This window comes from Pseudomonas frederiksbergensis (genome assembly GCF_003732275.1).
Lineage (GTDB): Bacteria > Pseudomonadota > Gammaproteobacteria > Pseudomonadales > Pseudomonadaceae > Aquipseudomonas > Aquipseudomonas frederiksbergensis_H.
Genome location: NZ_MOBM01000010.1, coordinates 115344 through 172588 on the forward strand (window position 1 = coordinate 115344; position 57245 = coordinate 172588).

General features: G+C 58.0%; 50 protein-coding genes, 4 tRNA genes and 2 pseudogenes (1 of these 56 only partly in view). 28 read left to right on the forward strand and 28 right to left on the reverse strand.

The features are described from left to right. Positions 1-168 precede the first annotated feature (168 nt). Positions 169-954: a sulfite exporter TauE/SafE family protein gene (locus BK662_RS07260; protein WP_123357505.1), complete on the forward strand. Its 786-nt coding sequence runs from the start codon at positions 169-171 to the stop codon at positions 952-954. A 93-nt stretch (positions 955-1047) separates the two neighbouring features. Then, positions 1048-2406 carry an erythromycin esterase family protein gene (locus tag BK662_RS07265; protein ID WP_123357506.1) on the forward strand — a complete coding sequence of 453 codons (1359 nt, stop codon included), beginning with the start codon at positions 1048-1050 and terminating at the stop codon, positions 2404-2406. An 18-nt stretch (positions 2407-2424) separates the two neighbouring features. On the opposite strand, the gene BK662_RS07270 is transcribed toward BK662_RS07265, so the two are convergent. Further along, on the reverse strand, positions 2425-2793 hold the full coding sequence (locus tag BK662_RS07270; RefSeq protein WP_123357507.1) for a VOC family protein: 369 nt from the start codon (positions 2791-2793) through the stop codon (positions 2425-2427). A gap of 180 nt (positions 2794-2973) precedes the next feature. Between BK662_RS07270 and BK662_RS07275 the strand changes: the two genes are divergently transcribed. Then, positions 2974-3516: a DUF4174 domain-containing protein gene (locus BK662_RS07275; protein WP_123357508.1), complete on the forward strand. Its 543-nt coding sequence runs from the start codon at positions 2974-2976 to the stop codon at positions 3514-3516. A gap of 317 nt (positions 3517-3833) precedes the next feature. Here the strand turns inward: BK662_RS07275 and ampC are convergent, their stop codons facing one another. Next, on the reverse strand, positions 3834-4988 hold the full coding sequence (gene ampC, locus BK662_RS07285) for a class C beta-lactamase (RefSeq protein WP_311196278.1): 1155 nt from the start codon (positions 4986-4988) through the stop codon (positions 3834-3836). 160 nt (positions 4989-5148) lie between these two features. Between ampC and BK662_RS07290 the strand changes: the two genes are divergently transcribed. After that, entirely contained in the window at positions 5149-6027 is an 879-nt protein-coding gene (locus BK662_RS07290) for a LysR family transcriptional regulator (protein WP_123357510.1), read from the forward strand. A gap of 125 nt (positions 6028-6152) precedes the next feature. Here BK662_RS07290 and gudD read toward each other — a convergent pair whose 3' ends face one another. Together gudD and BK662_RS07300 are read right to left on the reverse strand one after the other, a co-directional pair. Next, entirely contained in the window at positions 6153-7496 is a 1344-nt protein-coding gene (gene gudD / locus BK662_RS07295; protein WP_123357511.1) for a glucarate dehydratase, read from the reverse strand. A 24-nt stretch (positions 7497-7520) separates the two neighbouring features. Further along, positions 7521-8867, reverse strand: coding sequence for an MFS transporter (locus tag BK662_RS07300; protein ID WP_123357512.1), 1347 nt, complete (start codon positions 8865-8867; stop codon positions 7521-7523). A gap of 357 nt (positions 8868-9224) precedes the next feature. Between BK662_RS07300 and BK662_RS07305 the strand changes: the two genes are divergently transcribed. Both BK662_RS07305 and BK662_RS07310 read left to right on the forward strand, forming a co-directional pair. Then, a complete protein-coding gene (locus tag BK662_RS07305) occupies positions 9225-9938 on the forward strand; it encodes a FadR/GntR family transcriptional regulator (RefSeq protein WP_038982385.1) in 714 nt (237 codons plus the stop codon). Positions 9939-10030: 92 nt separating this feature from the next. Then, the gene (locus tag BK662_RS07310) at positions 10031-10273 is read left to right on the forward strand and encodes a hypothetical protein (RefSeq protein WP_123357513.1); all 243 of its coding nucleotides are present in this window, start codon (positions 10031-10033) and stop codon (positions 10271-10273) included. A 111-nt stretch (positions 10274-10384) separates the two neighbouring features. On the opposite strand, the gene BK662_RS07315 is transcribed toward BK662_RS07310, so the two are convergent. The 9 genes from BK662_RS07315 to bcsQ are packed head-to-tail and all read right to left on the reverse strand — an operon-like array spanning position 10385 to position 25100. Then, complete coding sequence (locus BK662_RS07315; protein WP_123357514.1) at positions 10385-11539, reverse strand: alginate O-acetyltransferase AlgX-related protein; 1155 nt, start codon at positions 11537-11539, stop codon at positions 10385-10387. Continuing rightward, positions 11539-12948 (reverse strand): MBOAT family O-acyltransferase, encoded by a 1410-nt coding sequence (locus BK662_RS07320; protein ID WP_123357515.1) that lies wholly within the window; start codon positions 12946-12948, stop codon positions 11539-11541. The genes BK662_RS07315 and BK662_RS07320 overlap by 1 nt, the downstream gene beginning before the upstream one ends. Positions 12949-12966: 18 nt before the next feature. Further along, positions 12967-13641: an alginate O-acetyltransferase AlgF gene (locus tag BK662_RS07325; protein ID WP_123357516.1), complete on the reverse strand. Its 675-nt coding sequence runs from the start codon at positions 13639-13641 to the stop codon at positions 12967-12969. After that, positions 13638-14306 (reverse strand): SGNH/GDSL hydrolase family protein, encoded by a 669-nt coding sequence (locus tag BK662_RS07330; protein WP_123357517.1) that lies wholly within the window; start codon positions 14304-14306, stop codon positions 13638-13640. The genes BK662_RS07325 and BK662_RS07330 overlap by 4 nt, the downstream gene beginning before the upstream one ends. Before the next feature lie 17 nt (positions 14307-14323). Further along, on the reverse strand, positions 14324-18187 hold the full coding sequence (locus BK662_RS07335; RefSeq protein ID WP_123357518.1) for a cellulose biosynthesis protein BcsC: 3864 nt from the start codon (positions 18185-18187) through the stop codon (positions 14324-14326). Beyond that, the gene (gene bcsZ / locus BK662_RS07340) at positions 18163-19404 is read right to left on the reverse strand and encodes a cellulose synthase complex periplasmic endoglucanase BcsZ (RefSeq protein ID WP_123357519.1); all 1242 of its coding nucleotides are present in this window, start codon (positions 19402-19404) and stop codon (positions 18163-18165) included. The genes BK662_RS07335 and bcsZ overlap by 25 nt, the downstream gene beginning before the upstream one ends. 7 nt (positions 19405-19411) lie before the next feature. Further along, complete coding sequence (gene bcsB, locus BK662_RS07345; RefSeq protein WP_259695885.1) at positions 19412-21703, reverse strand: cellulose biosynthesis cyclic di-GMP-binding regulatory protein BcsB; 2292 nt, start codon at positions 21701-21703, stop codon at positions 19412-19414. An 8-nt stretch (positions 21704-21711) separates the two neighbouring features. Beyond that, a complete protein-coding gene (gene bcsA, locus BK662_RS07350; RefSeq protein ID WP_123357521.1) occupies positions 21712-23943 on the reverse strand; it encodes a UDP-forming cellulose synthase catalytic subunit in 2232 nt (743 codons plus the stop codon). Continuing rightward, positions 23940-25100, reverse strand: coding sequence for a cellulose biosynthesis protein BcsQ (gene bcsQ / locus BK662_RS07355; RefSeq protein WP_123357522.1), 1161 nt, complete (start codon positions 25098-25100; stop codon positions 23940-23942). The genes bcsA and bcsQ overlap by 4 nt, the downstream gene beginning before the upstream one ends. 303 nt (positions 25101-25403) lie before the next feature. Between bcsQ and BK662_RS07360 the strand changes: the two genes are divergently transcribed. After that, a complete protein-coding gene (locus BK662_RS07360; RefSeq protein ID WP_123357523.1) occupies positions 25404-25772 on the forward strand; it encodes a hypothetical protein in 369 nt (122 codons plus the stop codon). 457 nt (positions 25773-26229) lie between these two features. On the opposite strand, the gene trhP is transcribed toward BK662_RS07360, so the two are convergent. Then, a complete protein-coding gene (gene trhP, locus BK662_RS07365) occupies positions 26230-27555 on the reverse strand; it encodes a prephenate-dependent tRNA uridine(34) hydroxylase TrhP (protein WP_123357524.1) in 1326 nt (441 codons plus the stop codon). 176 nt (positions 27556-27731) lie between these two features. Here trhP and BK662_RS07370 point away from each other — a divergent pair, with 176 nt between their 5' ends. After that, entirely contained in the window at positions 27732-28793 is a 1062-nt protein-coding gene (locus BK662_RS07370) for an AI-2E family transporter (protein WP_123357525.1), read from the forward strand. Here the strand turns inward: BK662_RS07370 and BK662_RS07375 are convergent. The 3 genes from BK662_RS07375 to BK662_RS07385 all read right to left on the reverse strand — a co-directional run bounded on the left by BK662_RS07375 (position 28790) and on the right by BK662_RS07385 (position 29836). Then, positions 28790-28972, reverse strand: a complete 183-nt coding sequence (locus BK662_RS07375; protein WP_007901757.1) for a hypothetical protein — start codon at positions 28970-28972, stop codon at positions 28790-28792. The genes BK662_RS07370 and BK662_RS07375 overlap by 4 nt on opposite strands. Positions 28973-29072: 100 nt before the next feature. Beyond that, positions 29073-29267: a hypothetical protein gene (locus BK662_RS07380; RefSeq protein ID WP_007901759.1), complete on the reverse strand. Its 195-nt coding sequence runs from the start codon at positions 29265-29267 to the stop codon at positions 29073-29075. A 194-nt stretch (positions 29268-29461) separates the two neighbouring features. Further along, entirely contained in the window at positions 29462-29836 is a 375-nt protein-coding gene (locus tag BK662_RS07385; RefSeq protein WP_123357526.1) for a hypothetical protein, read from the reverse strand. Positions 29837-30075: 239 nt separating this feature from the next. On the opposite strand from BK662_RS07385, the gene BK662_RS07390 reads away from it, so the two are divergent. Both BK662_RS07390 and BK662_RS35990 read left to right on the forward strand, forming a co-directional pair. Next, the gene (locus BK662_RS07390; RefSeq protein ID WP_123357527.1) at positions 30076-30894 is read left to right on the forward strand and encodes a shikimate 5-dehydrogenase; all 819 of its coding nucleotides are present in this window, start codon (positions 30076-30078) and stop codon (positions 30892-30894) included. A 205-nt stretch (positions 30895-31099) separates the two neighbouring features. Next, positions 31100-31219 (forward strand): annotated as a pseudogene (locus BK662_RS35990) (cupin domain-containing protein); the annotation flags it as partial. Positions 31220-31480: 261 nt separating this feature from the next. Here BK662_RS35990 and BK662_RS07405 read toward each other — a convergent pair. Then, positions 31481-32128, reverse strand: coding sequence for a YceH family protein (locus tag BK662_RS07405; RefSeq protein WP_123357529.1), 648 nt, complete (start codon positions 32126-32128; stop codon positions 31481-31483). 140 nt (positions 32129-32268) lie between these two features. Between BK662_RS07405 and BK662_RS07410 the strand changes: the two genes are divergently transcribed. After that, positions 32269-32778 (forward strand): DUF1993 domain-containing protein, encoded by a 510-nt coding sequence (locus tag BK662_RS07410; protein WP_007901777.1) that lies wholly within the window; start codon positions 32269-32271, stop codon positions 32776-32778. 162 nt (positions 32779-32940) lie between these two features. On the opposite strand, the gene sstT is transcribed toward BK662_RS07410, so the two are convergent. Beyond that, positions 32941-34191, reverse strand: coding sequence for a serine/threonine transporter SstT (sstT, locus tag BK662_RS07415; protein WP_123357530.1), 1251 nt, complete (start codon positions 34189-34191; stop codon positions 32941-32943). Positions 34192-34521: 330 nt separating this feature from the next. On the opposite strand from sstT, the gene BK662_RS07420 reads away from it, so the two are divergent. Continuing rightward, positions 34522-35676: an MFS transporter gene (locus BK662_RS07420; protein WP_123357531.1), complete on the forward strand. Its 1155-nt coding sequence runs from the start codon at positions 34522-34524 to the stop codon at positions 35674-35676. Positions 35677-35680: 4 nt separating this feature from the next. Here BK662_RS07420 and nhaR read toward each other — a convergent pair whose 3' ends face one another. Further along, positions 35681-36580, reverse strand: coding sequence for a transcriptional activator NhaR (gene nhaR, locus BK662_RS07425; RefSeq protein WP_123357532.1), 900 nt, complete (start codon positions 36578-36580; stop codon positions 35681-35683). Positions 36581-36852: 272 nt separating this feature from the next. Between nhaR and BK662_RS07430 the strand changes: the two genes are divergently transcribed. Both BK662_RS07430 and BK662_RS07435 read left to right on the forward strand, forming a co-directional pair. Continuing rightward, positions 36853-37095, forward strand: a complete 243-nt coding sequence (locus tag BK662_RS07430) for a hypothetical protein (protein WP_123357533.1) — start codon at positions 36853-36855, stop codon at positions 37093-37095. Positions 37096-37123: 28 nt separating this feature from the next. Then, positions 37124-37873 carry a TerC family protein gene (locus BK662_RS07435; protein ID WP_123357534.1) on the forward strand — a complete coding sequence of 250 codons (750 nt, stop codon included), beginning with the start codon at positions 37124-37126 and terminating at the stop codon, positions 37871-37873. 81 nt (positions 37874-37954) lie between these two features. On the opposite strand, the gene BK662_RS07440 is transcribed toward BK662_RS07435, so the two are convergent. After that, on the reverse strand, positions 37955-38125 hold the full coding sequence (locus tag BK662_RS07440; protein WP_187326411.1) for a hypothetical protein: 171 nt from the start codon (positions 38123-38125) through the stop codon (positions 37955-37957). Between the two features lie 171 nt (positions 38126-38296). Here BK662_RS07440 and BK662_RS07445 point away from each other — a divergent pair, with 171 nt between their 5' ends. From BK662_RS07445 to BK662_RS07455, 3 genes and pseudogenes are all read left to right on the forward strand, one after another. Continuing rightward, the gene (locus BK662_RS07445) at positions 38297-39025 is read left to right on the forward strand and encodes a cysteine peptidase family C39 domain-containing protein (RefSeq protein WP_123357536.1); all 729 of its coding nucleotides are present in this window, start codon (positions 38297-38299) and stop codon (positions 39023-39025) included. Between the two features lie 93 nt (positions 39026-39118). Then, a pseudogene (locus BK662_RS07450) lies at positions 39119-39325 on the forward strand (DUF6021 family protein); the annotation flags it as partial. Between the two features lie 21 nt (positions 39326-39346). Further along, positions 39347-39571, forward strand: a complete 225-nt coding sequence (locus BK662_RS07455; RefSeq protein WP_095633955.1) for a hypothetical protein — start codon at positions 39347-39349, stop codon at positions 39569-39571. 56 nt (positions 39572-39627) lie between these two features. Here BK662_RS07455 and pbpG read toward each other — a convergent pair whose 3' ends face one another. Both pbpG and folD read right to left on the reverse strand, forming a co-directional pair. Beyond that, positions 39628-40566, reverse strand: a complete 939-nt coding sequence (gene pbpG / locus BK662_RS07460; RefSeq protein WP_123357537.1) for a D-alanyl-D-alanine endopeptidase — start codon at positions 40564-40566, stop codon at positions 39628-39630. 273 nt (positions 40567-40839) lie between these two features. Further along, positions 40840-41694 carry a bifunctional methylenetetrahydrofolate dehydrogenase/methenyltetrahydrofolate cyclohydrolase FolD gene (folD, locus tag BK662_RS07465; protein ID WP_123357538.1) on the reverse strand — a complete coding sequence of 285 codons (855 nt, stop codon included), beginning with the start codon at positions 41692-41694 and terminating at the stop codon, positions 40840-40842. Between the two features lie 279 nt (positions 41695-41973). On the opposite strand from folD, the gene BK662_RS07470 reads away from it, so the two are divergent. The 11 genes from BK662_RS07470 to BK662_RS07520 all read left to right on the forward strand — a co-directional run bounded on the left by BK662_RS07470 (position 41974) and on the right by BK662_RS07520 (position 52294). Further along, positions 41974-42050, forward strand: a tRNA-Arg gene (locus BK662_RS07470). Between the two features lie 41 nt (positions 42051-42091). Beyond that, positions 42092-42167: transfer RNA gene (locus BK662_RS07475), tRNA-His, on the forward strand. 54 nt (positions 42168-42221) lie between these two features. Next, a tRNA-Leu gene (locus BK662_RS07480) sits at positions 42222-42306 on the forward strand. A gap of 420 nt (positions 42307-42726) precedes the next feature. Next, complete coding sequence (tig, locus tag BK662_RS07485; RefSeq protein WP_123357539.1) at positions 42727-44037, forward strand: trigger factor; 1311 nt, start codon at positions 42727-42729, stop codon at positions 44035-44037. Between the two features lie 93 nt (positions 44038-44130). Next, complete coding sequence (clpP, locus tag BK662_RS07490; RefSeq protein ID WP_007901795.1) at positions 44131-44766, forward strand: ATP-dependent Clp endopeptidase proteolytic subunit ClpP; 636 nt, start codon at positions 44131-44133, stop codon at positions 44764-44766. A gap of 112 nt (positions 44767-44878) precedes the next feature. Then, positions 44879-46162 (forward strand): ATP-dependent Clp protease ATP-binding subunit ClpX, encoded by a 1284-nt coding sequence (gene clpX / locus BK662_RS07495; protein ID WP_007946893.1) that lies wholly within the window; start codon positions 44879-44881, stop codon positions 46160-46162. Between the two features lie 161 nt (positions 46163-46323). Then, positions 46324-48720: an endopeptidase La gene (gene lon, locus BK662_RS07500; protein ID WP_030130871.1), complete on the forward strand. Its 2397-nt coding sequence runs from the start codon at positions 46324-46326 to the stop codon at positions 48718-48720. Between the two features lie 149 nt (positions 48721-48869). Next, a complete protein-coding gene (locus tag BK662_RS07505; protein WP_002552737.1) occupies positions 48870-49142 on the forward strand; it encodes an HU family DNA-binding protein in 273 nt (90 codons plus the stop codon). 53 nt (positions 49143-49195) lie between these two features. Next, a tRNA-Asp gene (locus tag BK662_RS07510) sits at positions 49196-49272 on the forward strand. 102 nt (positions 49273-49374) lie between these two features. Next, positions 49375-51246 carry a SurA N-terminal domain-containing protein gene (locus tag BK662_RS07515; RefSeq protein ID WP_123357540.1) on the forward strand — a complete coding sequence of 624 codons (1872 nt, stop codon included), beginning with the start codon at positions 49375-49377 and terminating at the stop codon, positions 51244-51246. A 229-nt stretch (positions 51247-51475) separates the two neighbouring features. Next, positions 51476-52294 carry a DUF2242 domain-containing protein gene (locus tag BK662_RS07520; protein ID WP_123357541.1) on the forward strand — a complete coding sequence of 273 codons (819 nt, stop codon included), beginning with the start codon at positions 51476-51478 and terminating at the stop codon, positions 52292-52294. A 369-nt stretch (positions 52295-52663) separates the two neighbouring features. Here the strand turns inward: BK662_RS07520 and BK662_RS07525 are convergent, their stop codons facing one another. The 5 genes from BK662_RS07525 to BK662_RS07535 all read right to left on the reverse strand — a co-directional run. Continuing rightward, a complete protein-coding gene (locus BK662_RS07525; protein WP_123357542.1) occupies positions 52664-53704 on the reverse strand; it encodes an AraC family transcriptional regulator in 1041 nt (346 codons plus the stop codon). Between the two features lie 4 nt (positions 53705-53708). After that, on the reverse strand, positions 53709-54839 hold the full coding sequence (locus tag BK662_RS07530; RefSeq protein WP_123357543.1) for a carbon-nitrogen hydrolase family protein: 1131 nt from the start codon (positions 54837-54839) through the stop codon (positions 53709-53711). A 396-nt stretch (positions 54840-55235) separates the two neighbouring features. Then, positions 55236-55616, reverse strand: coding sequence for a hypothetical protein (locus BK662_RS34590; RefSeq protein ID WP_148057916.1), 381 nt, complete (start codon positions 55614-55616; stop codon positions 55236-55238). 87 nt (positions 55617-55703) lie between these two features. Next, positions 55704-56252, reverse strand: a complete 549-nt coding sequence (locus tag BK662_RS34595; protein ID WP_148057917.1) for a hypothetical protein — start codon at positions 56250-56252, stop codon at positions 55704-55706. Continuing rightward, positions 56213-57245, reverse strand: partial view of a TniQ family protein gene (locus tag BK662_RS07535; RefSeq protein ID WP_123357544.1) — the 3' portion only. 110 nt of this gene lie beyond the right edge of the window; 1033 of the gene's 1143 nt are visible here — the last part of the coding sequence; the start codon falls outside the window, past its right edge; the stop codon is at positions 56213-56215. Before BK662_RS07535 ends, BK662_RS34595 begins: the two co-directional genes overlap by 40 nt.

Here is a 57245-nt window from a genome sequence, read left to right on the forward strand (position 1 = left end):
GCATTCGCGAGCAAGCCCGCTCCCACAAGGGGGATATGGTGGTGGAGGGAAAACTGTGTTCCGGCCCAATGAGTTGGCATAACGATAGACCGTATCGATATAACTGGTTATAAGAAAAATCGCTATGCTGCGAGCCGGTTATTCTCCTGCGATTTTCTGGGCGTATTAATGGAATTCGGTAGTTTCGGGTTGGTCGTTGCAGGTCTGGTGGTCGGCTTTATTGTCGGCATGACCGGCGTCGGGGGCGGTTCGTTGATGACCCCCATTCTGTTGTGGTTCGGCGTCAATCCGGCTACGGCAGTGGGCACGGACTTGCTGTACGCGGCCATTACCAAATCCAGTGGTGTGCTGGTTCATCGCAAGAACAAGAACATCGACTGGGCAATCACCGGTTGGCTGACCCTAGGCAGTGTGCCGGCAGTGGCGCTGACGCTGTGGTTCCTGAGCAGTTTGCAGACCTCGCCCGACGCGATGAATGCCGTCATCAAACAAGCCTTGGGCTTCGTGTTGTTCGCCACGGCGCTGGCAATTTTCTTCAAGAAACGCTTGCTCGATTTCGCCCACAAACGGGCGGGCGGCCACTACAACCCCAGCGGTTCGCGGTTGAATGTACTGACCGTCATTACCGGTCTGGTCCTCGGCACCATGGTCGCCCTGACCTCCATCGGCGCCGGCGCCCTGGGCACCGTCGCACTGTTCATCCTGTATCCACTGCTGCCTACCCGACGCCTGGTCGGCACCGAAATCGCTCACGCGGTGCCCCTGACCCTGGTCGCCGGCCTGGGCCACGCGAGCATGGGCAACATGGATTGGCACGTTTTGGGCTACTTGCTGGTCGGTTCGTTGCCGGGGATTTACCTGGGCAGCCACTTGACCGGGCGGATCTCCGACGAACTGCTGCGTCCGTGCCTGGCCACGATGCTGGTCCTGATCGGCTACAAGCTGGCGTTCTGACCCGGCACCGCCTACATCACTGAATTTAGCGGAATCATGCTCTCGCTGGCGTAGTCAAAACTATGACCACGTTCAGATGAGGTCATGACGTCCATGAACAGCCCTGTAAACGATCTTCTGCGACGGTTCCGCCGCCCCCGCGGCGAGCCACCCGGCAACGCGGCCGAAGTGCTGCGCCGTCATGCCGAGCCGTTGCCTGCACTCGACTCACCTGAATTCGGCGAACTGTTCGACCGCTTTGGCGATGCCAGCGTGGTGCTGATCGGTGAAGCCAGCCACGGCACCCAGGATTTCTACCAGACCCGAGCGGCGATCACCCGCCGCCTGATCGAGCAGCACGGCTTCGGCATCGTCGCGGTCGAAGCCGACTGGCCCGATGCCGGGCAGATCGACCGATGCGTCCGCGACCTGGGCCGCTCCGCCTGGAAAAAACAGGCCTTCGCCCGATTCCCCACCTGGATGTGGCGCAACACGGCCGTGCAGACCTTTACCCGCTGGCTGCACCACCATAATCGCGGGCTGACGCTGGAGCAGCGGGTGGAGTTTCGGGGGCTGGATGTTTACAGCATGCGTCACTCTATCGACGAAGTGCTGGGCTATCTCGATAAGACCGACCCGCAGTTGGCGAAAGAGGCCCGCCATCGCTACAGCTGCCTGACGCCGTGGCATGACGACCCGGCGCTGTACGGTCATTTCGCCGAGCGCGGCAATATGGCCACGTGCGAGGACGCAGTGGTCGAGCAGTTGAATGTGCTGCTGGGCGAACGGCTTGATCCGATGGTCGCCGACGATGAGGCGTTTTTCAGCGCCACCCAGAACGCCCGCGTCGTGCGGGCCGCCGAGCAGTATTACCGCGCCATGTACCGCGGCTCGACCGCCTCGTGGAACTTGCGTGACCTGCACATGTTCGAGACTTTGCAAACCTTGATGGAGCATCGCGGGGCGGGCGCCAAAGCGGTGGTGTGGGCGCATAACTCACACATCGGCAACGCCGCCGCCACGCAAATGGGTTGGGAGGGGCAGTTCAACATCGGCCAGTTGTGCCGCACCGCCTACGGCTCACAAGCGGTGCTGATCGGCATGGGCACCGACCATGGCACCGTCGCTGCCGCCGATGACTGGGATGAGCCGATGCAGGTCAAACAGGTGAACCCGGCATTGGCCGACAGCTGGGAACAACTGTTTCTCCAGGCCGGCGTCCCCGCAGCGCTGCTTGACTGGCGGACGTCACCAAGCGATGAGTTGCTGGACGTGCTGGCCGAGCCACTACTTGAGCGCGCCATCGGCGTCATCTATCGACCCAGGACCGAGCGCCAGAGCCATTACTTTCAGGCAGTGCTGGCGGAGCAGTTCGACGCTTTTGTCTGGATCGAAAAAACCCATGCGGTCTCGCCATTGCCGGAGCCCGAGTTCATGGAGCACGAGGAAGACACCTTTCCGTTCGGTATATGACATGCAAATGACGGGTATCTATTCCCGGGTAAAAATCTCCAGCAGATGCCCGTCCGGGTCATCGAAATACACCCGTCGGCCACCGCCGTAATCATTGACCTCGTTCGGCCGTTGTTTGCCCGGATCGGCCCACCAGGGCTGCTTGCGCGCTTGCAGGCGAGCGAAGGCCGCATCGAAGTCTTCGTCGCCGATCAGAAACGCATAATGTTGGGAGGCGATGGGCGGGTCGTTATTGTAGAAATCCAGCGACACTCCGTTATCGAATTTGACCACCAGCATCGGCCCGAACGGCTCGGCATCGGGCAGGCCGAGGAGGTCGGTCAGGTAGCGGGCCGACACCTGTTTGTCACGGCACCAGACGATGGTGTGATTCAGCTGAGCGCTCATGGAAAAATCCTCACGGCGAATCAGGTCGTGCAAGTGGTGCTATGAGATTAGCTCAGGCTGTTGCGCAATGACCGCCCTGACCTAAGCTTGGGGCAAGGCGAAACGCAATTGCAGTGCGTCACCCGGAACGTTCGCCGCGATGCGCAATCATTAGAGCGTGGATATCAAAAGGAGATGCGCATGCTCATCAGGTCTTTGACCCTGGCTACTCTGCTGGCTTTCGTCGGCCCCCTGTTAGCCGCCGATGACGATTCCCCTCTGGTTAAAGACGTGGGCAGGGCCCGTCCCCTGATTGTCATCGCGCCCAGTTCGGTCGATCCCACCTGGGTCAGCCTGAAAAAGTCGCTGGATGAACCCGCCAGTCGGCAGGGCTTCACCGAGCGAAACATGGTGCTGTACACCGTGATCAATACGATGGGCCAACGCGACGGCAAAGACCTCGACCCGCAAACGACTATGGCGTTGATCCGCTCGCTCAAGCTGGGTGCCGGGGCGAAGAGCAAAATCATCCTGGTCGGCAAGGACGGCGAAAAGAAGCTTGAAAAGGATGCGGTCGAGCTGAAAGAGATTTTCAGCACCGTCGACCAGTTGCCGGCAGCCGAGAAAGAAGCAACGGTACCGACGCCAGCGCCGGTGGCTGAAGTTGCACCGGCCAAAGGTGCAAAAGGCAAACCGGCGAAGCCCGCCAAACCCGCCAAACCTCCAGAACAGCCCGATGAATGAATTTCCTCCATTGGTGAAGATCTCTGTGGCGAGGGGGCTTGCCCCCGTTGGCCTGCGAAGCAGGCCCCAATCCTTGCTAAACAAAAATGGGCGACCTCAAGAGGCCGCCCATTTTTTTGCCACCAGAAATCTGGAATCTAACCACCCACTGTGGCGAGGGAGCTTGCTCCCGCTCGGCTGCGAAGCAGTCGTAAACCCGGCATCTGAGGTCTATCTGATGCAACGCGGTGGTTGGTTTGGGGCCGCTGCGCAGCCCAACGGGGGCAAGCCCCCTCGCCACAGGTGCGCGGTTGCCCAGCCTCAATGGGTTGTCGGGATCATTCAGTCAGCGCACTCAGTATTTTGTGAGCGATTTTGACTCGCTCGGCATTCGGGTAGTTTTTGTTGGCCAGGATCACGATGCCGATGTCCTTCGCCGGAATAAAGGCGACATAGGCGCCAAAGCCGCCGGTTGAACCGGTTTTGTTGATCAACACAGTGTCGTGTGGCGGTTGCGGCGGGTTCAGCGGTTGGACTTTATGAGCCTCAAGCGCCATTTGCGACGAGTTGCCCGCCAGCAACGTATCGAGCGTTGCCGGATAGTTGTAGAGCTCCCAACCCAACCCTTGAGTCATCTCGCCGACGGTGTAGTAACCGGTGTGAGTGGTGGCGATGGCTTGCTGCAAGGGCTTTTCCAGCGACGTTGGATTCATGTTCGTTTCAACATAGCGAAGCAGGTCCGAGGCGCTGGTTTTCACGCCATACGCTTCGGAATCCAATGCACCCGGTCCGACCCGCACAGGCTTGTCGTCCTTGTTGTAACCCTGGGCGTAAAGCGCCATCTGATCCTGCGGCACCTTGAGGTAGCTGTGCTTGAGGCCGAGTTTTGGCAGCAAGGTTTTTTCCATCAACTCATCGAACGGCGCACCCATGCTTTGCGCCGCCAGATAGCCGAACAACCCAATGCTGGGGTTTGAATATTGGCGATGAGTGCCGGCGGCGTAGGTCGGTTTCCACTGCTTGAAATAGCCGAGCATTTTGTCCTGATGGTCTGCCTCACCGGGGAATTGCAGCGGCAGGCCACCGGCGGTGTAGGTGCCGAGTTGCAGCACGCTGATGCTGTCGAACGCGCTGCCACGCAATGTCGGCAGAACCTGACTGGCATTGCCCGACAGGGCCAGTTTACCTGTCGCCTGCGCATAGGCGGCGAGGGTGGCGGTGAAGGTTTTGCTCACCGAACCGATCTCGAACAGGGTGTCTTCGGTGACGGCTTTGCCGTTTTCTTTCGAAGCCACGCCGTAGTTAAAGTAATGAGGTTGGCCATTAACGGTAATCGCGACCGCGACACCGGGGATCTGCTGTTGCTGCATCACCGGTTCAATGGCGGCCTTGACGATGGCTTCGACGCGGTCGTCAGCAAAGCTGTGGCTAACGCCGAGTAGAAGTGCGAAAGCGCTGTAAGACGCGAGTTTTCTCTGATTCTTTTTAGGCATGATTGAATTACTTTCCATGAGTTTCTGTGGTGTTAACCGCTACACTCCGAGCGGTTTTTCAAGCCGGTCCGTTGTTGGGCGAGCCAAATCTATGCAGTTTGGCGAAGACCGACAAACGACGATATTTCGGATGAGCCATTAGAAAATTTTGGGAGTGGGCATGATTCGACCTCATCTGCCGTTGAATGCGCTGCGCGCTTTCGAGGCTTCGGCACGCCATTTGAGTTTCACACGGGCGGCGGTGGAGTTGTGCGTCACGCAGGCGGCGGTGAGTCATCAGGTCAAAAGCCTTGAAGCCCAGCTTAACGTGACTTTGTTCAAACGCTTGCCCCGAGGCCTGATGCTGACCAGCGAAGGTGAAACCCTGCTGCCGGTGTTGCGCGAATCCTTCGACCGGATCGCCGAGACCCTGGGGCGTTTCGAGGGCGGGCATTTTCGCGAGGTGTTGACGGTAGGGGCGGTGGGGACGTTCGCGGTCGGTTGGCTGTTACCGCGGCTGGCGGATTTTCAGACGAAATATCCGTTCATCGATTTGCGCCTGTCGACCAACAACAACCGGGTGGACGTGGCCGCTGAAGGCCTGGATTACGCCATTCGATTTGGCGCGGGGGCGTGGCATGGGATCGAAGCAGTACGGTTGATCGAGGCGCCGCTGTCGGTGCTCTGCGTTCCCGAGATTGCACGGCAGTTGCGCACACCGGCCGATCTGTTGCAGCAAACGCTGTTGCGCTCCTATCGCACGGATGAGTGGCCGGAGTGGTTTCAGGCGACCGGGTTGCCGGCCCATGTCGCTGCGCCCCGGAGCATCGTCTTCGATTCGTCGCTGGCGATGATGGAGGCTGCGCTGCAAGGGGCGGGAGTGGCATTGGCGCCGCCGCTGATGTTTGCCCGGCAACTGGCGGCGGGCGCAATCGAGCAACCGTTCACTATCGGAATCACCACGGGCAGCTACTGGCTGACCCGCTTGCAGTCGCGCCCTGAAACGTCTGCGATGGCCGCGTTCAAGGACTGGTTGCTGCAAGCGGCACGGCAGAATTAGTGTGAATACCGCCCCTGTGGGAGCGAGCCTGCTCGCGATGGCGGTGTGACAGTCAATGATGATGTTGGCTGTTACGGCCTCATCGCGAGCAAGCCCGCTCCCACAGGGATTGCAGTGTTTCAGGGTTACCGCACCAGACACGGCCGCTTGTTATCGAATTTCCACCCCGGAATCAGAAACTGCATCGCCACGCTGTCATCCCGCGCACCCAGCCCCATGCCTTTGTACAGCTCATGGGCCTTGGCCAGTTGATCGATGTCCAGCTCAACACCCAGGCCAGGTTTTTTCGGCACCTGCACGCAGCCGTCGACGATTTGCAGCGGCGCTTTGGTCAGGCGTTGGCCGTCCTGCCAGATCCAGTGGGTGTCGATGGCGGTGATTTCACCCGGTGCGGCGGCCGCGACGTGGGTGAACATGGCCAGGGAAATATCGAAGTGGTTGTTGGAATGCGAGCCCCAGGTCAGGCCCCATTCGTGGCACATCTGCGCGACTCGAACCGAGCCCTGCATGGTCCAGAAGTGTGGGTCCGCCAAAGGAATATCCACCGATTGCAACTGGATCGCATGACCCATTTCCCGCCAGTCGGTGGCGATCATGTTGGTCGCGGTTTTCAGGCCTGTGGCCCGACGGAACTCGGCCATGACTTCCCGGCCCGAATAACCATTTTCCGCACCGCACGGGTCTTCGGCGTAAGCCAGAACGTGATGCTGATCCCGGCACAGGCGGATCGCTTCTTTCAGTGACCAGGCGCCATTCGGATCAAGGGTGATGCGCGCATCGGGAAAGCGTTGGGCGAGGGCAGTGACCGCTTCGATTTCCTCGTCGCCGCTCAACACGCCGCCCTTGAGTTTGAAGTCCTTGAAGCCATAACGGGCGTGGGCAGCTTCCGCCAGGCGCACCACGGCGTCGGCGCTCATGGCTTTTTCGTGACGCACACGGAACCAGTCGTTGTCGGCGTCCGGTTCACTGCGGTAGGCCAGATCGGTTTCGTTGCGATCACCGACATAAAACAGGTAACCGAGCATCTTCACTTCATCGCGCTGCTGGCCTTCGCCGAGCAGGGCCGCGACTGGCACATCCAGGTGCTGACCGAGCAAGTCGAGCAGGGCGGCTTCCAGGCCGGTGACCGCGTGAATGGTGATGCGCAGGTCGAAGGTCTGCAGGCCGCGACCGCCGGCATCGCGATCGGCAAAGGTCTGGCGCACTTGATTGAGGATCTTCTGGTAAGTGCCTATCGGGCTGCCGACCACCAGTGCGCGCGCGTCTTCCAGCGTCTGGCGAATACGCTCGCCACCCGGCACTTCGCCGACGCCAGTGTGACCGGCGTTGTCCTTGAGGATCACGATATTGCGGGTGAAAAACGGGCCATGGGCGCCACTCAGGTTGAGCAGCATGCCATCGTGGCCGGCCACTGGCACAACCTGCATGCTGGTAATGACCGGGGCTTTTGCGGCATCTTGTGGGTTCATTTTCTTGTCCTTAAAAACCAATATTCAGGCGTGATTAGGTGCTGGTTTGCCCGGGGCAACCACAGGTGCAGGTTTCGGTTTATTGCGCGCGGCAAAGACGATGATCGCGGCGATGATCGAGGTGGCGGCCAAGCCGTACAGCCCGCCCTGAATCGACCCGGTGTGTTCTTCCAACAGGCCGAAGGTGGTCGGCGCAACGAAGCCGCCGAGGTTGCCCACCGAGTTGATCAGTGCGATCACGCCAGCAGCAATCCGCGCATCCAGATACGCCTGGGGAATGGGCCAGAACAGCGACGATGCCGATTTGAAACCCAGCGCAGCGAAGCAGATGGCGACGAAGGCGAAGATCGGCCCGCCGGTGGTGGACATGAACATTCCGGCGGCAGCGATCAGCAGCGCAGCGGCGACCCAGGCTTGCTGGTGTTTCCATTTTGCCGACAGCGTGGCGAAGGCGTACATGCCGACGATCGACAGCAACCACGGAATCGAGTTGAACAACCCGACCTGAATGTCGCTCAGGTCGCCCATCTTCTTGATGATGCTGGGCAGCCAGAAGGTCGCGGCGTAGATGGTCAACTGGATGAAGAAGTAGATCAGGCAGAACAGGATGATCTGGCGATCCTTGAGCAGCGTACCCAGCGACGGTTTGATCGGCGTCGCGGCTTCGCGGGCCAGTTGTTCGTCATCGATGGCTTTGACCAGCGCGTCCTGCTCGGGACGGGTCAGCCATTTGGCGTCGTGGGGTTTGGAGTCCAGCCAGCACCAGACGAACACGCACAGGCCGACCGAGAACATCCCTTCAATGAAGTACATCCACTGCCAGCCGTGCATGCCAAAACCACTGATTTGCAGCAGCAACCCGGACAGCGGACCGGAGATCAGCGATGCAATGGCCGAGCCGCTGAGGAAGATCGCAATCGCCTTGCCGCGCTCCACACCGGGCAACCAGCGGGTGAAGTAATAAATCACTCCGGGGAAGAAACCGGCTTCGGCCACGCCCAGTAGAAATCGCAGGATGTAAAAGTGGGTTTCGTTCTGGATGAACGCCATGCAGGCGGCCACCAGACCCCAGGTCAGCATGATGCGGGTCAGCCAGATTCGCGCGCCGACTTTTTGCAGGAGGATGTTGGAGGGGACTTCGAACAGCGCGTAACCGATGAAGAACAGACCGGCACCGAGGCCGTAGGCGGCAGCGCCAATGCCGAGGTCATGCTCCATGTGCGCGCGGACGAAGCCGATGTTCACACGGTCGATGTAGTTGACGATGAACATGATCACGAACAGCGGCAGGACGTGGCGTTTCACTTTCGAGATGGCGGACTTCAGAACCGAATCGGCGCCATCGTTCATCTCGGATATAGATGTATTCACTGCTTTTTCTCCCACTCGTTATTTTTATGCGGGGTGTTGCTGGGTGCTGCGTTGTTGATAGACATCATACAACTACATTTTTTTGTCCTACAAGTACTGTCTCTCAACAAAATGGCGCTAGGCGAGAGGTTTTTTATTCGTTTTTTGGATTTTAGCGGCGTATTTGTTGAGTTATGTCGCGGTCTACTCAATTGGAAATTTTTTCTTTCTCGCGACAGGGCGCTTAAATCAGATCGTCTTTTCAGTGTTCTGATTGAGTGTTGTCATACAAGTTTAGCGGCATTTTGTTGAGATTCCCGTCACCGAGAAGCGAGCGCAGTGCTACGATCCGGATACCTGCTTTACGGATAAATCGCCATGCAAGAAGACATCGACGCACCTGCCCGCAAGCGTGCCCATAACCTGGCCCATGATCTGGTGAGCAAACTGACCCAGAGCATCCTGCTCGGCCAGATGGTGCCGGGGGACAAGCTGCCGTCGGAGAACTCGATTGTTCAGGAACATGGGGTCAGTCGCACGGTGGTGCGCGAGGCAATCTCGAAGTTGCAGGCTTCGGGGCTGGTGGAAACCCGTCATGGCATCGGTACTTTTGTCCTCGAGCGAGCACCGGATCAGGGGCTGCGACTGAATGTCGATACCGCGCTGGGCGTGCGCAGCATTCTGGAGTTGCGCATGGGCCTGGAAACCCAGGCGGCGGCGTTGGCAGCGGTTCGTCGCACAGACCAGCAGTTGGCACAGATGCGTGAAGCGCTGGATGACTATCAAAGCCTGCTGGCCAACAACGACAGTTGTGTCGAGGCAGACAAACGCTTCCATCTGCTGATCGCCGAAGCCACCGGCAATGTTTGCTTTACCGAGATCATGCAGCACCTGGGCAGCGCCATGATCCCCCGGACCCGCGTCAATGCCGCCGAGCGCGGGTCGGCGGATTTGAGCAAACTCGGGCAACTCGCCAACCTCGAACACGAGGCGATTCTCAACGCCATCAAGCGCCAGGACCCGGATGCGGCGCGGGCGGCGATGTGGTTGCACCTGACTAACAGCCGCGACCGCTTTTCGGCTGATCGGTAGCCGCCGTTGGTCTTCTCGATAGCACCCCGTTTGCAGGCTCGTTTCCAACCTGTACGGCCCAGATTCGCTGGACCTCATCAGTGAGGTGCGTCATGGCTTACGAGCAAATCCTTCAAGGTGGAGTTTCTGATAACGACCCTGTCAGACCCATTCCCGATATGGACGATCCGTCGATGGATCACGACGCACCACCCGGCATGGACCCTTCGCGAGACCCGGCCGATACGGACGTTGATCGTCCTGAAGACTGGAGGGACCCGGATCTGGACCCGGATCTGGATGACGACATTCCGGCGCCGGATGAAGAAACGCCATTGTCCGACGACAGGCGATAAACGAAACCCGGCCGATGCGCCGGGTTTTTTGTGGTTGCAGGTTTACCGCGTCATCGTTCTTCGCGGGCAAGCCTCGCTCCTGCAAAAGCACCGCCGCCGGATGCGATTGGCCTATCGAAATGAGCGATAGGCAATGGGGTCGATATAATTCGACTGCAGGTCCCGCTCCGGAATTTCCCAGATGATTTGCTTTGGTGGCGTTTCTTTGTAGGCCGGGTTGTTGAGGTAGCTGTTTGCAGCGCCGGAGAACGCTCCGCCGTCTTTGGCGAAGTTACCCACGGAGGCGCCCAGTGCCTGCTGCAGGAACCCTGCGAAGTTGGAGTTGCGCGAGAATGAGGTGCCGATGAGCGCGGTGTTGGGGAGGTCGGCATCGCCAAAGAGGTCTGCCTCAGTATCAGGGCTGTCGGCTGATACAACGGGAAGTTCGTGGGTGCTGGTTTGGGCGACCATTTCGGGTGCGGGTTGCCATTTGAGCGGCAGCCAGTCGATGCCCGCCAGATGGACCAGATCGCCAGGTCGCAACGCGAGCGGGGCATGGCTTTCGTTGAATGACCTGCGTGGCGTTGCGCTGATGCCCAGGGTCTTCAGGCGCTGTGTGATGGCATCGGCCGCCGCCTTCGCGCCGGATTCGCTCCAGTGCGTATCGGTGCGCAACCAGGCACTGGCCCCCAGTGGCGTCAGCGCACCGGTGAGGTCCAGATTCGACACACCACCCACATCCAGCTTCGAGGTCCAGGCCCGGATGCGCCCTTCAAGAACGGCTGGGCGGTGCAGTGCGCAACGCTGCTCGGAGGCGATGCGGCTCTTGTCTGGAACGATGACCACCAGCAAGCTGATGTCACGTTGGGAGAGCTGCTGCTTCAGATCAATCACTGCCTGGACTTTCGCATCGGCATTGCGCTGCGCTTGATGATTGACCTTGAGCTCATCGGCCAAAAACAACCAGTCAGGACAACCCGAACGAACCCTCGGCCCGGTGTCTCTGAGCAGCAGCCAACTGACACCGCGCTCCAGCTCGGCAAAGGTCGTGGGGAGGTGAGCGTTCGACAGTTCCTTGGCGATCCGATGAGTGATATCGCCGTCAAGAATCTGCGGGGTCAGCACTTTATCGGGTAAAAGCGAGATCTGCCCTGAGACAATCAGGCGGCCAGAGGACAGCATTCCGACGAACAGGAATATCAGCAGCGCCACGCCTGCCAGCCGACTGCTGCGTATCGCCAGATCATCTGGCGGAGTGGGGGGCGGGGTGTGCTTTGGGGGCGTCATCAGAATTGAAAGTACAGGAAGGGGACGGTTTCGCGACTGGCGATCAGTGCGAACGACAGCATGAAACCGGCAATGGGCCAAAGGGCGGCGGTGTAGAGAAAAAGGCCGCCCAATCGATTCTCACAGTAAGGGCGCAGCAGCGGTGCGATGACACCGAACACACCCAGCAAACCCGCAAGGCCGTGTACCGGGCGCAGGGTCGCGGACAGTTCATCACCGAGGGCGATGCCCTGCAGGCCGAACTGTCCGGCATACAGGCTCAGCGCGCTATGAAAGTCAGGGGCGCGGAACAGTGTCCAGGCCAGACAGACGAACAGCAGTGTCAGCCCATGAGAAAGCACCGGCGGTACCGGGGGCAGGGTAGAGCTGTTCCAGGCACGATTCACACACAACGCAATGCCATGGGCGCTGCCCCACAGCAGATAATTCCAGCTATCGCCACCGTGCCAGAGGCCGGCGATGGCCATGATCAGGAACAGGTTGCGATAGGTTTTCCAGGTGCCGTTGCGATTGCCGCCCAGCGAAATATACAAATAGTCACGTAACCAGCTGGACAGCGACAGGTGCCAGCGACGCCAGAAGTCCTGGATGCTGTTGGCCAGATACGGACGGTCGAAGTTCTCGGGAAAGTGAAAACCCAGCATCAGTCCCAGCCCAATGGCCATGGCACTGTAGCCGGCGAAGTCGAAGAACAGTTGCAGGGAGTAGGCAAGGCAGCCAACCCAGGCGTCGGAGAGGCTGGGGTTCGGCAAACTGAACGCCACATCGACCACGGGCGACAGGGTGTCGGCCACCAGGACCTTCATGCACATCCCGACCATGAACCGGCGTGCGCCCAGCGAGAAATTCTGCAGGTTGAAGTCACGCTGATTCAGCTCACGCCGAACCCAGTCATAGCGAATGATGGGGCCGGCGACCGAATGGCCGAACATCGAAATATAGGTGGCGTAATTAATGAAACTGCGTTCGACCGGCACGGTGCGACGGTGTACATCCACCAGATAGGAAATCGCCTGCAATACGATAAACGATAGCCCGGCCGGCATGATGACCCGCTGCCAGTCCAGCGGCATGGCGCCATACCAGGTGACGGCATCGATCCATGTGCCGGCGACGATGTTGGCGTACTTGTACCAGCACAGCACCGCCGTGTTGAGCACGATCAATGTCGCGAGTAGCCGCACACGGCCCTTGCCTTCTTCCCTCAAGGCGTTAATCAGCAAGCCGCCGGCCCACGCCGTGATCGTCAGTACCACATGCACTGCGAGAAACCGGGGGCTCAACCAGCCATAGAACAGCCAGCTGCCGATCAGTAGCGTGATGTTGCGCCACGCAGCTGGGCACACTGCATATGTGCACAAGAACAGCGGCAGGAACAACGTCAGAAACTCGAGAGAGGCAAAAACCATGGTGGTGGCGCGATCCGATCAGTGGGCCAGGACGTCAGTCGCGAGCAGCAGGTATGGACCATTTGCGCCAGGCAGCAGCACAACGCTGTAGCGCTCGCCGGCCTTGAGCTGGCCCAAGTCAAGCGGGGCACCGACGTTGGTTTGAGCGCAGACCAATTGAACCGACAGGCTGACCGGGTTGATCGTTCGGCGTTGCACGCTGCCGTCGGCCACCTCCTTGAACAGGTCGGCGTTCTTCCCCGCAGCGCGCAAACCGGCCTGGGTGCATGCTGGATCGGCGCTGATAAACGCCAGCGAGGCTCTCAGGCTATTGAAGTCGTCGGGTTGCTCACGGATGACCACCTGGCGGATACCTTGAGTGCTGTCTGGCAAAGCGATCACGCTGGCGAATTCGCCTGCTGCCACCTGGATGTCCAGCGGCTGGCTTTTGCCGTTGCGTTCCAGAGTGCCCTTGATCGGCTGGTTGGCGGGCACGGGCAGGTAGTCGGACACGGCATTCGAGCCTTCCAGTTTGAGGCTTGCCCGAGAGCCTTCGGCCAGTAGTTGCAACGGTCGGTCGGCGGCGTTGATAAAGCGCAGGAAAGCCGAGTCCTGATCCGGGCCCGTCGGGTACAGGGCAATGTCGGCGGCCTGAGCGTGCAGGCTCAGCATCAAGGGCGCGAACAGCGCCCAGCCCCATGCGGATCGGATCATTTGCCGGCTCCAGTGCTGCTAACGGTGTCGGCGGGCAGTTTGGCCAACGCACCGCCAATCGCAGTGCCCCATGCTTGATAACCGGCGACGGTGAAGTGCTGCCCGTCGGTGGTGATCCACTGCCCGGGTTTGGAGAACGTCAGCGAATCGATGTAGGTGCAAGGGGCCACGTTCGCGGCCAAAAACTGCGACATCAACTGGGTGCGGGCATCATTTTTCTGGTACATGCCGCCGGCTTTGCCCCAGGCCGGGCCCACCCAGGCGCAACGGGTCCCGGTGCCCGCGATGGCCTTGGCCAGGCCGGTGACGCTTTGCCATGCCCAGGCCTTCGGAAATACTGGCTTGTCATAGGACGCCATGGTGTCGCCGATGACCAGTATCACCAGGTCGGGTTTGTCGGCGGCGATCAGGTCCTGGATCGGTGTGGTGGTTGCCTCGCGCCCTTTGATCACGATCTTGTCGTTGCCTTTGCGCTCGGCGCCGCAGTCGACCTTTTTGCTGATCAGCCAGTCGCCGGCGCTGGCACCGCAGGCACCGATGGAATGAACCTGGGCGCCTTGGCGAGTCAGGTTGTCGTGCAGCGGCTCCAGCAAATGGTCCGCGAGGCTCATATGGCTCTCCCCAAGAACAAGGAGGGACAGGCCGGCAAGGGCAGAAGTGGGCATCGAAAACTCCAGAATGATCAGTTGGAATAAGGCGAGGTGTACGGGCTGACCGGCAGGCTCATGGGGCCGCTGATGTCCTCGAACTGGTAGCGCAAAGACAGGGCGCCGCTGAGTTGTTGGTAGTCGCGGGCGTTGTCCAGGCCCAGATTGGCGCCCAGCAGGAACTTCGAAGCGACCTTGTATTCAGCCGCCGCGGCGACGCTGTAGCCGATCCCGGTTTTGTTTTGCCCTTCGTAGCGCAAACCCGAGGCCGCTTGCATGGCTTTGTCGTTGGGGAAGTAGTCGGCGCTGTCCTGCTCGAAATGCTGCACGCCGACCGAGCCCTTGACTTGATACGTCAAGCGTCCGGAGCGTTGTGCCCAGGTCACTGGCACGCCCAGGGCGAAGAACGTCTGCGGGCTGAAATAGCCGCCGTGGCCATAAGTGAAATAGTCCTGGTTGTTGGCGTAGCTCATGCCGGTCATGCTCAGGCCGACGGTCAGCTTGCTGTCCGTTGCATTTTGCAGGTACCAGTACACACCGCTGCCCAGTTCGCTGCGGCTGTTGGACTCGACATGGTTGCCCCATAGCTGGTGCCAGGAGGCGTAGCCATAGGCACCGACTTCGTTGTCGTCAAAGCTCAACTGGCCACGCCCGCCATTGGCGGTCACGCCACCCCAGGACTGCCCGCTGCGTTTGTCCGTGGTGCCGGCAAACGAGGTGACGCTGTCAGTCACCGGACGCCGGGAAACGCTCACGCCGTAACGGACATTAGAGGTGTCGCTCACCGGGCGATCAATGCTGATGCCGCCGGTGGCGGTGGTGTATTTGAAACCGAGCGGAGTGGTGCCGAGATCAGCTTTGAACCCATCCGCGGGCCGTTGAATAGCGACGGAAAGGCCGACACCCTCGGCTTTTTGCGAGCCGACGCCGTCGCTCTGCGCACCGCTACCAAAACGCGACAGCGCCTCGCCGCTGACACTGCCGGCGTTCAGTGAGACGGGCGTCACACGCAGGGCGACGCGGCTTTCATCCAGCGGGATATTGATTTCCAGCGGTGTTTCAATATCGGTCAGTTTGCTCAGCCCCGACTCACTGTTGTTGCTGCGAATACTCACACCCTGGGTGACGTAGGCACTGCGCTCCTGAAGGATTTTATTCAGCGCCTGTTGCGCGGGGCTGATGTCCTCGCTCACCAGTGCTGCGCGCGGCAGCTGCGACTCGAATGAATTGCTCGCTTGCTGCGGCCTTGGCGGGGCGTCGATGCCAAAGGGGGTGTGAGACCTCACGCTGCCCGGCATCTCCTGGACCGGTGGCGGGATCGCTGCCAGCAAAGTGTCGCGACTGACCTCGCTACGTGGCCCCGACACCCCCGCAAAAGGGTTGGGCGCCACCGTAGAACCGCTCAGTTGGCCGCCCTGGCTTCTGCGTTTCTCGCTCTGTTCAATGGCCACCGCTTTGCGCAGCAGATCGGTCGCCGTGCCGGCCTCGCCCATGTTCTGGTAGAGGCGGGCGGCTTCTGTCAGCGTTTGAGGGTTGCCGGATTCAGTCTTGAGCAGCTGTTGCAGTGCCTGTTCGGCAAAGGCAGTGTCATGTGCCAACACCGCCGCGTCGGCGGCACCCAACAGCAGTTGCGGGTCGTTCGGCTGACGTTGTAACAGCGGTTTGTAGAGTTCGAGGGCTTTTGCCGTGTCGCCGTTGGCCGAGTACATCCGTGCCAGGGCCGCGACGGCAGCGCTGTCACCGGGACGTTGCGCCAGTGCGGGCGCCAGCGTGTCATAAGCGCTGGCCAGATTGCCTCGTTCACGCAGCTGGTCAGCCTGGCGGATGCGATAGAGATAGAGCAGGTCGTCGAAACGCTTGCGAGCCGGCGCGTTCAAGGGCCTGTTCTGAAGGTCGCGCAGAATCTCGTTGACCTGTGCGTCTTCTCCGGTTTTAAGCAGGACAGCGGCGTATTGCAGGATGAAGTCCGCCGAGGGCGCCGTGGTGTTTTGCAACTGGCCGCGCATGAGGGCCAGCGCACGGGTTGGCTCGCCGATGTCGACATACGCCGAGGCCAGGCTCGCCGTGCGATCCGGACTGTTGTTGGCCATCGGCTGAATACGATCAAGCAAGGTCAGGGCTTCCTGGCGCTGTCCGCGCTTGCCCAACTCGATCGCCTGGCTGAGTTGCAGGTTGAGGCTGACATCCGCGGCCAGCGCGTCCATGTCCGGGGTGCGCTGGTCGGGGCGCAAGCGTCCCAACGTTGTCTGGGCGGCTTTCCACTCACCCATCTGGACCGACAGCAAGGCGCTGACGTAAAGCGCATCGGCATTGTCGGGGTGGGCCTGGAGCATGGCGTTGATCAGGTCCCGAGCCTTTTGCGGTTCGCCCATCGCCAGGTTCAGGCGGGCCAGGGCGAAACGTGTCCAGATGTTGTCCGGCTCAACGCGCAGCGCGTCTTGCAAGGCGTTGCGCGCAGCGGGCAGGTCGTTGCGTTGTTCGGCGAGGGCGGCCTGTTGCGTCGCGCGCAAGGCTTGCAAGCGTGCGGACTGGCCGATCTTTACCTGTCCGGTGGCGGGCAGACTGTTGATCAGTTGCAGGGCTTCATCGTTCTTGCCGCTCTTGAGCAGCACATTGACCAGCCCTTCCAGTGCTTGAGGGTCGTCGCGGCGCTGGTTCAAGATCTGCCGATAGTTGCGCTGAGCGTCATCGAACTGGCCCGCGCTGGCCTGAATATCCGCCAGGGCGAGGCGAGCATCTACCCCGTTTGGATTCAGCCGCAGCGCCTGGTTGACCAAGACCTGTGCCTGAGCTGCCTGGCCTTTGGCCTGGGCGTCGCGGGCCTGCTGCAACGCCGACCAGTAGCGCACTTCATTCAGCGCAACTTGCCAGTGGCTGCCGTCGTTTTGTCGCGTGGCCTGACCCAGGAGCTTTTCCGCTTCGGCCAGCCGGTGTTGCTGCTGGCGAATAACCCCAAGGCCGCCCAGCGCGTCAGCATCATCGGGCCGGGTTTTCAAACGTGCTTGAAAAGCCTGTTCGGCGGTGGCCTGATCGCCTTCCTTGAGCGCCTTCAGACCGCGCGCCACTTCGGCGGGCGGTTGCCATTCCTTGCTGGCCGTCGTTGCCACCTGTTGCTTGCCCTTGTTCATCTGCGCCCGGATTTCCACGTCATCCGGATGCGTCTTGAGGTACGCCTCGAACAACGGCACTTGTGCCGGATTGGGCGGACCGATCCAGGTCAGCGCCAGGCGCCAGCTTTCGTCGGCATCACCGGCAATGTCCGCACGCTGGGTCAGCGCGGCCAGGGCGCGGATGCCCTCGGCACGGCTGTCTTCTCGGCGGACCAGATGCTTGGCGTAAAACAGCGCGACGATCGAGTCGTTGGGCATCTCGCGTTGCAGGCGCTGAAGTCCGCTGCGTGCCTCAGCCCAGTCCGCCTGATTGAAGGCAAGGTTGTTGTAATACTCACGGCCGATCGTACCTTGAGGTGGACGGCCATCGAACAGCGAGCGAAACACTGCAGTTGCCTTGTCACGCTCACCGGCATCGACGAGGCGCCGAGCCTCTTCCAGACGCTGCTGGTTCTGCGGTTGGGCCATGCTGATGTCCTGCGCCAATTGCAGTGCTTGCCTGGGCGGTGGCTGGATGGCCTGCAAGCGGGCGAGGTATTGCTGCGCCTGTTGTGGCTTGCCCTGTTGCACGCCGATCAAGCCCAGGCCATACAGTGCGTCAACCTGGGCCGGGTCCAGCAGCAGGACTTTCAGCCAGACTTCCGCCGCGCGTTGAGGGTTGTTGTGCAATTGCCAGTACTGCCCCTGCTCGACGAGTAATGTCTGTGGTGTCGGACTTTGAGCGTGGGCAGCAGCGGCCGTCCATGTGCTCATGACGGCGATGGCTAGCGTGCGGTAGTGCGCGTGCATGCGGTCTCCCAGGAAAGTTTCAGCGTTCCGTCTTCCCGGAATCGGTAATGTTTATCTGCCCAGCCGAGTGCGAACAGGCTAAGCATGAAGTTGTAGTAGCGCGGCGCACCGGCGTCGGCATCAGGCCTGGCCAGCGCTTCGCGCAAGGCGAGTTCCACGCGGCGTCGTTGCTGATCGGCCAACCCGGGTAGCCCCTTGGCCTCAAGATAGGGAATCAGTGCCGCCCAGAATCCGAACGGGCTCTGACCCTGAACACTGCCGCGCAGAACCTGGACGGTTTCCGGGGGGGAACCCGTCGTGAGCGTGCTGCGGGCCATGCCGTCCAGCCGTTTGAGCTGGAGCGCCGCCAGCGTTTCGGAGGTATCGCTCATGCCCAGCCAGAGGTACACGCGAATGGCATCGTAGCTTCCCGTGTCGCCGTTGATCGGGTCGCTTGTGAAGACCCCCGATTGCGCTGAAGTGCCTTGATAAGCGACCCAGTCAGCGACGAAACCGTGGTGGCTCGATTGGGCAATCATCGTCGCGGTGTTGTTGGCAATCGCTTGCCAGGGCCCGGAGGGTGCTTCCTTGGCCAGCCGCCGTAACAGTGGTAGTGGCAGGTAGCTGGGGTTCAGGCGCCAGAGAGCGTCCGGCTGGACGAAGCCCTTTGGTCCGGGCAATACCATCGGGCCCAGCCCGGGTAGCTCGACGACCAATTGCGCTTCAATCGTCGCGATCAGGTGCAGGGCGTCCTGGTGATAGTCCGGCCGATGCCACAGGCGTGCGGCTTCAAGCAGGGCGTAGGCGATCCACAGGTCGGCGTCGGCGGCCGAATTGGCATCTTGCAGGCGCCACTGACCGTCCGTGCCTTGCCCCCATAACCAGCCCGGCAGGCGTGTGGCGGTGGCGGAGCCTGCAAGGTTGGCTGAGGTCCAGCGCCAGAGTTTGTCAAAGCGTGGCTGATCGTTGCCGATCAGTGCGAAGAGCATGCCGTAGGACTGCCCTTCAGAGGTGCTGTGATTGTTCTCCAGGCTCGATTCCAGAACACGACCGTCGTCTTGAACGAAGCGCGTTGCGTAGGTTTGCCACAGTGGCCAGGCTGGCGACTCACAGGATTTCCCGGCCGCTATCGCAGGCGCCAGCAGGGCAAGCGCCAGCACGGTGCTCAACCTGCGCGCGTTACCGCACAGGCACTGGCGAAGTGAAACACCCCGGTTGCTCATGGACGACACAGGCATGCGTGGTTCATTGGCCAAGACGACGTTTGGCCCGTAAGCGCAGGGCCAGGTAGGCCATCGAAGCAAGCAGCAGGACCCCGAGGAGGGTGAACAGCATGAGCGCTATTACATTTTGCGAGAGGTACCACTGCAGATAGCGCAATGGGCCCAAGCTCCCGACGTAGTAATCCTGCTCGGCGACCAGCGATTTGACATGCTTGCCCCTGACCACCACCAGACTGCCTTGCAACTCGTGGGCATTTTCTTCGCTGCTGAGCAGGGCGTTGGTCACGTCGGCCAAACCGCTGGGCCTTGCGCTGGCGATAAACACCACACTGCGCCCACTCTTGAGCGGCGATTCGAATCCGGTCAAATAAGCACTGCCGTCCTCAGCGGTAAACCTGAAGCTGCTGCGCGCTTCACGCAGATTGGTTTTCGTATCCGGGCTGATCCAGTTGCGCAGACGCAGGGGCAGGTCAGACAGTTCAAAGTACTGCGCAGCATTTTCGCTCTTGGCCGGCAGAAGGTTTTGCCATTGCTCCAGCAGCGGCTGATTGTTGCCCGAGCCGAGCACCAGCAAATCCCGGTCGCTTTGCTCGGCCAGCTGGTCGGCGTGGACCACCTTCACGCCGGTGGCCGGATAACCGGTGGAGTCGCCGAAGCGCCCCAGCAGGGTCAGATAGGCGCTCAGATCGGCCGGGCCTGACTCGTCGGGCAGGATCACCGAGGTTTCAGAAAGGTCGGCCATGCGGGTGAACGGGAAGCCACTGTCCTTGAACACCCCGAGGTTGGGCATGGCCATGAAATGTTCGTATTGGCTGAGGTCCAGGGTCGAGTCCGGGTCGATCACACCGCGCATGTTGTCGATGATGATGTCGCGGCATTCGCCCTGTTTGATGTAGTCATACATGAAGCGAAATTGCAGGCGCGATTGCAGCGCTACGGCATTGAGCGGCAACAGCATGCGCGACGTGCGGGCCAGGCTGTCGTCGGTTTTGAGCATTGCCAGCAGGCTGTCACTGTTGCCGAGTTTCTCGATCGAAGGCAGATCGATCGACTTGATGAAGGTGTCGTTGAAGTTGACCAGCAACGAGGAATTGGTGGAGACCGGTTGCGGCGTATAGCGGTATTTCAGGTCAAGTTGCGCGCCGGGCTCACGCCAGTTGAACAGGTCGGGTGGCAAGCGCAGCGCAACCGTCATTTGCCCCGGGTTATAACCCGATACATTCAGTTCTGCGGGCTTCGCCAGTTCACCCAGGCGAACCGGGCGATCGGAGGGCAGCCAGTTAGGCGCGTCGTACGGTTGGCGTGGCTTGAGCGAGTCAATCCGGTCGATCACCACGCTCTGCCCGGAAAAGGCCGAGCCACCGAGGGCGAGCGCTGTCGCGGCGACCTTGAGATCGGCGCCATCGCGCCCGGAAACGATCAACAGTTTGCCCTGAGCATCATTCGGGTTGCTCACGAGTGTCAATGTCGGCCCCGTGGCCTCTTTGATCGGTAAGCCGCCCAAGGTCGTTGATTCGCCACCGCTGACAAACACCACCGCGTTGCCTTTGGCCGGCAGGCTGGTGAGGCTGGCGGGGAAGGTTGCGCCGCGGTAACTGGCCAGGGCGCCAAACCAGGACGACAGGATACCGGCGGCCTCAAGCTCAGGGCTGCCCGGGCGCCCGGCAAACACGAAGGGCAGCTTCAGGGGCGAGGCGTCTCGACGATCGAACAAGGGTAGCGGCAGGGCGGACAGGTCGTTGGGCTGTTTGATCGAGGACACCTGGAGGCTCAGCTGGCTCTCGTTGCCGATCCTGGCCCACAGGCTGGAGTGCAAAGGGTCTTCACATTGCATTGTGTAGTGACCGATGAACTGCAGGCTGAGCCGGTTGAATTCGGTGATGGTCTGCGGCGGAATCTGCACGGTCCGGGTCTGCACTTTACCGGCCTCTTCCTTCGGGAGGGGCAGGCTGGCGGCCACTTGATCGTTGACCAGCACATTGATCTGCGAAAGGTCGGCCAGCAGCGCCGGTGAGTAGCTGTACTGCAGTGTGACCTGCGCAGCCGTGACGACTTCATCGGCGCGCACATCGAAATTCACACTGTCGGTAGCCTCCACGCCCTTAAGGGTCATCGGATAGCTTTTGCCCAGCTCCTTGAGGGTGCGGGTATAGCTGTTGCCCGGGGCATCAGTCCCGGGCAACGATGCGACCGGCATCATCGCCGGCTCTGTGGCGCTGATTTGGGCGGCGGCACTCAATGCCCAGCCGCTCCAGCCCACTAGCGAGCAGGTGATCAGCATGAGTGAGCGACGAGGAAGAAAGGTCCGGCGAATGGAAGGCTTCAAGATCGTTGCGTGTCCGCGGTGGAGTCGATAGGTGATGGAGCGTCCGGGCGTTTGCGCAGCAGCGCCTGGCTGTCCTTTAGGGTTGCAACGAACAAGCGCAGGATGGCGCGCAAGCCAATGCTGCTGACCTCGCGCAACGCCGACATGGGCGCGTCGAGGCGGCCGTTACCCCACGTGTTGGCCCAGGTGTCGGCCCGTGAAAAGGTCAATCGCACCAGCTCGCTTTGCTGGCGCAGGGTCAAACCCTCGAATTGCACGCCCGCTACGTTGTCGTTGCTGAAGACCGTTTTTGCGGGAAAGAGGCTTGAAGGAGGTGTGCGCAGAATGCACAGTCGCAGCTTCTCGTTGTCGCTGAGCAGAACCTGCGGTGGCAGTGCCAGGCCCACGCCGTTTTGTGAGAAGTCCCGGGTTATGCAATCGAACCAGGTGCCGTCTTCGCGATAGACGCGCACGGGCAGGTCCGCGGGCACCCTGGGTTCGTTGCGCACCTGAGAGGACTCAGTGGCCACCGCCACGGCGGTGCTGACGATGACGATGTTGTACACGGTCCAGGCCAGGTTGATCAGCAGGGTAGTGACCTCGGCCGAATCACTCCCGATCAGTTTCACCACGCCGATCGCCAGGCCGACCATGTTCAAGGTCAGCAGGACGATGTAAGGCCGCGCGAGCTTCCAGTTGAAATAGTCCTTTTCAATGGTGCCGCCCTTGTCGGTTACGTTGAATTTGCCCAGCGAAGGGCTGATCAGGGCCAACAGCACCGGTCGCATGATGTACCAGGCCAATACCGACTCATACACTTCGTTCCAGAAGGAATGGCGGAAGCGTCCCTGGATGCTGGAGGTGGTCAGGCTGGAATGGAAAATATGCGGCAGCACATAGACCGTGACCATCAGCGCCGAGGCATGGAAAATCTGCGCGTCGAAAAACAGGTAGGCCAAGGGTGCGGTCAAGAACACCAGGCGAGGCAGGCTGTAGAAGAAGTGCATCATGGCGTTGAGGTAGCAGATGCGCTGCCCCAGGTTCAGTCCTTTGCCAAACAACGGATTGTCGGTCCGAAAAATCTGCGCCATGCCCCGCGCCCAGCGTATGCGCTGGCTGATATGTCGGGAAAGGCTTTCGGTGGCCAGTCCCGCCGCTTGTGGAACGGCGAGGTAAGCAGTATTGAAACCACGGCGATTGAGCTTGAGTGCCGTGTGCGCATCCTCCGTCACGGTTTCGGTGGCGATGCCGCCGACTTCCAGCAAGTGAGTCCGCCGGATGACCGCGCAGGAGCCACAGAAGAAGGCCGCGTTCCACAGGTCGTTGCCGTCCTGTACCAGGCCGTAGAACAGCTCACCTTCATTGGGTACCGAGCGGAAGGTATCGAGGTTTTTTTCGAACGGATCGGGTGAATAGAAAAAGTGCGGTGTTTGCAGCAACGCCAGGTTCGGGTCCTTTAAAAACCAGCCCATGGTGATCTGCAGGAAGGAGCGGGTGGGCACGTGATCGGCGTCGAATATGGCAATGAACTCGCCATCGGTGACTTTGAGTGCCTCATTGAGGTTGCCGGCCTTGGCATGTTGATTGTTGTCGCGGGTGATGTAGTTGACACCAATCTGCTGACAGAAAACCTTGAATTCCTCCCGGCGTCCGTCATCGAGCATATGCACTCGCAGTTTGCCCTCGGGCCAGTCAATGGCCTGAGCCGCAAGCACCACCAGTTTGACGATACCCAATGCTTCGTTATAGGTGGGAATGAAGACGTCTACCGTCGGCCATTCAGCGGGCGGCTGTTGCAAAAACTGCGGTTTGCGGTGCAGCGGCCAGGCGGTCTGTACATAGCCGAAGACCAGGACGAGCAAGGCATACAGTTCGGCCAGCACCAGCCCGTAGCCAAATACGGCATCCTGCCAGTTGTCGAAGTTCAGGGTGTCGGACAGGCGCCAGTACATGTAACGCAACGAAGCGATCAGCGAGAGGGTGATCAGGGTCAGGATCGCCAGACGCCCGGCTTTCTTGCGGATGATCAGGCTTGCGGCAAAACAGACAGCGGCAAACGCGGCCTGGGAATACAGATTCAGCGGCGCAGTGAGGATACCCAGCACCAACAATGTCGCAATCAGCCCGGCTGAGATCTTCAGGCCTTGGCGCCAACGCAGGGGCCATCGACTGACGCGAGCCTGGACAGTATCCAGTAGCTCCTGCAACCACCATGTCTTTACGGGTAGCTGATTCAGCCGTGCGGTCATGGCGTGCCCTGCTGGCTGTTAGCCTCCGCGAAAAGCAGGGCATGGACCGCGCCAGACAGCGAAAGAATGTCCTGACAGCCAATGCTCTCAGGTGCGTACTGCAGTGGGTCCCGACCATAGGCCAGCGACTCGTTGAACTGGTGATCGAGACGAATCGTCCCGATCAGGTTAGCGCTGAGCCGCCGCAGAAACAGCACGCCCATGTCCCTGCTGAACGAACGCGAGTCATCCCGTTGGTTGAGTACATACCGGTGCCGCTGCGCGCGTCGCCGGCTGGTTTCCAGCCACTGGGTCATGGTGTCCAGTGCCAGGTAGGAGGCCGCGTCGGCCACCGTCATCACCAGCACCAGATCGGCGGCGTCGAGGGCCTGTTGCGAATAGACGGTCGCACCCGAAGGCGTGTCCAGGATCACGGTATCGTTTTCGCTGAGGTTCATTGACGCAAGGTGCTGATTCAACCAGTCAGAATCTTCAAGCATCAACTGCTTGAGCAATCGGCGATCGTTCACCCCTCCAGTGCCGAAGGGCAGGCACTCACTGTCGCTAAAGCCCGACAGGCGATGAGCGCTCCAGTCTGCGTCCTGCTCTTTGAGCTGGATCAGCCCGGGAACCTGCCTGGTGATACCCAAGTGGCTGGACAGCGCGTTCTGAGGGTCCAGATCAATCGCGATGGTTCGCCCGCCAGGGCGCCGAAGTGTTTTCGCGAGGCCAGCGGCGACGGTGCTTTTACCCACCCCACCGTTCGCCGAAACGATAGCAATGACCTTCGCCTGGGTCCGCTCGCGAGTCGTTTCTGGCAGACCGTCCCGACGAACCTGGTTGAGTTCACGCAACAGGTCGCTCAATCGCTGACGGTCACCCGTAGCAGAACTCGCAGGTGGCTCGGTCAGGGGAGGGGATTTGGGCGAAGGTAGCGAGAAGACAACATTCTTCACAGGCTCGACCGCCGGGCCAATCAGTAAAGAAGGCTGTGGCTCATCCAGTAGAAACACAGGGGGCGCTGGGTTTGGGGGAGGCAATGCCACCGCAGGCTCCGGCTCAGCCACCGTAACCGGGTCGTCTTTAAAATCTTTGTAGTTCGGTTGTATTTCCTGGTAACTCTCCGCATTGGCGCCAAAACGTGTAAAGAGTTTTGTAATGTCGTCTACATATTTCATGCGTTGTACCAGGAATGAAATAACTCAGAAACTCAGCATTCCATTAACTTAACAAAGTTTATGCATTGTCTTGTTTGGGTGTTGGCAGAGTGCCATTAATCTAGGGTGTCTGCGTTTGAGAGTCAATGATTGTTATAAAACGTCAGTAAGGTTTGTTAGGTGTTATTAAAACGTTATGTATTAGTGGAAAGTGTGAGTGTTAGAATGCGTCCACTAATGGTTGGGTAATAAGGTGTAGTGTGATGGTAGGTAATGAGGGTGTTTGTCCGGAGAAATAATTTCCGGCGCAATGGAGCGTGAGTATTGATCGCCTTTGATGATTTGATGCTGGGTTATATATTAAAGAAGTTGACTGATGTATTTGAAGAGATAGTGGCGGTTTCAAAAAATACATTTCCAGATAAGGCGACGGGTGTCGCGGATGTCAGGCAACGTAAAATCGAAAAGGAACTTCCCGTCTGGCTACAGCGCCTGAAAATAAGCCCCCCTTATCAAGTGACCCATGTGTTGCTGGATCAAATGCACGCAGCGCGAAAGCTTAAGCGCGGGCTGCGCTTCGAGGCGCAAGCGGCCTTGCTGGAGGCGCTGGCGGAGGCCGGCCTGGCGATGGACGTGGCGAATTATTCGGCGACCGTTTTAGAGGGGCGTTTGAAATGCTTATTGGATCGCTGAAGGCTATATTTATTTTGCTGTACAGCAAGGCGTTTTCGTGGAGGTAAATTCCATCTGCAGTTTGGCCTGGGTAATGTTTTCGCCAACGTTTTGAGCGTGAAGTAGGTGCGATGCCGGGGTCTGTCGCACATCCTATGTGCATTCGGTCCCGGCATGCGGTGCCCAGCCTTTTCACTGTTTGCTCTTGGACCGTGAACGTTCGCGACATAAAGTCAGTCTGGTTGCGCGTCGAAACGCGCCGTCTTTCCAGACTTAGTACAAGCAGTTGTCATTGTCCTCGTGGTCAAAGACCGCGAGTCGGGATGCCGCGTTGATGTACAAGCCATGATTTACTTCGGTCCTGGCAAATCCATCCGTGTTATTACCTCACTTATTTATTGCGCACCTGGGCGACAGTGTCGTGACAGTATTTGATACGCAGACGCCACAGAATTGGCGCCTTGTTTTTGACGAGCTTTTAATTCGCGCCCACATCCCGCATCAACAACCCAAAGCGCAAATCCACCGCATCCGGAATCGGCAAATACACCGTGTGCCCGTCTCCGGGCGCCACTTCAATCGCTTCGCCTTTGACGTTCTGCAGCTGATGCAAATCAAAATGGAAGTTGCCCTGAGGGGTCATCAGTTCCAGGTGATCGCCTAGACCAAAACGATTCTTCACCCGCACTTCGGCCAGCTGATCCCGGCGTTCGCCGGTCAGCCCGCCCACGAACTGCTGGCGCTCTGAAACCGAGCTGCCATTCTGGTAGTTCTGATATTCGTCATGCACATGCCGACGCAAAAAACCTTCGGTGTAGCCGCGCTGGGCCAGGGACTCGAGATCGGTCATCAGGCTGCGATCGAACGCTCGGCCAGCCACCGCATCATCGATCGCGCGGCGATACACCTGAGTGGTGCGCGCGCAATAGAAGTGCGATTTGGTCCGACCTTCGATCTTCAATGAATGCACGCCCATCTGTGTCAGACGCTCGACGTGCTGGACGGCGCGCAGGTCCTTGGCGTTCATGATGTACGTGCCATGTTCATCCTCGAACGCCGGCATCAGTTCGTCAGGGCGATTGGCTTCTTGCAACAGGAATACTTGATCGGTCGGCGCACCGATGCCCAAGGTCGGTTCGGGCCGGAACTGTTGAACGATCTCACCGAGCTGATTTTCGCTGGCCGGCGTCGCCGAGTATTTCCAGCGACAGGCGTTGGTGCAGCTGCCCTGATTGGCGTCGCGCTTGTTCATATAGCCTGACAACAGGCAGCGCCCGGAATAGGCCATGCACAAGGCGCCGTGGACGAACACTTCGAGCTCCATCGCCGGGACGTGCTGGCGGATTTCGGCGATCTCTTCCAGCGACAATTCGCGGGACAGGATGATCCGGCTCAAGCCCTGTTGCTGCCAGAACTCGACGCTGGCCCAGTTCACCGTGTTGGCCTGCACTGACAGGTGGATCGGCATCTGCGGGAAGTGCCGACGCACCAGCATGATCAGGCCGGGGTCGGAGATGATCAGCGCGTCCGGCGCCATGGCCATCACCGGTTCCAGGTCCTTCAAGAACGTTTTGAGCTTGGCGTTGTGCGGGGCGATATTCACCACCACATAAAAGCGCTTGCCCTGAGCCTGGGCCTCGGCAATGCCGAGCGCGAGGTTGGCGTGATCGAATTCGTTGTTGCGCACCCGCAGGCTGTAGCGCGGCTGGCCGGCGTACACCGCGTCGGCGCCATAGGCGAAGGCATAACGCATGTTCTTCAGGGTGCCGGCGGGGGCGAGCAATTCTGGGGGCGTAAGCGTCATAGCGCTGGTCATGGCAGTGTCGATCGCAAAAGCCGGCAAGGGTAAGCGGCTTGCCCGCGGGGTTTATTGATCTGGATCTATGCTTGGTGAACAAACAGATGGCACTCGCGCGAACCATGGCGGACTAAATATCAGTACGTGCAAACGGCGCCCCTGCGCACTGACATGGATCGGACATGAACGAAACGAAGCTGCAAAACACATCGTTGATGGTCTTGCTGACGCTGGTGAGCATTGCCTTCGTATGGATTCTGCTGCCGCTCTATGGCGCGGTGTTCTGGGCGGTCATCCTCGGCATTCTTTTTTCGCCCTTGCAGCATCAGTTGCAACAGAGGTTCGGCTGGCCACGCAACCTGACGGCCCTGTTCACCTTGAGTCTCTGTGTGGTGATCGCGATCCTGCCGGTAATCACCATCAGTACCTTGCTGGTTCAGGAAGGCGCGGCGCTGTACAACCGAATCGAAAGCGGTGAACTGGACATCGCCGGGTATGTGTCGCAGTTCAAGCACAGTCTGCCGCCATATGTTCAGTACTTGCTCGACCGTTTCGGCATGGGTGAGCTGAGCGGGCTTCGGGAGAACATCATCAAGAGCACAATGCAAGGCAGCCAGTTTGTCGCGACCAAGGCGTTCAACTTTGGTCAGGGCACGTTCGAATTCGTGGTGAGCTTTTTCGTCATGCTGTACCTGCTGTTTTTCTTCCTGCGGGACGGGTCCGAACTGGCACGTAAAGTACGTGCGGCGATACCGCTGGAAGACAACCAGAAACGTCGTTTGCAACTGAAGTTCAATCGAGTGGTGCGGGCCACGGTGAAGGGCAATGTGGTGGTGGCGATCACGCAAGGGGCATTGGGTGGTTTTATTTTCTGGTTTCTGGGCATCCCGAGCGTGCTGCTCTGGGCGGTGTTGATGGCGTTTCTGTCGCTGTTGCCAGCGGTGGGCGCAGGGATCGTCTGGATACCGGTGGCGGCATATTTCCTGTTCAGCGGCGCGATCTGGCAGGCCACGGTGCTGACCTTGTTCGGGGTGTTCGTGATCGGCCTGGTGGACAACGTCCTGCGACCGATTCTGGTGGGCAAGGACACCAAAATGCCGGACTACTTGATCCTCATCTCGACCCTGGGCGGCCTGGCGCTTTTTGGCCTGAACGGTTTTGTCATCGGGCCGTTGATCGCGGCGCTGTTCGTGTCGAGCTGGGCGATTTTCATCGATTCCAAGCCCAAGGTTCAACTGCCTTAAGCGCTGAGCTGGCCTGAGTCGATACGTTGTGACAAGGCTTGGGCGGCGGGAAGCGAGGTGAGCGGGCCGCTGATCGGTTCGCCGTCCTGAACCAGATACCAACAGGCAAGCAATCCCCGCGCTCTGAGTTGTGCGGGAACGGCGCTGCCGATAACTGACATGATCTGGACCTGGGCCATAAGTACCTCCATTAATCTATGGAGCTACCTTACGGATCGGACGCTTGAACGGACAATCAACGCTTTCGATAGTCGTCATTGATGCCAATGAGTTCTGCGGTCAATCCACCACCAGATCGAGCATATGCACCACTTCCTGCTCATTGAGCAGGCCTTTGCGCACCAGGTTTTCTGCCAGCAGCGAGAGGAATTTTGCGCTGCGATGGCCTTCCAGGTGTTTGAGTTCGGTCAGTGCGTTGTACACCTTGCCGGAAGTGCACAAGCCGACAATGCGATGCGGGTTTTGTGTGGGCATGAAGGTCGTCCTTGTTTTTATCAACCTGTTGTTTACGGACAGATCCAAGCTTGCGGATCGGACATGACATAAATATGACCAACTTTACCTGCCGGTACTGTCCCGACAGCGACCTTGACGAGATTTATTCAGACTTCGTCCTGCCAGTGGTCACAAAAAAGGCCCCGCTTGTAAAGCGGGGCCTGATGAGCGTGTTACCAGCGGTCGCCACGATAATAACCATGGGGAGGGCCGTAATAGCCGCGTGGTGGACCATAGCCGCGTGGCGGACCGTAATAGATCGGTGCCGGGCGGTAATACATCGGTTGTTGAACGTAGGCCGGCGCCGGTTGGTAATAAACAGGCGGTGGCTGCACGTACACCGGTTGTGGCTGAACGTAGACCGGTTGCTCCACATACACTGGACGGTCGCGGCCGATTATTGCTGAGCCAATGATTGCCGAGCCGACGATCGCACCAAACACAGCCGGACCTTCCCAGCCGCCATGACCATGACCACCTGCTTCTGCCTGCCCTGCGATAGCAAGAGCACCGATCAGCAAGGCTACTGTGGGGATTTTACGGATCATGATAAGTCCTCGGTTCTTCGACCCGGCGCTCGCGTCTGCAATAGACACAAGTTGTCGCGGGGATACTTCTAAGACAGTATTTTTTTGAAAATCAGCACAGCCGTTGGGTAAATTTTGTGTAAGGTCTGTACCGGCTTCTTTACGGCTGTGTGCCAGGTGCAGACTGGCTTTTATGATCAATCAGAACCGGTGGAGTGGCTAATCCCGTCCATCCGAAAGTGCTATTGAAGGAGATTCGAATGCAGATGAACCCCAACAGAGACACTCAGCTGTGCATGTCACTCTCGGGGCGCCCCGGCAATTTCGGACTGCGGTTTCATAACCATCTGTACGAACAACTGGGCCTGAATTTTTACTACAAAGCCTTCAGCAGCAAGGACTTGCCGGGCGCCGTTGGCGGCATCCGCGCCTTGGGCATCCGGGGTTGCGGGGTGTCGATGCCATTCAAGGAAGCCTGTATCGCCTTGGTCGATGAGCTGGATGCATCGGCTGGGGCTATTCAATCGATCAACACTATCGTCAACACCAACGGTCACCTCAAGGCCTACAACACCGATTACATCGCCATCGCTCAGTTGCTCGAAACTCATCAGGTTCCCAAGGATTCGACCTTTGCCCTGCGCGGCAGTGGCGGCATGGCCAAGGCTGTGGCTAGCGCCTTGCGCGATGGTGGCTACAAAAACGGCCTGATCGTGGCCCGGAACGAGCGCGCCGGGCGTGCTTTGGCTGAATCGTTGGATTACCCATGGCAGGCGGAACTGGGGGGCCAGCGCCCGCAGATGCTGATCAACGTCACGCCCATCGGCATGACCGGCGGGCCGGAAGCCGATCAACTGGCGTTCGAGCCTGATGCTATCGCTGCGGCCGAAACTGTCTTCGATGTGGTGGCGATTCCCTCGGAAACACCATTGATCGTGCGCGGTCGTGCCGAAGGCAAGCGGGTGATCACCGGGCTGGAAGTGATTGCGATCCAGGCGCTGGAACAGTTCGTGCTGTACACCGGTGTGCGGCCGACCGATGAGCAATTCCAGAAGGCCGTGGCGTTTGCTCGGGGCTGATCCTCCTTATTATTTGTCGGCTGACCGACCTCTTCGCGAGCAGGCTCGCTCCCACAAGGTCAGCGCTGAACTTGTGGGAGCGAGCCTGCTCGCGATTGCCGCGACCCGGTTTCCAGGCTGTCCTGGCTTGCCCGCAAATATCCCCCGCCTATACTGGCCACCAGCAAGCGCAGACTTGCTCTTCAGCCACCGTGACCGAGGTTTCATGCATCCCGCCATTCTCTACCTGGATCAGGTCGAACTCTTGCCGCTGCCCGAAGACTTTGCCCCCACCGGTGATGCCGCCAGCCGCTATCAGCAACGCCTGGACCGCATCGGCCAGCAACGGGCCCAGGGCAATGCTTCGGGCTTCGTCGCCGTCGCCAGGCAGGCCGATGGCGTGGATTATTGGGACGGCGAGTAGCCATTCAGGGTTGAACGCGGACCCGTGGCGAGGGAGCTTGCCCCCGTTCGGCTGCGAAGCAGTCGCAAGACAGGCAAACCCGGTGTGCCAGACGTAATGCGTTGACAGGTTTGGGGCCGCTTCGCGACCCGGCGGGAGCAAGCTCCCTCGCCACAAGGACCTCGGTACATCGCGAACAAGTGATTATTCGAGGCGTGCCAAGCGCTCTTCCAGCGCCGCAATCCGCGCTTCAAGCTCTTCGATTCGCTCAACCGACACACCGCTACTGGTGCCACGTTCCGCCGGATTCTGCCGGGCAGCCAGGATCGCTTCGATATCCGCCGGATCGCCCAACGCATGCATGTAACGGTCTTCGCGCTGGCCAGCCTGACGCGGGATCAACAGCGCCAGACCTCTGGCGATCAAGCGCTCCAGTTGATGCACCACCTGTTCGGCATCTTCGAAGTCGTGCATGCGGCCGCTGCGGGTCAGCAGTTCGTTGACCGTCTGCGGGCCACGCAGGAACAACAACCCCGTCAGAATCACCTGCGCCGGCACCAGTTCCAGCGCCTTGTCGACCCGATGCTCCCAACGGTCGGCACGGCTGCCCATCACCAGTCTGGTAAAACCGCGACCTTCCAGTGCGCGCAAGCTCTGGCCGACCTGGCCCTGGCTGAGGTTCATCACCGGTTCGCGGCTGGTTTTCTGGTTGCAGGCAATCACCAGCGCATTAAGCGTCAGCGGATAGGTTTCCGGGCTGGTGGCCTGTTTCTCGATCAACGAGCCCAGAATGCGAATTTCCGTGCTGTTAAGCCGCGGTTCGTCGGAGGTCGTTTCTTGCTCAGTGCTCATCGCGCTTTTCCCTATGCAGTCGAAGCATGCAGTCGAAGCCGCCTAGCCTAATCCTTGCAGGATAAAAGACAAGCCGCAGGGCGGCCGGGCATGGCTATAATCGCTCCACGTTTTTACTCCTGTCACCACACGAGACCATCATGACTATTTCCCTGTACGCCGCTTCCGTTCCGGTTTTCCAGCAAATGCTCAATGCCCTGAGCAACAACCTGAGCAAGGCCGAAGCCCACGCTACCGCGAAAAACATTGATCCGAACGCGTTCCTGCAAGCCCGTTTGTACCCGGACATGTTCCCGCTGGTGCGTCAGGTGCAGATCGCCGTTGATTTCGCCAAAGGCGTTTCGGCGCGTCTGGCTGAAGTCGAACTGCCGAAATATGACGACACCGAAACCACCTTCGCCGAACTGCAAGCGCTGATCGCCAAGGTCCTGGCCTTCATCGGCGAGATCAAACCCGAGCAGATCGACGGCAAGGAAGGCATCGAGATCGTTACCCGTCCAGGCACGCCTAAAGAGAAGCGCTTCACTGGCCAGGCCTACCTGCTGAGCTACGGTTTGCCGCAGTTTTTCTTCCACGTGACCACCGCTTACGCACTGCTGCGTCACAACGGTGTGGAAGTGGGCAAGCGCGATTACATGGGCGCGTTCTAAACCGCCCAGGTACAAAAAAGCCCGCCAAGGTTTACGCCTTGGCGGGCTTTTTTTCATGTGTTGCTGCGGCTATCGCTAAAAGATCGCAGCCTTCGGCAGCTCCTACAGGGTGTACGCCGATCCAATGTAGGAGCTGCCGAAGGCTGCGATCTTTTGATCTTTTTATGCCAGACGCTGGGCTTCCCGGGCTTTCTGGGTCTTTTGTTCCTCACCCTGGCACGCGGCCGCGGTGAACAGCACGTCGGTGGAGGAGTTCAGCGCGGTTTCCGCCGAGTCCTGCAACACACCGATAATGAAGCCGACCGCCACTACCTGCATGGCGATTTCGCTCGGGATGCCGAACAGGCTGCACGCCAGCGGAATCAGCAACAGCGAACCGCCGGCCACGCCCGAGGCGCCACAGGCACAGATCGCCGCGACAATGCTGAGCAGGATGGCCGTTGGAATATCCACGGCGATGCCCAGGGTATGCACGGCAGCCAGGGTCAGCACGGTGATGGTGATTGCCGCGCCGGCCATGTTGATGGTGGCGCCGAGCGGGATCGACACCGAATAGGTATCTTCGTGCAGGCCCAGGCGCTTGCTCAACTCCAGGTTGACCGGAATGTTCGCCGCCGAACTGCGGGTGAAGAAGGCAGTGATGCCGCTCTCGCGCAGGCAGGTGAGTACCAGCGGATACGGGTTGCGACGCAGCTTCCAGAACACAATGGCCGGGTTCATCACCAGTGCCACGAACAGCATGCAGCCCAGCAACACGGCCAGCAGATGCATGTAACCGATCAAGGCACCGAAACCGGAGGTGGCGAGGGTCGAGGCCACCAGGCCGAAGATCCCCAGCGGCGCAAAGCGAATCACCAGACGCACGATCAAGGTCACGCCATTGGACAGATCGCCCAGTACTTCGCGCGTCGTCTCGCCGGCGTGGCGAATCGCGATACCCATGCCGATGGCCCAAGCGAGAATGCCGATGAAGTTAGCGTTCATCAGCGCGCTGACCGGGTTATCGACCACGCTCAGTGCCAGGCTTTGCAGCACTTCGCTAATGCCGCCCGGTGCGGTCACCGCAACATCCTGGGTAGCCAGTACCAGACTCGACGGAAACAGTGTACTGGCGACCACCGCCACGACAGCTGCCGCGAAGGTGCCCAGCAGGTACAGAAACAGAATCGGCCGGATATGGGTTTCCTGGCCGTGCTTGTGGTTGGCAATCGACGCCATGACCAGCACGAACACCAGAATCGGCGCGACAGCCTTGAGCGCCGAGACGAACACTTTGCCAATGAAGGCGGTGGATTTGGCCAGCTCAGGTGCGAACAGGGCCAAGGCAATCCCGGCGATCAGGCCGATGATGATCTGCGTGACCAGGCTGCTGCGTTTCAGGCGTTGCAAGAGAGAAGGGGATGAAGCGGTCATAACGGCATCTCTGATTTTATTAGGGTGCAGGGTTCTGCTCATGCAGCAAAAAGCCGGGCAGGCCACATGGAGGGAACCGAAGGGTCGCTACATCAATGCCAATGAATGGCCGATGAGCAAAGTGTAAGTACCGCAGGCCGCGGACTTTATCACAGCATAGCCGTGATCCTTCAGACCTGTGACGATCTGCCACCCGATTGCTCAGCGCGATTTGCAGGTTCGTGCAACCTCGTCCGGAAACACTCTGTTAAGCTGCGCCATCCTCATTTTCAAGTTCTGCCAGTGAGCCTTCGGGTTGTCGCTGGTGTCGTCGTTTTTCTGGAGTTCTGCATGCTGTTGCCCATTCTTCTGTTGTCCGCCGCCGGTTTTACGGTGCTGACCACGGAATTCATCATCGTCGGCCTGTTGCCGGCAATCGCCCGTGATCTGGACGTCAGCATCCCTCAAGCGGGTTTGCTGGTGACCTTGTTCGCCTTTACCGTCGCCGCTTTCGGGCCGTTCCTGACCGCATACTTTGCAAGGTTTGAACGCCGCAAACTGTTCATCAGCGTGCTGATCATGTTCGGCCTGGCCAATACCCTCGCGGCGTTTGCGCCGAACATTTGGGTGATGGCCATTGCCCGGTTGATTCCGGCGCTGGGGTTGCCGGTGTTCTGGGCGTTGGCCAGTGAAACCGCGGTGGACATCGTCGGACCGGACTACGCCGGGCGGGCCATCTCCAAGATCGGTTTTGGCATTGTCTGCGCCACGGTGTTCGGCATTCCGGTGGGTACGCTGATCTCCGATGCGTTCGGCTGGCGCAGTGCTTTCGGCATTCTGGCGGTGATCGCCTTTGCCAAGGCGCTGCTGCTGTTTATCTACCTGCCGAAAACCAACCTGCACCAGCATCAGGTGAGCTTCCGTTCGCAGTTCAAAATCCTGCGCAGCCCGTTGATGTTGGGGCATGTGTTGTTATCGATCCTGGTGTTCAGCGGCATGTTCACCGCTTACACCTACCTGGCGGACATTCTTGAGCGGCTGGCGGGTTTCAACGGCACGGTGGTTGGCTGGTGCCTGATGGGCTTCGGTGCGGTCGGCTTGATCGGCAATTCATTGGGCGGTCGCGCGGTGGATCGGCATCCGCTAATTGCTTCGGTGACGTTCTGTGCTTTCATGATCGCCGGCATGGTGGCGCTGGTGCCGAACATTCATTCACCCCTCGGTCTGGCAGCAGCCATGGGGATTTGGGGCGTGACTCAGGCTGCGCTGTTCCTGGTCAGCCACGTGCGCCTGATGAAGGCTGCGCCTGAGGCTCCGGCCTTTGCTGCATCGCTGAACATTGCCGGGGCCAACCTCGGAATCGGTCTGGGCGCGATGGTCGGTGGGCGGGTGATCGACAGTGTGGGTCTGAGCGGTCTGGGTTTCGCGGCGGCCGGGTTTATCCTTGTCTCGATCCTGTTGGCGATGGCGCTAATGACCTTCAAACCTCGCGAAATCTGCGCCTGAGGCCTCACATCGCGGTGAACAGCTCGCGTCGGGCACCTTCGGTAATGGCGACAATGCCGGGGTGCTTGACCTTGCGTTCCACCGAGATGGCGTAGAACGACTCGCGCACCGCATCGGTCTGGCCGATCAACTCCACGCCGCATTGGCGTTTCAATTCGTCGGCAATCACGCTCGGGCCGATGAATATCCCGCTGCCGGATTGGCCGAAAGCCTGCATCAAGGCGCTGTCGTCGAACTCGCCGACAATCTGTGGCTGGATCTGCTGTTCGGCAAACCAGCGTTGCAAGCGACTGCGCACCACGGTTTCCGGCCCGGGAATCAGCAGTGGGGCGCCGTGCAGGCTGCGGGGGAAGTCCTGGCCATATCGCGCCGCCAGTTCGGCGGTGGCGAAGAAGCTGATGCCGCATTCGCCGAGTTTCTGGCTGTAGCCCTTGATGTCCAGATGCGAGGGCATCGGGCTGTCGGAGATCACCAGGTCCAGGCGCTGAATCGCCAGGTCGGCAAGCAAGCGTTCCAGTTTGTCTTCGCGACAGGTGATACGCAGCGGTTCGCTCAACTCCATGGTCGGCGCGATCAGGCGGTAGACGATGGATTTGGGCACCACATCGGCAACGCCCACTCGAAACAGAATCTGTTGTTCATTGGGCTGCGCCCGCAGCATCAACTCCAGCTCGCCACCGAGTTGAAACATCTGCTCGGCGTAGGGCAGGGTCTGACGCCCGGCTTCGGTGAGTTCCAGCTGCCGGCCGACCCGGCGAAACAACTCGATGCCATAGGTTTGCTCGAGCAGGGAAATCTGCCCGCTGATGGTCTGTGGCGTCAGATTCAACTGCTCACAGGCGCGTACGATGCTGCCGGTTTTGGCCACCACCCAGAAGTAATGCAGCTGTCGATAATTCAACATGTTTGGTGAAATTCCTGGTTCACATCATTTGTAGGAGCTGTCGAGTGAAACGAGGCTGCGATCTTTTGATCTTGCTCGTTAAAAAACAAAAGATCGCAGCCTCGTTTCACTCGACAGCTCCTACGGGCGTACGCCATACACTATCTTGATTCGTTAAAACCGAAGTATAACCGCTAAAAATACGAATTTTCCTGAAGTGTTTGCTTCCTTAGAATGCCTCGCTATCGACGGATCGCCTTTTCGGTTCTGTCTGTTCTATCGAGGGAAGCATCATGAAGCTTAAAACCACGGCGCTACTGATTACGTCTTTACTGGTGCTGGCCGGTTGCGACCAGGCCGAGAAAAGTGCTCAGCAATTGATGGGCAAGGCCGCCGAAACCGCCAAACAGGCGATTGACGATACCCACAAAGCGGCCGAGCAAGCGCTCAGCGATGCCACGGGCGGTTTAATCAGCAAGAAAGAACAAGCGGCCCAAGAGACGGATAAATCCGAATCTTCGTCCCAGGAAATCTAAACCGTCTACAACGAGTCAGGACTGACCCATGGAATACCTTTTAGAACTTGCTGCAAGCCCCACTGCCTGGGTCGCCCTGGCCACGCTGGTGGTGATGGAAATCGTGCTCGGCATCGATAACCTGATCTTCATCTCGATCCTCACCAACAAGCTGCCCGAACAGCATCGCCAGAAGGCGCGGCGCATCGGTATCGGCATGGCGTTGATCCTGCGCCTGGCCCTGTTGAGCACCATCGCATTCATCGTCCAGCTGACGGAGCCTGTGATCGAGATTCTCGGCCAGGCGTTCTCCTGGAAGGACATGATCCTGATCGCGGGTGGCCTGTTCCTGTTGTGGAAAGCGACCACCGAGATCCATCACAGCATGGACCCGGCGCCGGATGATCCGACGTCGGCCACGTCGACTGTGACCCTGGGCTTTGCCGCTGCGATCGGTCAGATCCTGCTGCTGGACATGGTGTTTTCCATCGACAGCATCATTACTGCTGTGGGCATGACCGAGCATTTGCCGATCATGATCATTGCGGTGGTGGTGTCGGTACTGGTGATGTTGCTGGCGGCTGACCCTCTGGCCAAGTTCATCAACGACAATCCGACGGTGGTGATGCTGGCACTGGGCTTCCTGATCATGATCGGCATGACGCTGATCGCCGAAGGTTTTGGCGCCCACGTACCGAAAGGCTACGTCTACGCGGCCATGGCGTTCTCGGCCACGATCGAAGGCTTGAACATGTTGTCGCGTCGGGCCAGGCAGAAGCGCATCGCCGCTGAAGCTTAACCTTCGTTAAACGAAACGGCCGCCTGAACTCGAAAGAGGCCAGGCGGCCGTTTTTGTTTGTACGATTGAAAAGCGCGCCAGTCAGTGCGCGGTGGCGGGGTGGGCAGCCGGCTGATCGGTTTTCGCCACAGGCGCCGATTGAACCGGGTGGTGATGGTGCCGGCGGGTAATACGCAAAACGCCCCACAGCATGGCAGCGGCCACGGCCAGCCAGCCGGAAATCAACATTACAATGGTCATTGTCAGGCTCATCAGTGCCTCCTCTTTGCCCTGCATCGGGCACACACTCTTCCTTGGTAAATGACAGTTTAGCCGCTGCTGTATTTCAGACAATTGACCAAAGGTCGTCTGCCACCAACCAGTTCGCTCTATCGAATGCAATCAACTGCCGGTTAAGGCTATACCGCTGCCGCGCGGCATCCTATGATCGACGGCCAAGCCAGGAGTGTGAATACCTGGCGTCTGAACAAGAGAGTGATGATGGTGCGGGTATTTTCTCGAATTCGATCTTTGGTATTGATCGTTGGCTGTGTTGCCGGCTTGGCTGGCTGTGCGGGGAGCGTGGCGCCTGAGATCAAACGTCTGCCGGAGCGGGTCGAACTCAGCGGTACGTTTTACCGAGGGCAAAATTATCAAAGCGGGCCTCAGGTGCTGGCCAGCCTGCTGTCCCAGCAGGGCATCGTGATTACCCCGGGGTTGCTCGACAAACCTCTGCATTTGCCGGGTGCAGAAGACCGCTTGCAGCAGAACATGCAGAACCTCGCGCGCGAGTACGGGATGGTGGTCTATCCCCTCGACAGCCATTTGCCGGCGCTGCTGGCCCAGGTTGCTGCCGGTTATCCGGTAATGGTGCGCTTCACCGAAGGCTCGGCGTTCTGGGCGGAGCCCCGATACGCCATTCTCGCCGGTTACAACCGTCAGAAGCAGACCGTGTTGCTGCGCGCCGGGATGGATCGTCGGCTGCTGATGGGGTTCAGCGCCTTTGAATCGGCGTTCGAGAATGCCGGTGGTTGGGGCGTATTGATCCAGAAGCCGGACCAGATTCCGGCCAATGTCGATCAGTCGCGTTGGCTGAAAGCGGCGAGCGATCTTGCCCAGTCAGGTCAGGAACAGGCGGCAGCCCGGGCGAAGAAGGCGCTGACCGCGAAGTAAGTTTCCGCTCGTCATCGGCATGGCACCCCCACCCTATGCTGGAGTCTCAGGTAGAGGGCCCGGATTTTTCCGTGCCCAAGATCAGGAGGCGCCATGGCACATTCCAATACCCCCACCGGCCCGCACTCGTCTGAGCATTCGTCCGATAATGAGTTGGGGTTCGACCCCGATTCTCCAGACGTCGCCGATCCTCAGGTCGATCCCATCGGGCCCGCCAAGGCGCCCAGGGATATAAAACCGGGTGAAGAGGGCAAGAAGGCCCCTGCGAAACCTTATGATCCACTTGGCGATCTGAAACCCAAGTCCTACTGTGAGGTGCATATGTCTACCGATTCGAGCTTCGACGACAAACGTCCAGATCCTCCAGACAGTGTTCCAACAACCCCCGAGGCGGATCTGGATCCGGTGATGGATCCGGACAGCCCGTTAAGGGACCCGTTGGCCAGACCGACAGTAGTGCCGACAAAGCATCCGCAGGGTTGGAAAGACCCGAGCGCTGGGGATGGCATTCCGGATGACGATCAAATGCCGCTGCCCAATGATTAATCCAGGACAAAAAAAGCCCCGAATAATCGGGGCTTTCGTTTGCAGGCGATACGACGTTATTTCGAGGCTTCAACCACACCGCTTTGGCGATGCTTGAGGTTCTTTTCAGATTTGTACTGCAGCGCTACGGACGGCACGTCGGCGCTCTTGCCGGTTTCGACCCAGCTGCGAATACGGCTGGCATCGGCAAAGTGCGTGTACTTGCCGAAGGCATCGAGAATCACCAGTGCCATCGGACGATTACCCATGCTGGTGACCAGCACCAGGCAGTGACCGGCCTCGTTGGTGAAACCGGTCTTGGTCAGTTTGATGTCCCAGTTCGGCTTGTTGATCAAATGGTCGGTATTGCGGAAACCCAGGCTGTAGTTGGGTTTACGGAAAGAAACGGTTTTTTCCTTGGTGGTGCTCAGCTCAGTCAATAGCGGGTACTTGTGCGCAGCGATCAGCAATTTGCTCAGGTCGCGGGCGGTGGACACATTGCGGGGGGAGAGGCCCGTCGGTTCGACAAAGTGGGTGCTGGTCATGCCCAGCGCTTTGGCTTTAGCGTTCATGGCGGCAATGAACGCGACATAACCGCCCGGATAGTGATGGGCCAGCGTCGCGGCAGCACGGTTTTCCGATGACATCAGGGCAATCAGCAGCATCTCCCGGCGCGGCAATTCGCTTTTGAGTTTGACTCGGGAAAACACGCCTTTCATTTCCGGGGTGTCACTGATGTTGACGGAAAGGAATTCGTCCATATTTTGCCGGGCTTCTACCACCACCAGACCAGTCATCAGTTTGCTGACGGACGCGATTGGCACGACGACGTCAGGGTTGCTGGCATAAATGACTTTGTTGGTTTGCATATCCATCAGCAAGGCACTGCCGGAAGCGATCTTCAGTTGTGAAATGTTTCGGGGCGCCTCGATGGTTTCAGCGGCGTTGACCGTTTGCGTGGTGAAAGTCCCTGTAAACGCAAAAAACAAGCTCAGGATTGAAAGACGGATTTTCACGCTGGTGGACTCATGAAGGGTGGATATACCGTTTTGTAACGGGCTGTTTCTTTGAAAAGCGACGCATTTTAGGAGTATGTGCCAGGAAAGCCATAGGCGCCTGTAAACAAAGGGCCAAAGATGAATTATTTTTAATGCTGTATCAATTTTGTATCAATCTGGCTTTCCAGCTTCCCGATCTCTGACCTGTCGGTGGTCGAGCTTTTTCTGCGGGCGAAAAAAACCCCGCGATTGGCGGGGTTCTTTTATGCGGCGCTGCAAGCAAGCGTGAACTCAGCCGTGCAGTGTTTCCGCAGCGTACAGCGTGTTTTCCAGCAGGCAGGCGCGGGTCATCGGACCAACGCCGCCCGGTACCGGAGTGATCCAGCCAGCGCGGGGCAGAGCGGTTTCGTAGATCACGTCACCGACCAGTTTGCCGTCTTCCTGACGATTGATGCCGACGTCGATCACGATCGCGCCTTGCTTGATCCATTCACCTTTGACCAGGCCCGGCTTACCGGCGGCAACCACTACCAGGTCGGCGCGACCGACATGGCCCGCCAGGTCCTTGGTGAAACGGTGGGTAACGGTCACGGTGCAGCCGGCCAGCAGCAGTTCCATCGCCATTGGACGTCCAACGATGTTGGAAGCCCCGACAATGACCGCGTTCATCCCGTATAGATCGGCACCGGTGCTTTCCAGCAACGTCATGATGCCTTTAGGTGTGCATGGGCGCAGCAGCGGAATGCGCTGGGCCAGACGGCCGACGTTATAAGGGTGGAAACCGTCGACGTCCTTGTCAGGACGAATGCGCTCCAGCAATTTGGAGGCGTCCAGATGTTCAGGTAAAGGCAGCTGAAGCAGAACGCCGTCAATCGCCGGGTCGTCGTTCAGGCGATCGATCAGGTCGGTCAATGCTTCTTGAGTGGTTTCGGCAGGCAGGTCGTAGGCTTGGGAAAGGAAGCCGACCTCTTCACAGTCTTTACGCTTGTGCGAGACATAAACCTGAGAGGCAGGATCGCTGCCGACCAGGATCACCGCGAGGCCGGGCGTGCGCAAACCTTGCTGGCGACGCTCGGCGACTCGTTTGGCGATCTGCTGGCGCAGGCTGGCGGCGATCGATTTGCCGTCGATTAGTTGTGCAGTCATTGCGCGTGATTAACCATCGAGAGGGGAAAAAAAGAGAACGCATTCTCGCATGTCATGAGGTGAGGGCAAAGGCGCTTGGTCTGCAAATTCCCCTAACCCCTTTAATTAAATGAATTTTTTTTAAAAAAGAGTTGACGACCTTCAGGCTCACCTATAACATTCGTCGCACTTGTCGGGCACAGCCTAGCACTGGTTAAGAAGGTCGAGCAGAGTTGATGTTTAATTCGGTGAGACTGAAAGCACTTAGTTTGTAATCGTCCAAGAATACAGATTAACAAGGCGCCCGTAGCTCAGCTGGATAGAGCATCCGCCTTCTAAGCGGATGGTCGCAGGTTCGAGTCCTGCCGGGTGCGCCAATTAGGCAGCTTTGGCACAAGTAAAGCAACATGGCAATATGGTGGGCGTAGCTCAGTTGGTAGAGCACGGGATTGTGACTCCCGTTGTCGAGGGTTCGATCCCCTTCGTCCACCCCATATTTAGAAAGGCGCCAGATTAACAGTCTGGCGCCTTTGCTTTAAAAGCTTGATGCGGATGTGGTGGAATTGGTAGACACACTGGATTTAGGTTCCAGCGCCGCAAGGTGTGAGAGTTCGAGTCTCTCCGTCCGCACCATTACAAACAGCTATTTAATAGCAGAAAACGGCGCAGCACCTGAAAAGGGCTGCGCCGTTTTTGTTTTAGAGGTCTGAATTTTCAAAGCAACCGCATGTTCGGGTTGAAAGGGCGGTAGGTCGTCGAATTTATGTTTCTCGATGATGCCGATTCGCCCGTCGGTCCCCTCGCGGGGTCGGCTGTCAGGGATGGATTGCCGATTCTTTCTATATATAGAAGGATTGGTACAGAGCCCCGGCATGACTGGCTGTATTTGCTAACAGGGCGAGGCACAACCGTTTGTCCCCCGCCTATAAACTGCCTGCTGCTTTTTTACCCGTTTTCAGTAGGGTGACTTCTTGAGTTTGACCCACTAGAATGCATGCCCTTGATTCTGGGGTCGGAAACGGCCGGCTAACGTCTGTGCAACGAGGAATATCCATGCAAGTTTCTGTTGAAAATACTTCTGCTCTTGAGCGCCGCATGAGCATCACCGTGCCGGCTGAGCGCATCGAGACTCAGGTCAACAAGCGTCTGCAGCAGACTGCCCAAAAGGCCAAGATCGCTGGCTTCCGTCCAGGCAAAGTGCCTATGAGTGAAATCAAGCGCCGTTTCGGTGCTGATGCACGTCAAGAAGCCGTGGGCGATGTGATCCAGTCTTCCTTCTATGAAGCTGTTGTTGAGCAGAAGCTGAACCCGGCTGGCGCTCCTTCGATCGAACCTAAATCGATGGAAGCTGGTAAAGATCTGGAATACGTCGCAATTTTCGAAGTGTTCCCGGAGTTCACCGTTGCCGGTTTCGAAGGTATCACCGTTGAGCGCCTGAGCGCTGACGTGGCTGATGCCGATCTGGACAAGATGCTGGAAGTCCTGCGCAAGCAGAACACCCGTTTCGAAGTGGCCGATCGCGCCGCTCAGAACGAAGACCAGCTGAACATCGATTTCGTCGGCAAAGTCGACGGTGAAGTGTTCGCTGGCGGTTCCGCCAAAGGCACCCAGCTGGTGCTGGGTTCCGGCCGCATGATCCCTGGTTTCGAAGACGGTCTGGTCGGCGCTAAAGCCGGCGAAGAGCGCGTTCTGAACCTGACCTTCCCAGAGGACTACCAGAACCTCGACCTGGCAGGCAAAACCGCTGAGTTCACCGTCACCGTGAACACCGTTTCCGAGCCTAAACTGCCAGAGCTGACCGAAGAGTTCTTCGCTCAATTCGGCATCAAGGAAACCGGTCTGGAAGGCTTCCGTACCGAAGTTCGCAAGAACATGGAGCGCGAACTGCGTCAGGCGATCAAGTCCAAGGTCAAGAATCAGGTTATGGACGGTCTGCTGGCCACCAACCCGATCGAAGTGCCAAAGGCTCTGCTGTCCAACGAAGTCGACCGTCTGCGCGTGCAGGCTGTTCAGCAGTTCGGCGGCAACATCAAGCCTGACCAACTGCCGGCCGAGCTGTTCGAAGAACAAGCCAAGCGCCGCGTTGTGCTGGGTCTGATCGTGGCTGAAGTGGTCAAGCAATTCGACCTCAAGCCTGACGAAGCCCGCGTTCGCGAGATGATTCAGGAAATGGCTTCGGCTTACCAGGAGCCTGAGCAGGTTGTGTCTTGGTACTACAAGAACGACCAGCAACTGAACGAAGTCCGTTCGGTTGTGCTGGAAGAACAAGTTGTGGATACTGTTCTGCAGAAAGCTAGCGTGACCGACAAATCGGTCTCTTACGAAGAAGCGGTCAAGCCGGTAGAAGCTCCACAAGCCGACTGATTGTTTTTGCGGTAAGAAGTACACACCATAAGCCAGCCTTCGTGCTGGCTTATGCGTATTCAAGACATAACTATTTGGGAGTGACTGCAGAGCATGTTCCGTAATTCGTATATTCAGCAGAACTCTGATATCCAGGCCGCAGGCGGCCTGGTCCCGATGGTTGTCGAGCAATCTGCTCGTGGCGAGCGCGCCTATGACATCTACTCGCGCCTTCTCAAGGAGCGAGTGATTTTTCTGGTTGGTCCGGTAGAGGACTACATGGCCAACCTGATCTGTGCGCAACTGCTGTTCCTTGAAGCGGAAAACCCGGACAAGGACATCCATCTCTATATCAACTCGCCGGGCGGTTCGGTGACGGCGGGTATGTCGATCTACGACACCATGCAGTTCATCAAGCCAAACGTGTCGACCACCTGTATCGGTCAAGCGTGCAGCATGGGTGCGTTTCTACTGACGGCCGGTGCCCAAGGCAAGCGTTACTGCCTGCCGAACTCGCGTGTGATGATTCACCAGCCACTGGGCGGTTTCCAGGGCCAGGCCTCGGATATCGAAATCCATGCCAAGGAAATCCTCTTCATTCGTGAGCGTCTCAACACGCTGATGGCCAAGCATAGCGGGCGTACTCTTGAAGAAATCGAGCGCGATACCAACCGCGATAATTTCATGAGTGCAGAAGCAGCGCGTGAATACGGGTTGATCGATGAAGTGATCAACCAGCGCCCTGCTTAAAATAAGCAGCTCAAAATAAGGTTGGTCGGCGGGTCCGATCACCAGCGGGCTTGAAAAAGCCCGCAATAGCCTTCATCTTGTGTTGCAAGCCTATCGGATTTGGATCGAACGAATGACTGACACCCGCAACGGCGAGGACAACGGCAAGCTGCTCTATTGCTCCTTCTGTGGCAAAAGCCAGCATGAAGTACGCAAATTGATTGCCGGCCCCTCGGTCTTTATCTGCGACGAGTGCGTCGACCTGTGCAATGACATCATCCGTGAGGAGGTGCAGGAAGCCCAGGCCGAAAGCAGCGCGCATAAATTGCCTTCGCCTAAAGAAATCAGCGGCATCCTTGATCAGTACGTGATTGGTCAGGAGCGTGCGAAAAAGGTTCTGGCCGTAGCGGTGTACAACCACTACAAGCGCCTGAACCAGCGTGACAAAAAGAATGACGACGTCGAACTCGGCAAGAGCAACATCTTGCTGATCGGCCCGACAGGCTCGGGTAAAACCCTGCTTGCCGAAACACTGGCCCGCTTGCTGAACGTTCCGTTCACGATTGCCGACGCAACCACCCTCACCGAGGCGGGTTATGTCGGTGAAGATGTCGAGAACATCATTCAGAAGCTGCTGCAGAAGTGCGATTACGATGTAGAAAAAGCCCAGATGGGCATTGTCTATATCGATGAGATCGACAAAATCTCGCGCAAGTCTGACAACCCGTCGATCACCCGGGATGTTTCCGGTGAAGGCGTGCAGCAGGCCCTGCTCAAGTTGATCGAAGGCACGGTCGCTTCCGTTCCGCCTCAGGGTGGTCGCAAGCATCCGCAGCAGGAATTCCTTCAGGTCGACACCCGTAACATCCTGTTCATCTGCGGTGGTGCGTTCTCCGGTCTGGAAAAGGTTATTCAAAACCGTTCCACCAAGGGTGGCATCGGTTTCAACGCGGAAGTTCGCAGCAAGGAAGAAGGCAAGAAAGTCGGTGAGTCCCTGCGTGAAGTCGAACCTGACGATTTGGTCAAGTTCGGTCTGATCCCGGAATTCGTCGGTCGTCTGCCGGTACTTGCCACGCTGGACGAGCTTGATGAGGCTGCGTTGATGCAGATTCTCACCGAGCCGAAAAATGCTCTGACCAAGCAGTATGCCAAGCTGTTCGAGATGGAAGGTGTGGACCTGGAATTCCGGGCCGACGCGCTGAAATCGGTCGCTAAACGTGCGCTGGAACGTAAAACCGGTGCCCGTGGGCTGCGCTCGATTCTCGAAGGTGTATTGCTCGACACTATGTATGAAATCCCCTCGCAGTCCGAGGTGAGTAAAGTAGTGATCGATGAAAGCGTTATAGAAGGCAAGTCCAAGCCACTGTATATCTACGAAAACAGTGAGCCGGCTGCCAAAGCAGCGCCAGACGCCTAAGCGTCACACTGCTGAAATAAAGAAGGGGCCTTCGGGCCCCTTTGCTTTTAACGCGTTTTAACAATTTATTTGCGCTTGTTTTTTTTGAAAACAGCCCCCATCTTGGTTTCAAGCTTACTTCCATCTGTTTACGGCCTTATGGCCGCCGTAGAGGCGAAATCATGAAGACAACCATCGAATTGCCTCTCCTGCCATTGCGAGATGTCGTGGTTTATCCGCACATGGTTATCCCGCTGTTCGTGGGGCGCGAGAAATCCATCGAAGCCCTCGAGGCAGCGATGACGGGCGACAAGCAGATCCTTCTGCTGGCTCAGCGAAATCCTGCTGACGACGATCCCGGTGAAGAAGCACTTTATCGCGTAGGTACCATCGCTACCGTTCTGCAGCTGCTCAAGCTGCCTGACGGCACGGTCAAGGTTCTTGTCGAAGGCGAGCAGCGGGGCGCCGTGGAGCGCTTCAGCGAAGTCGACGGCCACTGTCGTGCCGAAGTTTCGCTGATCGACGAAGCCGACGCGCCTGAGCGCGAGTCGGAAGTGTTTGTCCGCAGCCTGCTGGCTCAGTTCGAACAATATGTGCAGCTGGGCAAGAAAGTCCCCGCTGAAGTCCTGTCGTCGCTTAACAGCATCGATGAGCCAGGCCGCCTGGTGGACACCATGGCTGCGCACATGGCCCTGAAGATCGAGCAGAAGCAGGAAATCCTCGAAATCATCGATTTGTCGGCCCGGGTCGAGCACGTTCTGGCGTTGCTGGATGCCGAGATCGATCTGCTGCAAGTCGAAAAACGCATTCGTGGCCGCGTTAAAAAGCAAATGGAGCGCAGCCAGCGCGAGTACTACCTGAATGAGCAGATGAAGGCCATTCAGAAAGAACTGGGCGACAGCGACGAAGGCCACAACGAAATCGAAGAGCTGAAAAAGCGTATCGATGCCGCTGGTCTGCCGAAAGACGCGTTGGCCAAGGCTCAGGCCGAACTGAACAAACTCAAGCAAATGTCGCCAATGTCCGCGGAAGCGACGGTGGTGCGTTCGTACATCGACTGGCTGGTTCAAGTGCCGTGGAAGGCCCAGAGCAAGGTGCGTCTGGACCTCGCTCGTGCCGAAGACATTCTCGACGCCGACCATTATGGTCTGGAAGAAGTCAAAGAGCGGATCCTCGAATACCTCGCCGTGCAGAAGCGCGTGAAGAAGATTCGTGGTCCTGTGCTGTGCCTGGTTGGTCCTCCAGGGGTGGGTAAAACCTCTCTGGCGGAGTCGATCGCTCACGCCACCAACCGCAAATTCGTCCGCATGGCCCTCGGTGGTGTGCGCGATGAGGCGGAAATTCGTGGTCATCGCCGGACTTATATCGGTTCGATGCCAGGAAGATTGATTCAAAAGATGACAAAGGTAGGCGTCCGCAACCCGCTGTTCCTGCTCGATGAAATCGACAAAATGGGCAGCGACATGCGTGGCGATCCGGCGTCGGCATTGCTGGAAGTGCTCGATCCCGAGCAGAACCACAACTTCAACGATCACTATCTGGAAGTCGATTACGACCTGTCCGATGTGATGTTCCTGTGCACCTCCAACTCCATGAACATTCCGCCGGCACTGCTGGACCGAATGGAAGTGATTCGTCTGCCGGGTTACACCGAAGACGAGAAGATCAACATCGCCGTCAAATACCTTTCGCCGAAGCAGATTACGGCCAACGGTCTGAAGAAAGGCGAGCTGGAATTCGACGCCGAAGCAATTCGCGACATCATCCGCTACTACACCCGCGAAGCCGGTGTACGTGGGCTGGAGCGCCAGATTGCCAAGGTTTGCCGCAAGGCAGTCAAAGAGCATGCGATGGAAAAACGCTTCTCGGTGAAGGTCACTGCCGACATGCTCGAGCACTTCCTTGGTGTGCGTAAATTCCGCTACGGTCTGGCTGAGTCGCAGGATCAGATCGGCCAGGTAACAGGCCTGGCGTGGACCCAGGTGGGCGGCGAATTGCTGACCATCGAAGCCGCGGTCGTACCGGGAAAAGGCCAGTTGATCAAGACAGGTTCCCTGGGTGACGTGATGGTCGAATCGATCACCGCAGCCCTGACCGTTGTCCGCAGCCGTGCGAAGAGCCTGGGGATTCCTCTGGACTTCCACGAGAAGCGCGACACACATATCCATATGCCTGAAGGGGCAACGCCGAAAGATGGCCCTAGTGCCGGCGTAGGCATGTGCACGGCCCTGGTATCAGCATTGACTGGCATTCCTGTGCGCGCAGATGTTGCCATGACCGGCGAAATCACCTTGCGCGGTCAGGTGCTGGCGATCGGTGGTTTGAAGGAAAAACTGCTGGCTGCTCACCGTGGCGGAATCAAGACGGTGATCATTCCTGAAGAGAACGTACGCGATCTGAAGGAAATTCCTGACAATATCAAGCAAGATCTACAGATTAAACCAGTTAAATGGATTGACGAGGTCCTGCAAATTGCGCTGCAATACGCGCCGGAGCCCTTGCCGGATGTGGTTCCGGAGATCGTTGCAAAGGATGAAAAACGCGAGTCTGACTCTAAGGAAAGAATTAGCACGCATTAGTACGCATTTGCCTGGGGGGCTTGTTGACAGTTTTTTAGAGCCCTTGTTATAAAGCGGCTCTTAAGTGTCTGTAGGCCATTCAGCACTCGTTTTTTTGCTTTCACCAAAAAACTTAGAATCAAACTCAAATAGATATAAGGGGACTTAGAGTGAACAAGTCGGAACTGATTGATGCTATCGCTGCATCCGCTGATATCCCGAAAGCTGCTGCTGGCCGTGCGCTGGACGCTGTAATCGAATCCGTCACTGGCGCTCTCAAGGCTGGCGACTCTGTTGTTCTGGTTGGTTTCGGTACCTTCTCCGTGACCGATCGTCCAGCTCGCATCGGTCGTAACCCACAGACCGGTAAGACGCTGGAAATCGCCGCCGCCAAAAAACCAGGTTTCAAAGCCGGTAAAGCACTGAAAGAAGCTGTCAACTAAGTTCGATTCAGGTTTTTGCCTATCCGGGTCGGGGTCATTCCTGACTTGGCAGCGGAGCGGTAGTTCAGTCGGTTAGAATACCGGCCTGTCACGCCGGGGGTCGCGGGTTCGAGTCCCGTCCGCTCCGCCAGTTACGAGAAGGCGCATCCTCGGATGCGCCTTTCTTCTATCCGGATTCTACCCACGCTCCACGGTTGCCTAATTTTGAAGTTCAACCGTTTCTGGGGGACGCATGCTGCAGAATATCAGGGACAATTCACAAGGCTGGATTGCCAAGACCATTATCGGGGTCATCGTTGCATTGATGGCTTTGACCGGTTTCGACGCCATTTTTAAGGCCACGACGCACAGCAATGATGCGGCCAAGGTCAATGGCGAAGAAATCAGCCAGAACGAGCTGAGCCAGGCGGTCGATATGCAACGCCGTCAGCTCATGCAACAGCTGGGCAAGGATTTCGATGCTTCCTTGCTCGACGAAAAAATGTTGCGCGAATCGGCCCTCAAAGGCCTGATCGATCGCAAACTGCTGCTGCAAGGTGCAGAAAAATCGAAATTCGCTTTCTCCGAAGCGGCTTTGGATCAGGTGATCCTGCAAACGCCTGAATTCCAGGTGGAGGGCAAGTTCAGCGCCGAACGCTTCGATCAGGTGATTCGTCAACTCGGTTATAGCCGTCTGCAATTCCGCCAGATGCTGGCTCAGGAAATGTTGATCGGTCAGCTGCGCGCTGGCTTGGCCGGTAGCGGCTTTGTCACCGATGCACAGGTTCTGGCCTTCGCCCGTCTGGAAAAACAGACCCGCGATTTCGCCACCTTGAACGTCAAGGCAGATCCTGCGGCGGTGAAACTGACTGACGACGAAGTCAAAGCCTACTACGACGAACACGCCAAGGAATTCATGACGCCGGATCAGGTGGTCATCGATTACCTCGAATTGAAGAAAGCGTCCTTCTTTGATCAGGTCAGCGTCAAGGACGAAGACCTGCAAGCGGCGTATCAGAAAGAAACCGCGAACCTGTCCGAGCAACGCCGGGCTGCGCATATTCTGATCGAAGTGAACGATAAGGTGACCGAGGCGCAAGCCAAGGCCAAAATCGAAGAAGTGCAGGCGCGTCTGGCCAAAGGCGAGACATTCGAGGCCCTGGCCAAGGAATTCTCCCAGGATCCAGGCTCGGCGAACAATGGCGGTGACCTCGGTTATGCAGGTCCAGGCGTCTACGATCCAGCGTTTGAAAAAGCCCTGTATTCGTTGGCCAAGGATCAGGTTTCGGAGCCGGTTCGCACTGACTTCGGTTTCCACCTGATCAAGCTGCTGGGCGTTGAAGCCCCCGAAGTGCCGACGTTTGCCAGCCTGAAAGACAAGCTGACCCGCGAGCTGAAAACCCAGCAGGTCGAGCAGCGTTTCGTCGAGGCGACCAAGCAATTGGAAGACTCTTCGTTCGAGGCCTCCGATCTGGCCCAGCCAGCACAGGACCTGAAGCTGACCGTCCACACCTCCGCGCCATTCGGCCGTGAAGGTGGCGAAGGTGTTACGGCCAACCGTGCCGTGGTGACCGCTGCGTTCAGTCCTGAAGTGCTGGATGAGGGTGCCAACAGCACCGCCATCGAGCTGGACCCGGAAACCGTGATCGTGCTGCGCGCCAAGGAGCACCGCAAGCCTGAGCAACTGCCGCTGGAAAGCGTGGCTGCCAGCATCCGTGTGCAACTGACCAAGGAGCATGCCAGTGCTGCCGCCAAGACCAAGGCTGATCAACTGATCGTCAGCCTGCGCGATGGCAAGACTGCCCTGGACAAGGCGATCGATGGCCAGAACTGGAAAGTGACTCAAGCTGCGACTCGCGCTCAGGAAGGGGTCGACCCAACTGTGCTGCAAGCGCTGTTCCGCATGCCGAAACCGGTTGCCAAAGACAAGCCGACCTTCAGCAACGTGACCCTGGCCGATGGTAGTCTGGTGATCGTACGTCTGAACGGCGTGAACGAAGCCGCTGCGCCGACCGAAGAAGAGAAGGCTCAATACCGTCGCTTCCTCGCCTCGCGCATTGGCCAGCAAGACTTTGCGGCCTACCGCAAACTGTTGGAAAGTGAGGCTGAGATCAAGCGTTACTGATGCTTGACTGAGCTTTGCGCGACACAAAGACCCCGGCCGAAAGGCTGGGGTTTTTTATGGGTGATACAAAAGCGGCATAAGGTACCCGTCGCCTGCTTATTTACCGCGCGACTTTTTCCTGTCAATGACAGTCGGTAGACTTGTATCTGTTTTAAGACACTAAACGGTACGCCGCTAAGCATCGATCTGTTGCACAATACGCCCCGAACCGTTTTCCTCAGGATGTTCAATGTTTAAATCAATTCCCATGCGTGTTTTCGGGCTGGCCTTGGTGCTGGCCGCCGCTGCCGGTTGTTCGTCGAAGAAGGCCGCCATCTATGAGCATGAGAACTTCGACGATTCCGGAACGTTCTCGCGCAACTACCCGGTGACCGATGCGCAGACCTGCGAGGCCGCCCGTCGGGCTTTGCTCAGCCAGGGCTACATCATCACCAGCAGCGACCCGAAACTGGTCAGTGGACACAAGAGCTTCCAGCAGACTGGCGATACCCACATGGAGATCAGCTTCAGTGTGGTCTGTGCCGATGACGGCAGCGAGGGGCACCACGCGACCATGTTCGCCAACGCTCTTCAGGACCGTTATGCGCTGAAGAAGACCAACAACTCCGCCAGCCTCGGCGTGGGTGTGTTGGGCTCGGTATCGATGCCGATCGGCTCGTCCGATGACTCGATGGTAAAAGTCGCCAGCGAAACCGTATCCTCGGCGAAGTTCTACGAGCGTTTCTTTGCCCTGGTCGAGTTGTTCCTGCCGCCGGAAGCGAAGAAGGCTGCGCACATCATCGAGAAGCCGAAAACCGACTTGGGTGTGCCTGAAGCGAAGGTTGCACCGGCTCAGTTGGCGCCGACTCCTGAACCTGCTCCAGCACCTGCCGAAACCGCTCCGGCCTCTTCGGAGCCTGTTGCGCCGCCTGCTGAATCGGCGCCGATTACCCCGGCGCAGGGCAGCGAGCCGAGTTCGTCCACGGAATCGGGGACTCCACCAGCGGATTCAAGCACCATGCCGGCACCGACCGAGCCAATTTCGGCCATGCCTGCCTCCGGCCAGTAATAGGCTGATGTTACGGATCGGGTCAGACGACTTCGATCCAGTAACACCTTCCAAGATTGATCCACATCAAATCGAGCTGTATTCCTACGGCTCGTATCGAAAAAATCCTGTGATAAATTCCTGACCACCTGCTACGTTTTATTCAGTAGCGATGTAGTGTCATGTGCCCGTCATTTTTCTTTCATGCGGGCACTTTATGCTCGGGGCGCTGGTCATTTATTCAGGCGATTTTTTCAACAAGCGATGGGGGTTTAATAATGGACGATTATCAAGAAGAACTGCTCGAGTATCAGGCGTTTGAACTGGACCCGCTGGAACCGGCCGAAGACGCTACCGAGCTTTAGGGGACGCTGAGAACGCCCCCTAACCTTACGCGGATTGGCGATGACTGCGGCGAAACTCGCCGGGGGTCTGGCCGTTCCAGCGTTTGAAGGCCCGTTGGAAGGCTTCGGCTGAGGCAAAACCCAGCAGGTAGGCGATTTCCCCGAACGCCAGTTCGGTGTCGCGGATGTAGGTCATGGCCAAGTCGCGGCGTGTATCGTTGAGAATTGCACGAAATTGCGTGCCTTCCTCGGCGAGTTTGCGACGTAAGGTCCAGGTTGGCAGCTTCAGGCGTGCCGCCACTTCTTCCAGGTCGGGTTCCCGGCCACCATTGAGCAACGGCCCCAGTAACTGAGTGATGCGTTCACGCAGGCTGCGGGTGCGTGTCAGTTGCTCCAGTTCCCGTTCACACAGTTGCAGCAGGTGCCGCCAGGTGCTCGGGCAGTGTTCCGGGTTGCGCTGGGCGAGGCTGTCCAGGCTCAGGCGCAGTTGATTCTGTTCGGCGCCAAACTGAATCGGACAATCCCCCAACACGGCGTACGCCTCGCGGTAATCCGGCGCTGCAAATTCGATCTCGATCCGTTCGGCGCGTAGCGGGGCAGGGCTTACGCTGGATAATTGCTGCAACCAGCCGGCGATGATCGAGTCCACCACGAAGCGGTTGTAGGCGTTATAGGGGCTGATGGAATAGAACCGCAGCCAGGCGCCTTGGGCGTCTTCGTGAAAGCTCGACTGGCCGCGATAGTTGGAGCCGTACAGTGCTTCGAAGCGAATCAGGCAGCGCGCCGCTTCCCGCACGGTGGGGGCTTGGGCGGCGGTGACTCCGGCCAGGCCGGCCTGGCTCAGGCGACTGAGCTGGCCCATGCGCAAACCCAATGCCGGGTCGTCGGTCAGTTGAATGGCGCCGTGACCCAGGCGCATGTAGCGCGGGATCGAGAGACGGGCGCCGGCTTCGGCCAGTCGTGCGGCATCGAGGCCGTATTGTTCGAGCAGTGGTTGTGGGTCCAGGCCATGGCTGCGCACGGCGTCGGACAGGCTATGGACGAAGCTCACCGACAAATCCCCGAGGCGCATCGGCTGCGGTTTCATCGGCTTACAGCCAGAGGTTCAGCAAACGCGCGCCCCGGGCATCGCCGTCGGCGAATTGTTGCCCGTTGCTGCTGAGGAAGCTTTGACCGGCGCTGCCCTTGTCCCAGAACTGACCGCGCAGGAACACGCTCATGCCGGCGATGGCCTGGCTGCCGGACGGTTGGGCAATCAGCGTCAACCGATGCCAGGCCTGACCTTCACTGAGTTCGCCAGCCTTGAGGCTCACAGAGTTTGGCGTGGACTGGCCTTTGTAGCCGCGCCACGGTTGATCCCAGGACCCGCGTCCGACGACGAACGCCGGGACCGCCACCAGTTGTGCGCCTTGATCGTCGAGTTTGCGATAGTTGTCGGGGTACCAACTGTCGCTGCCGATCAGCACGCCCAGGCGTCCGGCCGGTGTATCGACGACGTTGATCGTGTGCTCGGAATTGGCTTCGACAGTGTCGCGTCCAGCGAAAGTCGGGTGCATTTGCCGCTGCGGCTGGCCGATCGGTAAACCGTCGCGACCGAACACTACGCTGCTGTTGTACAGCGCGCCGTGACCAATCTTCAGGGTACCGTCGCTGACGCTCGGCTCGGGCAACACGATGGAACCGGCCACCAGCGTCACGTGGAAGTCTTTCGCCAGGCCGCCGAACAGTGCCTGGTAATCCCTGGCCATTTTCTTGGCTTTCATCCGCAAGTGCGCGTCGTCGAGGCGGCTGCCGCTCTCGGCACTGATCAGGGCGCGAATGAACTGCAACGGGTTGCTCACCGCCAGCCAGTTCATGGCTTCCTTGAGCGTAGTGGCCTGGTACAACTCGTCTTTTTCGCCGCTGATCATCAGCCAGGTGCCAACATGTTCGGGCAGTACGACGATGGTCTTTTCATTCAGCAGGCCCTGATCCTGAGCCTTCTGCAAGTAAGCCGCGAGTTTGCGATGCAGGCGTTCGGGGCTTTGATAGTCGGTGGGGAATAGCTCGGGCTGGATACCCAGCAGATTGCCGCGATCGGCGGGGGTGCCCTGATCGACCGCGAGACTGATGCGCAGGTCCGACAGGTAATGACCCACCGGACGGTCCGCGGCCCACATCGCGTAGGTCGTGAGGGCGGCGATCAACGCCATGGAGAAGGTCAGGTACAAAAGTTTGCGCATGGGGAAACAGTCAACGGCCGTGTGCAGGCATGGATTTTCAACGAATTTGAGATCCAAGGTAAACTAAATCAACCGGTTGCATCCATATTTTCCCATAGACAGAAATTTTTTTTTCACACGAAATGGTTTCTTGTAGCTTCTTGAGCACCGTATGTGAGACCAAGGGGACGTGAAAAGGGTAGGGTGGAAAACTCTGCCTATTACGACGACATTCGGCTGCAAGGCGGCGAGCATCCAACGGCGTCTTAGGCTAAATACGTTGAAGTAGAGTTGGGGTAAGCGGAGGGAGAAGAGCTATCGGCTACGTACTAGCATTCTTCTGTCGACTCAAGGCGACGGATGGGAGCGTTTAGATAGCTATTGCTATTTCGAGTGCGAAACTTAATGTCGCTAAAGCTAATTGTCGTCGATGTCGAAAGGCTGTTGAATGGGGCTGGCTCCCATCGATTTGACAATAGCATTGAGTGTTTCGGTGTTCGTCAGATAATGATTACGCAAGCGCCTTTGGGGCCTCAGGTAATTGTGAATTCGTGATGTGGCAGCGCGTACGGGGCCGCTTTGATTACGCTCCCTTATTACTCGCTGAACTTCATCAATTTTAAGGACAGCCAAGCCCTCTATTGCGTCAGGGTGTTCGGCAGGAAGAGGATTGAGCCTTTTACTCTCGATCAATCCAGCAATAACCACTGCTGATAATCCAGAGTTTGTCCGCAAAGCGGTAGCGGTGGTATACAATCGTAAATGTTCAAGAATTTTTCTGGCATCATCAGTTGTCACGTACACCCTTTCCAATTTGATGAAGCTGACTGCCTCAGTTTCGATGAAGCGAGCGTGGATTAGGCGCGATGTATGACCGGTCGCAGTCTAAACTTCAGATATAGTGACATGCCTGTTTCTCCACGCGATAGCTTGCGTCATTCCTTCAGGAGTGCAAAGTTCTCGACGCTCTGCACCTTGCTTTTGCTGATAGGGAGTTGTATGTAGAATTCCTAGTTTTCTAAGTTCTAAGATATCCTTTGACGGCATGTTCAGGCGCAGGCCAGCAGTCTGAAAATTTACAAGACCTTCTCTGGGGGGAAGGGCTTGTGTGAAGCCCAATTCATGTTTATCCAGGCGTATTCGAAGATCCTCTGTTAAGTGTTTACGCTGATAGACCAATAGACGGTTAGCGTAAAGAGTGGTGCGAACTGTTATTGGAATGAGTCCGGCTAGCATTTGTTTTAGAGGGCGACCATTGAGCCCGCTTCTACGAACTAATTCTGAGCGGAGTACATATTTATCGTTGAAGTCCTTAATCAAGTGTGCGGCCGTAACTAATCCTAATGGCCAGTGCGTTTTGAAGCCTTTTAATAGTCCCGTATTTATCAGTCTCCTCACGGTTCGCGTATTGGTCTGAAGAAGGTCTGCTGCCATCTGTAATCCAATGTGTTCAAAATTTTCAATGGGCTCGCAAGGCTCATCTTGTTTTTCCCATAGCAGATTTTCTTTGGTGTACAGAGATTTGCATAGTTCTGGGCATTTATATTTTGTCTTGTCTTGCCTTGTATTGATACTGGTGACGGTTGTGATAAGCACTGACTATGATTGATTGAATGAAGTTCGTAGCCTTGGCAGTTAAATACAAGCTGCAGCTCTTCGTTATTAAATTGAAGCTCTCCACAACGGCAAGCCGCGGAATGACTTTGAGGTTTTGATTGAGAAGCGCTGAATAAGTACTCTAAAGCATATTCGCTGAGGGTAGGCTCTGGACTCAGCAAAAACGGAGCCAATATTGCCCGCCTGTGAAGGCTCAGAAACTGATCCTGGATTTTCTCTATTTCTCTGAAAAAAAATGATTTGTTACGTGTGGCAATGCGTGCGCAGCTTTCTAATATGGCTGATCGATCAATAATGTCGTGAGCAAAGCTCATAGCAGACAATGCTGCGATTAGAAGTGAGAAAAATTTCTGATTTTTTTCCTCGAGGGCAGTGCTCATGAGTTTAGATGTGCTTGTGTTGAACAGGGTTTTTGGTGCTTGGCGCAGATCGAATCCACATGGGCAAATATAATTATTTAGGGCCAGCCAGTCGAATTTTACCCCACACTCAGGGCATCGATAAATGAACTGTTCACCGTGTATGGAGCATATGTCGCAAAAAGAAAGTGAGTGTAAGCGGTGAAGGTGTCCGTCTCGCGCGCAAGACGGGCACAAGGCAAGCTCGGATCGTAGGAGTACCGACGGAAAAATCAGGCCGCCAATCTCGACACGTAATAAGTCGTCGCCGCGATTTGTTCTATGAAAGCATTCTCGAATGTCAGCTTTTTCACGTATGGAGAATCCAGAATGATTGGTTAAAAGCTCGCAAGGAGGGTGGCCTTCCCACAGTCCATTGATCATTTTTCGGTACTGATTTTTCTGATAAGCG

What these genes read in the sequence shown, in the direction of transcription:
- trhP (WP_123357524.1), bottom strand. Translation starts at nt 27,555, where the DNA reads ATGACGCTTACGCCCCCAGAATTGCTCGCCCCCGCCGGCACCCTGAAG.
- BK662_RS07390 (WP_123357527.1), top strand. Translation starts at nt 30,076, where the DNA reads ATGCAGATGAACCCCAACAGAGACACTCAGCTGTGCATGTCACTCTCG.
- BK662_RS07320 (WP_123357515.1), bottom strand. Translation starts at nt 12,948, where the DNA reads ATGGTTTTTGCCTCTCTCGAGTTTCTGACGTTGTTCCTGCCGCTGTTC.
- BK662_RS07265 (WP_123357506.1), top strand. Translation starts at nt 1,048, where the DNA reads ATGAACAGCCCTGTAAACGATCTTCTGCGACGGTTCCGCCGCCCCCGC.
- nhaR (WP_123357532.1), bottom strand. Translation starts at nt 36,580, where the DNA reads ATGTTGAATTATCGACAGCTGCATTACTTCTGGGTGGTGGCCAAAACC.
- bcsQ (WP_123357522.1), bottom strand. Translation starts at nt 25,100, where the DNA reads ATGAAATATGTAGACGACATTACAAAACTCTTTACACGTTTTGGCGCC.
- BK662_RS07330 (WP_123357517.1), bottom strand. Translation starts at nt 14,306, where the DNA reads ATGCCCACTTCTGCCCTTGCCGGCCTGTCCCTCCTTGTTCTTGGGGAG.
- BK662_RS07520 (WP_123357541.1), top strand. Translation starts at nt 51,476, where the DNA reads ATGTTTAAATCAATTCCCATGCGTGTTTTCGGGCTGGCCTTGGTGCTG.
- BK662_RS07310 (WP_123357513.1), top strand. Translation starts at nt 10,031, where the DNA reads ATGGCTTACGAGCAAATCCTTCAAGGTGGAGTTTCTGATAACGACCCT.
- BK662_RS07440 (WP_187326411.1), bottom strand. Translation starts at nt 38,125, where the DNA reads ATGAGCCTGACAATGACCATTGTAATGTTGATTTCCGGCTGGCTGGCC.
- BK662_RS07375 (WP_007901757.1), bottom strand. Translation starts at nt 28,972, where the DNA reads ATGGCCCAGGTCCAGATCATGTCAGTTATCGGCAGCGCCGTTCCCGCA.
- BK662_RS07405 (WP_123357529.1), bottom strand. Translation starts at nt 32,128, where the DNA reads ATGAGCACTGAGCAAGAAACGACCTCCGACGAACCGCGGCTTAACAGC.
- BK662_RS07380 (WP_007901759.1), bottom strand. Translation starts at nt 29,267, where the DNA reads ATGCCCACACAAAACCCGCATCGCATTGTCGGCTTGTGCACTTCCGGC.
- sstT (WP_123357530.1), bottom strand. Translation starts at nt 34,191, where the DNA reads ATGACCGCTTCATCCCCTTCTCTCTTGCAACGCCTGAAACGCAGCAGC.
- BK662_RS07275 (WP_123357508.1), top strand. Translation starts at nt 2,974, where the DNA reads ATGCTCATCAGGTCTTTGACCCTGGCTACTCTGCTGGCTTTCGTCGGC.
- BK662_RS34595 (WP_148057917.1), bottom strand. Translation starts at nt 56,252, where the DNA reads ATGGCAGCAGACCTTCTTCAGACCAATACGCGAACCGTGAGGAGACTG.
- BK662_RS07370 (WP_123357525.1), top strand. Translation starts at nt 27,732, where the DNA reads ATGAACGAAACGAAGCTGCAAAACACATCGTTGATGGTCTTGCTGACG.
- BK662_RS07430 (WP_123357533.1), top strand. Translation starts at nt 36,853, where the DNA reads ATGAAGCTTAAAACCACGGCGCTACTGATTACGTCTTTACTGGTGCTG.
- BK662_RS07455 (WP_095633955.1), top strand. Translation starts at nt 39,347, where the DNA reads ATGTCTACCGATTCGAGCTTCGACGACAAACGTCCAGATCCTCCAGAC.
- clpX (WP_007946893.1), top strand. Translation starts at nt 44,879, where the DNA reads ATGACTGACACCCGCAACGGCGAGGACAACGGCAAGCTGCTCTATTGC.
- BK662_RS07270 (WP_123357507.1), bottom strand. Translation starts at nt 2,793, where the DNA reads ATGAGCGCTCAGCTGAATCACACCATCGTCTGGTGCCGTGACAAACAG.
- clpP (WP_007901795.1), top strand. Translation starts at nt 44,131, where the DNA reads ATGTTCCGTAATTCGTATATTCAGCAGAACTCTGATATCCAGGCCGCA.
- BK662_RS07525 (WP_123357542.1), bottom strand. Translation starts at nt 53,704, where the DNA reads ATGAAACCGCAGCCGATGCGCCTCGGGGATTTGTCGGTGAGCTTCGTC.
- BK662_RS07420 (WP_123357531.1), top strand. Translation starts at nt 34,522, where the DNA reads ATGCTGTTGCCCATTCTTCTGTTGTCCGCCGCCGGTTTTACGGTGCTG.
- BK662_RS07260 (WP_123357505.1), top strand. Translation starts at nt 169, where the DNA reads ATGGAATTCGGTAGTTTCGGGTTGGTCGTTGCAGGTCTGGTGGTCGGC.
- BK662_RS07445 (WP_123357536.1), top strand. Translation starts at nt 38,297, where the DNA reads ATGATCGACGGCCAAGCCAGGAGTGTGAATACCTGGCGTCTGAACAAG.
- BK662_RS07410 (WP_007901777.1), top strand. Translation starts at nt 32,269, where the DNA reads ATGACTATTTCCCTGTACGCCGCTTCCGTTCCGGTTTTCCAGCAAATG.
- BK662_RS07515 (WP_123357540.1), top strand. Translation starts at nt 49,375, where the DNA reads ATGCTGCAGAATATCAGGGACAATTCACAAGGCTGGATTGCCAAGACC.
- BK662_RS07290 (WP_123357510.1), top strand. Translation starts at nt 5,149, where the DNA reads ATGATTCGACCTCATCTGCCGTTGAATGCGCTGCGCGCTTTCGAGGCT.
- lon (WP_030130871.1), top strand. Translation starts at nt 46,324, where the DNA reads ATGAAGACAACCATCGAATTGCCTCTCCTGCCATTGCGAGATGTCGTG.
- BK662_RS07325 (WP_123357516.1), bottom strand. Translation starts at nt 13,641, where the DNA reads ATGATCCGATCCGCATGGGGCTGGGCGCTGTTCGCGCCCTTGATGCTG.
- folD (WP_123357538.1), bottom strand. Translation starts at nt 41,694, where the DNA reads ATGACTGCACAACTAATCGACGGCAAATCGATCGCCGCCAGCCTGCGC.
- BK662_RS07435 (WP_123357534.1), top strand. Translation starts at nt 37,124, where the DNA reads ATGGAATACCTTTTAGAACTTGCTGCAAGCCCCACTGCCTGGGTCGCC.
- BK662_RS07315 (WP_123357514.1), bottom strand. Translation starts at nt 11,539, where the DNA reads ATGACGCCCCCAAAGCACACCCCGCCCCCCACTCCGCCAGATGATCTG.
- tig (WP_123357539.1), top strand. Translation starts at nt 42,727, where the DNA reads ATGCAAGTTTCTGTTGAAAATACTTCTGCTCTTGAGCGCCGCATGAGC.
- bcsZ (WP_123357519.1), bottom strand. Translation starts at nt 19,404, where the DNA reads ATGCCTGTGTCGTCCATGAGCAACCGGGGTGTTTCACTTCGCCAGTGC.
- bcsA (WP_123357521.1), bottom strand. Translation starts at nt 23,943, where the DNA reads ATGACCGCACGGCTGAATCAGCTACCCGTAAAGACATGGTGGTTGCAG.
- BK662_RS07530 (WP_123357543.1), bottom strand. Translation starts at nt 54,839, where the DNA reads ATGCGCAAACTTTTGTACCTGACCTTCTCCATGGCGTTGATCGCCGCC.
- BK662_RS07385 (WP_123357526.1), bottom strand. Translation starts at nt 29,836, where the DNA reads ATGATCCGTAAAATCCCCACAGTAGCCTTGCTGATCGGTGCTCTTGCT.
- gudD (WP_123357511.1), bottom strand. Translation starts at nt 7,496, where the DNA reads ATGAACCCACAAGATGCCGCAAAAGCCCCGGTCATTACCAGCATGCAG.
- ampC (WP_311196278.1), bottom strand. Translation starts at nt 4,988, where the DNA reads ATGCCTAAAAAGAATCAGAGAAAACTCGCGTCTTACAGCGCTTTCGCA.
- BK662_RS07305 (WP_038982385.1), top strand. Translation starts at nt 9,225, where the DNA reads ATGCAAGAAGACATCGACGCACCTGCCCGCAAGCGTGCCCATAACCTG.
- BK662_RS07335 (WP_123357518.1), bottom strand. Translation starts at nt 18,187, where the DNA reads ATGCACGCGCACTACCGCACGCTAGCCATCGCCGTCATGAGCACATGG.